This window comes from Sebaldella sp. S0638, from assembly GCF_024158605.1.
In the GTDB taxonomy this organism is placed as follows: Bacteria; Fusobacteriota; Fusobacteriia; order Fusobacteriales; family Leptotrichiaceae; genus Sebaldella.
Genome location: NZ_JAMZGM010000005.1, coordinates 1 through 57,671 on the forward strand (window position 1 = coordinate 1; position 57,671 = coordinate 57,671).

General features: G+C 32.4%; 54 protein-coding genes and 1 pseudogene (1 of these 55 running past the window's edge). 42 read left to right on the forward strand and 13 right to left on the reverse strand.

The features are described 5' to 3' along the window. The first annotated feature begins 228 nt into the window (after positions 1-228). Positions 229-594 carry a tetratricopeptide repeat protein gene (locus NK213_RS02585; RefSeq protein ID WP_253346389.1) on the forward strand — a complete coding sequence of 122 codons (366 nt, stop codon included), beginning with the start codon at positions 229-231 and terminating at the stop codon, positions 592-594. 210 nt (positions 595-804) lie between these two features. Here NK213_RS02585 and NK213_RS02590 read toward each other — a convergent pair whose 3' ends face one another. Continuing rightward, positions 805-1,563 carry a DUF4189 domain-containing protein gene (locus NK213_RS02590; RefSeq protein WP_253346390.1) on the reverse strand — a complete coding sequence of 253 codons (759 nt, stop codon included), beginning with the start codon at positions 1,561-1,563 and terminating at the stop codon, positions 805-807. Between the two features lie 289 nt (positions 1,564-1,852). On the opposite strand from NK213_RS02590, the gene NK213_RS02595 reads away from it, so the two are divergent. The 3 genes from NK213_RS02595 (at position 1,853) to NK213_RS02605 (ending at position 3,640) form a co-directional block, all read left to right on the forward strand. Then, positions 1,853-2,083, forward strand: a complete 231-nt coding sequence (locus NK213_RS02595; RefSeq protein WP_253346391.1) for an SHOCT domain-containing protein — start codon at positions 1,853-1,855, stop codon at positions 2,081-2,083. 228 nt (positions 2,084-2,311) lie between these two features. Next, positions 2,312-2,503 carry a DUF4177 domain-containing protein gene (locus NK213_RS02600; protein WP_253346392.1) on the forward strand — a complete coding sequence of 64 codons (192 nt, stop codon included), beginning with the start codon at positions 2,312-2,314 and terminating at the stop codon, positions 2,501-2,503. 564 nt (positions 2,504-3,067) lie between these two features. Further along, on the forward strand, positions 3,068-3,640 hold the full coding sequence (locus tag NK213_RS02605; RefSeq protein ID WP_253346393.1) for a DUF1062 domain-containing protein: 573 nt from the start codon (positions 3,068-3,070) through the stop codon (positions 3,638-3,640). Positions 3,641-3,757: 117 nt separating this feature from the next. On the opposite strand, the gene NK213_RS02610 is transcribed toward NK213_RS02605, so the two are convergent. The 3 genes from NK213_RS02610 to NK213_RS02620 form a co-directional block, all read right to left on the reverse strand. Next, positions 3,758-4,150 (reverse strand): VOC family protein, encoded by a 393-nt coding sequence (locus NK213_RS02610; protein ID WP_253346394.1) that lies wholly within the window; start codon positions 4,148-4,150, stop codon positions 3,758-3,760. A gap of 62 nt (positions 4,151-4,212) precedes the next feature. Then, a complete protein-coding gene (locus NK213_RS02615) occupies positions 4,213-4,560 on the reverse strand; it encodes a hypothetical protein (RefSeq protein WP_253346395.1) in 348 nt (115 codons plus the stop codon). Positions 4,561-4,612: 52 nt separating this feature from the next. Further along, positions 4,613-4,963, reverse strand: a complete 351-nt coding sequence (locus NK213_RS02620) for a hypothetical protein (protein WP_253346396.1) — start codon at positions 4,961-4,963, stop codon at positions 4,613-4,615. Between the two features lie 254 nt (positions 4,964-5,217). Here NK213_RS02620 and NK213_RS02625 point away from each other — a divergent pair, with 254 nt between their 5' ends. The 10 genes and pseudogenes from NK213_RS02625 (at position 5,218) to NK213_RS02670 (ending at position 15,182) form a co-directional block, all read left to right on the forward strand. After that, the gene (locus tag NK213_RS02625) at positions 5,218-5,592 is read left to right on the forward strand and encodes a DKNYY domain-containing protein (RefSeq protein WP_253346397.1); all 375 of its coding nucleotides are present in this window, start codon (positions 5,218-5,220) and stop codon (positions 5,590-5,592) included. Positions 5,593-5,653: 61 nt separating this feature from the next. Then, positions 5,654-6,376 carry a carboxylesterase gene (locus NK213_RS02630; RefSeq protein ID WP_253346398.1) on the forward strand — a complete coding sequence of 241 codons (723 nt, stop codon included), beginning with the start codon at positions 5,654-5,656 and terminating at the stop codon, positions 6,374-6,376. 526 nt (positions 6,377-6,902) lie between these two features. After that, entirely contained in the window at positions 6,903-7,385 is a 483-nt protein-coding gene (locus NK213_RS02635) for a DKNYY domain-containing protein (protein WP_253346399.1), read from the forward strand. A gap of 118 nt (positions 7,386-7,503) precedes the next feature. Continuing rightward, a complete protein-coding gene (locus NK213_RS02640) occupies positions 7,504-7,887 on the forward strand; it encodes a DUF5362 domain-containing protein (protein ID WP_253346400.1) in 384 nt (127 codons plus the stop codon). 184 nt (positions 7,888-8,071) lie between these two features. Further along, on the forward strand, positions 8,072-8,263 hold the full coding sequence (locus NK213_RS02645; RefSeq protein ID WP_253346401.1) for a DUF378 domain-containing protein: 192 nt from the start codon (positions 8,072-8,074) through the stop codon (positions 8,261-8,263). A gap of 301 nt (positions 8,264-8,564) precedes the next feature. After that, a pseudogene (locus tag NK213_RS02650) lies at positions 8,565-9,713 on the forward strand (DUF1214 domain-containing protein). 252 nt (positions 9,714-9,965) lie between these two features. Beyond that, positions 9,966-10,811: a BglG family transcription antiterminator LicT gene (gene licT / locus NK213_RS02655; protein WP_253346402.1), complete on the forward strand. Its 846-nt coding sequence runs from the start codon at positions 9,966-9,968 to the stop codon at positions 10,809-10,811. 153 nt (positions 10,812-10,964) lie between these two features. Next, positions 10,965-12,884: a beta-glucoside-specific PTS transporter subunit IIABC gene (locus NK213_RS02660; protein WP_253346403.1), complete on the forward strand. Its 1,920-nt coding sequence runs from the start codon at positions 10,965-10,967 to the stop codon at positions 12,882-12,884. Between the two features lie 45 nt (positions 12,885-12,929). Continuing rightward, positions 12,930-14,369, forward strand: coding sequence for a 6-phospho-beta-glucosidase (locus NK213_RS02665; RefSeq protein WP_253346404.1), 1,440 nt, complete (start codon positions 12,930-12,932; stop codon positions 14,367-14,369). Between the two features lie 33 nt (positions 14,370-14,402). Next, entirely contained in the window at positions 14,403-15,182 is a 780-nt protein-coding gene (locus tag NK213_RS02670) for a histidine phosphatase family protein (RefSeq protein WP_253346405.1), read from the forward strand. A 187-nt stretch (positions 15,183-15,369) separates the two neighbouring features. Here the strand turns inward: NK213_RS02670 and NK213_RS02675 are convergent, their stop codons facing one another. From NK213_RS02675 to NK213_RS02685, 3 genes are all read right to left on the reverse strand, one after another. After that, a complete protein-coding gene (locus NK213_RS02675; protein WP_253346406.1) occupies positions 15,370-16,395 on the reverse strand; it encodes an ROK family protein in 1,026 nt (341 codons plus the stop codon). 171 nt (positions 16,396-16,566) lie between these two features. Further along, positions 16,567-16,872 carry an AzlD domain-containing protein gene (locus NK213_RS02680; protein WP_253346407.1) on the reverse strand — a complete coding sequence of 102 codons (306 nt, stop codon included), beginning with the start codon at positions 16,870-16,872 and terminating at the stop codon, positions 16,567-16,569. Then, on the reverse strand, positions 16,865-17,587 hold the full coding sequence (locus NK213_RS02685) for an AzlC family ABC transporter permease (protein WP_253346408.1): 723 nt from the start codon (positions 17,585-17,587) through the stop codon (positions 16,865-16,867). Before NK213_RS02685 ends, NK213_RS02680 begins: the two co-directional genes overlap by 8 nt. Before the next feature lie 55 nt (positions 17,588-17,642). Here NK213_RS02685 and NK213_RS02690 point away from each other — a divergent pair, with 55 nt between their 5' ends. After that, positions 17,643-18,155 (forward strand): DUF1439 domain-containing protein, encoded by a 513-nt coding sequence (locus tag NK213_RS02690; RefSeq protein ID WP_253346409.1) that lies wholly within the window; start codon positions 17,643-17,645, stop codon positions 18,153-18,155. Positions 18,156-18,203: 48 nt separating this feature from the next. Here NK213_RS02690 and panF read toward each other — a convergent pair whose 3' ends face one another. Together panF and NK213_RS02700 are read right to left on the reverse strand one after the other, a co-directional pair. Then, a complete protein-coding gene (panF, locus tag NK213_RS02695) occupies positions 18,204-19,667 on the reverse strand; it encodes a sodium/pantothenate symporter (RefSeq protein WP_256478637.1) in 1,464 nt (487 codons plus the stop codon). Next, positions 19,654-19,947 (reverse strand): YhdT family protein, encoded by a 294-nt coding sequence (locus NK213_RS02700; protein WP_253346410.1) that lies wholly within the window; start codon positions 19,945-19,947, stop codon positions 19,654-19,656. Before NK213_RS02700 ends, panF begins: the two co-directional genes overlap by 14 nt. A 433-nt stretch (positions 19,948-20,380) precedes the next feature. On the opposite strand from NK213_RS02700, the gene coaBC reads away from it, so the two are divergent. Continuing rightward, on the forward strand, positions 20,381-21,565 hold the full coding sequence (gene coaBC / locus NK213_RS02705) for a bifunctional phosphopantothenoylcysteine decarboxylase/phosphopantothenate--cysteine ligase CoaBC (protein WP_253346411.1): 1,185 nt from the start codon (positions 20,381-20,383) through the stop codon (positions 21,563-21,565). A gap of 1,314 nt (positions 21,566-22,879) precedes the next feature. Further along, the gene (locus tag NK213_RS02710) at positions 22,880-23,671 is read left to right on the forward strand and encodes a tyrosine-type recombinase/integrase (protein WP_253346412.1); all 792 of its coding nucleotides are present in this window, start codon (positions 22,880-22,882) and stop codon (positions 23,669-23,671) included. A gap of 170 nt (positions 23,672-23,841) precedes the next feature. Here the strand turns inward: NK213_RS02710 and NK213_RS02715 are convergent, their stop codons facing one another. Next, complete coding sequence (locus NK213_RS02715; RefSeq protein WP_253346413.1) at positions 23,842-25,020, reverse strand: iron-containing alcohol dehydrogenase; 1,179 nt, start codon at positions 25,018-25,020, stop codon at positions 23,842-23,844. Between the two features lie 305 nt (positions 25,021-25,325). Between NK213_RS02715 and NK213_RS02720 the strand changes: the two genes are divergently transcribed. From NK213_RS02720 to groL, 4 genes are all read left to right on the forward strand, one after another. After that, positions 25,326-26,081, forward strand: a complete 756-nt coding sequence (locus NK213_RS02720; protein ID WP_253346414.1) for a DUF2145 domain-containing protein — start codon at positions 25,326-25,328, stop codon at positions 26,079-26,081. Positions 26,082-26,086: 5 nt separating this feature from the next. Further along, a complete protein-coding gene (locus NK213_RS02725; protein ID WP_253346415.1) occupies positions 26,087-26,449 on the forward strand; it encodes a hypothetical protein in 363 nt (120 codons plus the stop codon). 117 nt (positions 26,450-26,566) lie between these two features. Further along, positions 26,567-26,830, forward strand: a complete 264-nt coding sequence (locus NK213_RS02730) for a co-chaperone GroES (RefSeq protein ID WP_253346416.1) — start codon at positions 26,567-26,569, stop codon at positions 26,828-26,830. 19 nt (positions 26,831-26,849) lie between these two features. Beyond that, positions 26,850-28,472 (forward strand): chaperonin GroEL, encoded by a 1,623-nt coding sequence (groL, locus tag NK213_RS02735; protein ID WP_253346417.1) that lies wholly within the window; start codon positions 26,850-26,852, stop codon positions 28,470-28,472. 32 nt (positions 28,473-28,504) lie between these two features. Here the strand turns inward: groL and NK213_RS02740 are convergent, their stop codons facing one another. Continuing rightward, positions 28,505-29,602 (reverse strand): replication initiation protein, encoded by a 1,098-nt coding sequence (locus tag NK213_RS02740; protein WP_253346418.1) that lies wholly within the window; start codon positions 29,600-29,602, stop codon positions 28,505-28,507. A gap of 217 nt (positions 29,603-29,819) precedes the next feature. Here NK213_RS02740 and NK213_RS02745 point away from each other — a divergent pair, with 217 nt between their 5' ends. From NK213_RS02745 to NK213_RS02805, 13 genes are all read left to right on the forward strand, one after another. After that, positions 29,820-30,254, forward strand: coding sequence for a PTS sugar transporter subunit IIA (locus tag NK213_RS02745; protein ID WP_253346419.1), 435 nt, complete (start codon positions 29,820-29,822; stop codon positions 30,252-30,254). After that, a complete protein-coding gene (locus tag NK213_RS02750; RefSeq protein ID WP_253346420.1) occupies positions 30,254-30,523 on the forward strand; it encodes a PTS sugar transporter subunit IIB in 270 nt (89 codons plus the stop codon). The genes NK213_RS02745 and NK213_RS02750 overlap by 1 nt, the downstream gene beginning before the upstream one ends. Positions 30,524-30,558: 35 nt before the next feature. Then, entirely contained in the window at positions 30,559-31,881 is a 1,323-nt protein-coding gene (locus NK213_RS02755; RefSeq protein WP_253346421.1) for a PTS ascorbate transporter subunit IIC, read from the forward strand. A gap of 25 nt (positions 31,882-31,906) precedes the next feature. Continuing rightward, a complete protein-coding gene (locus NK213_RS02760) occupies positions 31,907-32,899 on the forward strand; it encodes a phosphotriesterase (protein WP_253346422.1) in 993 nt (330 codons plus the stop codon). A 116-nt stretch (positions 32,900-33,015) separates the two neighbouring features. After that, positions 33,016-33,747, forward strand: coding sequence for a creatininase family protein (locus NK213_RS02765; RefSeq protein ID WP_253346423.1), 732 nt, complete (start codon positions 33,016-33,018; stop codon positions 33,745-33,747). 13 nt (positions 33,748-33,760) lie between these two features. Next, entirely contained in the window at positions 33,761-34,492 is a 732-nt protein-coding gene (locus NK213_RS02770) for an SIS domain-containing protein (RefSeq protein WP_253346424.1), read from the forward strand. Between the two features lie 108 nt (positions 34,493-34,600). After that, positions 34,601-34,804, forward strand: a complete 204-nt coding sequence (locus NK213_RS02775; RefSeq protein WP_253346425.1) for a DUF896 domain-containing protein — start codon at positions 34,601-34,603, stop codon at positions 34,802-34,804. Between the two features lie 33 nt (positions 34,805-34,837). After that, positions 34,838-35,275 carry a hypothetical protein gene (locus NK213_RS02780; RefSeq protein WP_253346426.1) on the forward strand — a complete coding sequence of 146 codons (438 nt, stop codon included), beginning with the start codon at positions 34,838-34,840 and terminating at the stop codon, positions 35,273-35,275. 369 nt (positions 35,276-35,644) lie between these two features. After that, the gene (gene asnS, locus NK213_RS02785; protein ID WP_253346428.1) at positions 35,645-37,033 is read left to right on the forward strand and encodes an asparagine--tRNA ligase; all 1,389 of its coding nucleotides are present in this window, start codon (positions 35,645-35,647) and stop codon (positions 37,031-37,033) included. A 48-nt stretch (positions 37,034-37,081) separates the two neighbouring features. Beyond that, positions 37,082-37,576 (forward strand): dCMP deaminase family protein, encoded by a 495-nt coding sequence (locus NK213_RS02790; protein WP_253346430.1) that lies wholly within the window; start codon positions 37,082-37,084, stop codon positions 37,574-37,576. 22 nt (positions 37,577-37,598) lie between these two features. After that, positions 37,599-38,090 (forward strand): N-acetyltransferase, encoded by a 492-nt coding sequence (locus NK213_RS02795; RefSeq protein ID WP_253346431.1) that lies wholly within the window; start codon positions 37,599-37,601, stop codon positions 38,088-38,090. Then, entirely contained in the window at positions 38,087-38,695 is a 609-nt protein-coding gene (locus NK213_RS02800; protein ID WP_253346433.1) for a TetR/AcrR family transcriptional regulator, read from the forward strand. Before NK213_RS02795 ends, NK213_RS02800 begins: the two co-directional genes overlap by 4 nt. A gap of 613 nt (positions 38,696-39,308) precedes the next feature. Next, positions 39,309-41,273 (forward strand): M13 family metallopeptidase, encoded by a 1,965-nt coding sequence (locus NK213_RS02805; RefSeq protein ID WP_253346435.1) that lies wholly within the window; start codon positions 39,309-39,311, stop codon positions 41,271-41,273. Between the two features lie 388 nt (positions 41,274-41,661). On the opposite strand, the gene NK213_RS02810 is transcribed toward NK213_RS02805, so the two are convergent. Next, positions 41,662-42,042 (reverse strand): Hsp20/alpha crystallin family protein, encoded by a 381-nt coding sequence (locus NK213_RS02810; RefSeq protein ID WP_253346438.1) that lies wholly within the window; start codon positions 42,040-42,042, stop codon positions 41,662-41,664. A gap of 302 nt (positions 42,043-42,344) precedes the next feature. Here NK213_RS02810 and NK213_RS02815 point away from each other — a divergent pair, with 302 nt between their 5' ends. The 3 genes from NK213_RS02815 (at position 42,345) to typA (ending at position 46,248) form a co-directional block, all read left to right on the forward strand. Next, on the forward strand, positions 42,345-43,283 hold the full coding sequence (locus tag NK213_RS02815) for an acyltransferase (protein WP_253346440.1): 939 nt from the start codon (positions 42,345-42,347) through the stop codon (positions 43,281-43,283). 85 nt (positions 43,284-43,368) lie between these two features. Next, positions 43,369-44,199 carry an N-acetylmuramoyl-L-alanine amidase gene (locus NK213_RS02820; RefSeq protein ID WP_253346441.1) on the forward strand — a complete coding sequence of 277 codons (831 nt, stop codon included), beginning with the start codon at positions 43,369-43,371 and terminating at the stop codon, positions 44,197-44,199. 234 nt (positions 44,200-44,433) lie between these two features. Further along, positions 44,434-46,248, forward strand: a complete 1,815-nt coding sequence (gene typA, locus NK213_RS02825; RefSeq protein ID WP_253346443.1) for a translational GTPase TypA — start codon at positions 44,434-44,436, stop codon at positions 46,246-46,248. Positions 46,249-46,307: 59 nt separating this feature from the next. On the opposite strand, the gene NK213_RS02830 is transcribed toward typA, so the two are convergent. After that, positions 46,308-46,898 carry a DUF937 domain-containing protein gene (locus NK213_RS02830; RefSeq protein WP_253346445.1) on the reverse strand — a complete coding sequence of 197 codons (591 nt, stop codon included), beginning with the start codon at positions 46,896-46,898 and terminating at the stop codon, positions 46,308-46,310. Between the two features lie 164 nt (positions 46,899-47,062). On the opposite strand from NK213_RS02830, the gene NK213_RS02835 reads away from it, so the two are divergent. The 5 genes from NK213_RS02835 to NK213_RS02850 all read left to right on the forward strand — a co-directional run. Continuing rightward, positions 47,063-47,701 carry a lactate utilization protein gene (locus NK213_RS02835; protein WP_253346447.1) on the forward strand — a complete coding sequence of 213 codons (639 nt, stop codon included), beginning with the start codon at positions 47,063-47,065 and terminating at the stop codon, positions 47,699-47,701. Between the two features lie 42 nt (positions 47,702-47,743). Next, entirely contained in the window at positions 47,744-48,625 is an 882-nt protein-coding gene (locus NK213_RS02840) for an EamA family transporter (protein ID WP_253346448.1), read from the forward strand. Between the two features lie 29 nt (positions 48,626-48,654). Then, positions 48,655-49,065 carry a pyridoxamine 5'-phosphate oxidase family protein gene (locus NK213_RS02845; RefSeq protein ID WP_253346449.1) on the forward strand — a complete coding sequence of 137 codons (411 nt, stop codon included), beginning with the start codon at positions 48,655-48,657 and terminating at the stop codon, positions 49,063-49,065. A 787-nt stretch (positions 49,066-49,852) separates the two neighbouring features. After that, the gene (locus tag NK213_RS20380) at positions 49,853-49,975 is read left to right on the forward strand and encodes a hypothetical protein (protein WP_256478638.1); all 123 of its coding nucleotides are present in this window, start codon (positions 49,853-49,855) and stop codon (positions 49,973-49,975) included. 1,035 nt (positions 49,976-51,010) lie between these two features. After that, positions 51,011-57,671, forward strand: partial view of an autotransporter domain-containing protein gene (locus NK213_RS02850; RefSeq protein WP_253346450.1) — the 5' portion only. Its footprint extends 689 nt past the window's final position; 6,661 of the gene's 7,350 nt are visible here — the first part of the coding sequence; its start codon is at positions 51,011-51,013; the stop codon falls past the right edge of the window.

The window sequence follows — 57,671 nt, forward strand, 5'->3', positions numbered from 1 at the left end:
CCAAGCAAGTCTTTTAATGCTTCTTGAATATCCTTGGTATCTTTGATATCATACATTTCTATCATTTGGGCTATCAAAGTCTGTTTTGGCGTTAACTGCTTCTTTTTCATAATAAAGTCCTCCTGTTTTTAGTTTATCATAAAAAGATTTTTTTATTTACAGACTTTTTATCACAGGCTCAAGCTGCATGAATATGACTTAGCCATAAAATATTATAATATATTTCTATTGTCAGAGCCGGATGATATTGTATCAAAAACTAATTTAAGCGCTGTTTATTTTATAAAGAAAAATTATCAATTATCTGAGAAATATTATAAAGAATCTATAGAAGCAGGTAGTGAAACGGCGTTTAATAATCTCGCAGTTTTATACCATGAACAAAAAAAATGGGATTTAGCAGAGAAATATTATAAATTAGCAATTGAAACAGGAAATCTTGAAGCAATAGCTAATTTAGGCGATTGTTATTTTGAGCAAAAAAAATATGAATCAGCTAAAAAATATTACGAGATGAGTCTTGAGAATGAAACTAATAATAAAAAAGCAGAAATAATAAACAAATTACAAGAGATAAAGAAAGCAGAATATTAATTTAATAAGAGAAGGCATGAAGCAGTCTTGCTTTTAGGAATGATTTAGTCTTCAGTACAAGTCCGCTGTTTGGTGAGATCTCTCGTTATTAATTTTGTGTATTTTGCATATTTTCGGAGGAATATTTTCCCTGCAGTCATAATTCTAAAAAGACAGCAGGGATAGAATTCCAAATAATAATAATTTTTTCATATATTTTCTTTTGTTAAATTATTTTTTTGTTTCTTTTTCAGAGCTAACCAGTGCTTTACACTGTTTATCGCCGCTTTCTTTTTTACAATTTTTTTCAGCCTGTTTTTCTGCATCTTTCAGACTTTTATTTGAAGAACCTGAGTAAACTTTATTTGATTCTCCTTTAGCTAATGCGCCATAACCAGTTTGAAAGGCGTAGAAATAACAATTGGGATTATAAGTGCATCCACCGTTTACAAGAGCTGTATTTTCAGTAGATCTTTTTCGAAGTCCGTTCGAAGTTTTTCCTGTCTGACCTGTATCAGGATTATAGGAAACCGCTCCCCAATAGACATATCTGGCTTTTTCATCAGGGTAACCAATTAATGCAACATGGCATGTCTTTCCTGATTTTTGACACATAGCAACTGCCTTATTCCAAGCCTCACTTTGAGTATTAGAAGCCCCATAACCCCAGTTTTTCTCATCTTCAGAAATTGCTATTATCATATAAGTAGAACTTGCCCAAGTTGAGACACAATTGCTGCCGCAGCCTTTTAAGGCGGCTGCCTCTGCTTCTTCGCCATTTTTATAATTCCATGATGAGTAAAAAGCCCTTGTATGCGGATTAATTGCTATTCCTCCATAATAAGTAGTTCTGGTGCTGCCGGGACAATCTTGTCCAAAAGTAACATATCCTCCGTTAGGGCAAGTACATATTTGTGCTCCGCACCCTGCTAAAGATTGAATACTTAAAACTATAAATAACATTATAGTAAACAATAAAAGTTTTCTCATATGCTTCTCCTTTAAAAAAATTAATTAATTTTTTAACTATAAATAGATTATAATTCATTTACTGAATAAAAGCAATGAAATATTACTAGCATTAGAGTATTAAAAATGCAGCAGAAATGTGATGTTTAATCATGCTTAAACATTTTATGGGATTGTTTTTCATTGCAATAAAATTGAATTCAGGGTAAAATGAAGAATGAATTAATTAAGGAGTGCAGAGAAGAAAGTTAGGAATTCAGAACACAGATGAATTTTTAGATAACTGAAAAAGAAAAAATTAGGAGTGGTTATGTTTAAAGTTTTGTTAGAAGGAATTTTATGGATATTTATAGAAAGAAAAGCTATAAAAAAGACAATTAAAAATGGTAATGAAAAAATAAAAACTTTATTGACTGAAAAAAATGAAAGAATAGAAAAAGATCCGTATATTGAAATTATTAAATATAAGGAATTGTTAGATAGGGAAATTATTACAGAGGATGAATTTCAGTTAAAAAAGAAAGAGCTGTTGAATTTGTAATTTAGATGGTTGAAAGATAATAATTATATGACTAGAAGGCAGATGTGGTTTAGAGTGCAGTATGGCGGTATAATTAGTAGTTATAAGTTAACTCGCTTTGATAAGTGGTAATTATGAAAAATATAAGAATGATATAACTCTGAATTATTAATGACAATGTCACTGATTCCGGTAAAATTTACGAAATTAACTAAAAAATATTAAAAAGAAAAAAGAGGAGAAGAGAGTATGGAAAAATTTGAATATCAGGTTTTAGAGTTTGGAAGATCAAATTTTATATCTATGGCTATAAAAGATATCCAGCCAACATTGAATAAATTGGGAGCAGATGGCTGGGAAGCAGTAAGTACAGTAACAGTAAACCGCCATGAAGGAGCAACGCATCTGATAGTTTTTACGCTTAAACGAAAGATAATCTAAAAATTAAATACTATGCAAAGACGTTTTATGTTAAAGACATTCATATTCTCGAACAAGAGCAATAATATTAAACGAAAAAGTAAAGAATATATATTTTTAAAAGATATTCAGTCAGAGTATTCCTGTACGAAGCAGAGCTAATATTGAATATAAGTAAAATCCTGCCTTTTCAGATTCTGCTGTCTTGAAAGGCATTTTTTTTAATATAATTTTTTTGAAAAAATCATATATTATCCAAATGTAAAATAAAATTATAATTTATTTGAATAAATATTTATTTTAAATGTAAAAAATATGATATAATAAATTCAGAAAATGATCTTATATTCAGTATATGAGTATGGATTGAAAAGTAAACAAAGTAAGTAAAAAAACGTAATATAAATATAACCATATTAAATTTATGAAAGGTGGCTGGGCCAATGTACTAAAATTTCAAATAATACATTTTATCAAAAAAATTTTAGGAGTGATCGATTTGGGAATTACATACGGATTTAAAATAACCCCGCCTTTTTTTGCTTTACTATTTCAAAACAAAATAATAGTAAAGGATATTTTAATATGGAAAAAATTATTTGGAGAGTGGAATATACTTCACTTCCAAGAATAAAAAAATATTGTAAAAAGTGCGGAAGAAAAAGCGAATTTTTATCATCTAAATTATTTAGGGTAAATGCCAATCAGAAGAATCTCGATGTATGGCTTATTTATAACTGCTCAAATTGCAAAACTACATGGAAACAAGAGTTATTTTCAAGAGTGAAACACAATTATTTTTCCAATGAAATACTTGATAAATTTTCTGGAAATGATAGTGATTTAGCTCATTATTACACTATGGACTGTAATCATTTAGCAAAAGCAGGATTTGAAATATTGCCTCCGAGTTATACTTTAACAGGGAAACACATTGATATCTATACCAACAATGGTTTTAAGAATAATTTTGAAATACACCTGATATCGGATTATCAGTTTGATATTAAAGTAATATCTATTTTGAAAGATAAACTGAGGATTTCTAACAGCCGGTTAGATTATTTAATTAAAAATAACAAGATTTTTTGTAATATGAATAAGAAAATTAAAAAATGTAAATTACAAAAAGAACAGATAATATATTTGACATTATAGTCAATTAAAAAATGAGAGTCTTAATTTTAAGGCTCTCATTATCATATTTAAAAAATGAAAAATGCTGTTTTTTATTAGAATTCTTTTTACTTTAAGATAGTATTTTTAGAGTCGTTCCTAAACTGTATTGGTATCATTTAATTCAAATAAATTACCATCAGGGTCTCTAAAATAAACACAACGCATTCCCCAGTCTTCAATGTATTGCGGTTCACCTAAAAATTCCACACCCGCTGTTTTCAGTTTTTCGTAGTCTTCGTCTAAATTATCAGAAGGTATCACAGCCACAATAGTATCAGGCTGAGCCTTAGTATTCGGCTGCTTGTATCCCTCGAACATTGTCATATGATTCCCGTCAAAGATGGCAAAACATGGAGTTTCTCCTTCCTTCACAGCAAAAGATGTATACGGTCCGTTTCTGTCGCCCCAGGTTGCTGCTAATCCTAATTTCTGAGTGTAAAAATCAAAACATTCCCCGTAATTCCCCCGCACCAGAATTCGAACTGTCATTTCATTAAATCTCGTTTTATCAATCTCCTCTTTTATAGAATTCTGTATAAAATAAAAAAAATTTAGATAGATTCCAATTTTATTAATTTAATAACTAAGATATCATCTTGGGAAGAGACCGTTTCCCCGCTGATTTTTACTTTTTTATCTGATAAGTTATATATTTCATTTTCATAGTTATGATTATTGATTTTTAATATTGTGTATGTTTGTTCGTTATAAGTGACAGGACTGTCCAAAACAATATAAATATCTTCACATGTAGTGCATAGATCTGTTCCGTCGTTATCAGTATAGCAGCAGCCATACAGTTCAAAATTAATTTTACCTGTACCGGAAATAACATCTTTAGGTTCTCCGGGAGAGAGTGAAGTCAACAATAAGAATAGCATTGAAAGTATCATTTTCATAGTTTTACCGCCTGTATAAAAAATTTATAAATCTATAACTCATAAAGCTGTATTAGCCTTTAAAAGAATTCGCATTATCTAAAAACTCCTGAAGGTCATTGAATTTTGTATGTTCTTTTATATGATCATCAATGGTTTTCTGGGAGATATTTTCTAAATCATCATGTGTAAAAATATTAACAGCTCCAAAAAAGTCATTAATATTGGTAAATTCACCGTTAGTACAAGAGTTGATAAATTTTGGCGGAAAAAGAATATTAAAATCAATTCTTATTATATTATTTTTAGCAGGAACATCAGGATGAAATTTTTCATCTAACTGTTGTTTAAGCTGTTTTTCTATATTGAAATCAAGTAAATCGGAAAATTTTGAGTCCTTATTATATTTTGCTTTGATAGGCATTTTATTCCTCCTTTATTTAGTTATAACATTATAACACGAATTCAAATATAGATAAACAGGAAGAAAGAAGGGAAAATAATTTTATAGTTCATTTTCCAGTATTTGAGCAGATTTATTATCTTAATATTTTTGCTGCGGAAGCTTTAATACCTGATGTTTACAGAATAGACCGCTGATATTCCTGTGTGACAGGCTGGCACTGTGTTAATCTGTATGTTATAATAAGAAAAATATTTAAGGAGGAAAGAGGAAATATGAAAAAAAAGTTAATAATTTTAGCAGGAATGTTTATGTTTTTTCAGTATAGTTTTTCTCTGAGCTGTTTGTTCAGGGGATATTTAATGGAAAATGACAAAGTATATTATGAAAGCAAGGAGAAAAAAGAGTTGGAAAAAGCGGATTATTCTACCTTTGAAATCATAAGGTCTGTAAATTACAGTATTCTGGCAAAAGACAAGAATAATGTGTATTATCAGGGAGAAATTCTTAAAGATATAAATCCGAAAACATTTAAAATAATAAAAGAAATAACTCCGCCGATAAGGCCGGTATGGGGTTACGGATGCGGAAGTTCCGGGTATATACTGGAAGATAATGGTGTAAGATATGAGCTTAAAGAAGTATTTTAAAAATTTTTGAAGAGAAAGCTGTATTTATAAATTTTAGCAAAAAAATTAATGGGGAAGAAAAATGATAAAACAAAAATTGATAATTGAAGGAATACCGGCTATATTATGGGGAGATCATAAAGAAAAAATCTTTATAGCAGTACATGGAAATATGTCTCATAAAGAAGATGAGGTAATTGTGCAGTTCGCAGAAAAGGCTGCTGAAGCGGGATATCAGGTACTAAGCTTTGATCTGCCTGAACATGGAGACAGAAAAAATGAAGAGACATTATGTAAAGTTCAGAATTGTGAAAAAGATCTGACCGGAATAATAAAATATGTAAGGGAAAGATATGAAAATATAAGCTTATTTGCCTGCAGCATGGGGGCTTATTTCAGCCTTTTGGCATATAAAAATGAAAAATTAAATCAGGCATTGTTTTTATCACCTGTTGTAAATATGGAAAAAATCATTGAAAATATGATGTTATGGTTTAATGTAAGTAAAGATGAATTAGAGAGAAAAAAAGAAATAGCGACACCTGTGGGTCAGATACTGTATTGGGATTATTACTGCTATGTGAAATCCAATCCTGTTTCTGTCTGGAATGTTCCGACTTCTGTTTTATACGGCTCAAAGGACGAAATAACAGAATATGATATAATATCTGAATTTGCAGAGGTTTTTAGCTGCGACTTAATGATTATGGAAAACGGTGAACATTATTTTCATACAAAACAACAAATAGACTTTTTTAATGAATGGTTAAAAAATCGATTATATATTAGTAAAATAAATATATAAACGACGGGAAGAATAGTATAATACAGAAATATAAAAAAGAAGCCCTTACCAGACTTCTGTGAATCTATTTATTGATATACAATACATTCTGTTAAAATCCTGAATAAGTATAAAAAATTAATCATAGTCATGCCAAGGCATACAATGTCTGCATTTAGTCTTATAGGTAGGATGCCTTTTTACTTCCTCATCCAAAGAATCAGCACTAAAAATATAATGAGATTTTAGGTCTTCGATCTGACAATTTTTTCGGATATGGTTTAAATCATGACAAATTCCTGTAGAAATGTCTAAAAGATATCTTTTTGTTAAATTATGAATCATAAAAATCACCTTTCTGTATGATAAATTTATAAGATTATACTTAAAATAAGATACTATGAATTATTATAACATAAATTTATTATAAATAAAAAATAAAAAAATACTATGTTATTGTAAGTATTTAAATATTTGAGATAGAAAGTGGAGATTGTAAATCAAGTGGAAATTTACATATTACTTTATGACAAAAAAGGAGTATAAAATGAAAAATAAGTTATGGGTTATAATCGGAGTATTAGTTTTTTCATGTTTTATTTTTTCAAATACATATCTGAAAGCAGAATATTCAGAAAAAAATTATACTGCAAAAACAGAACCAGAAGTAAAAGAAAGCGTTGTATATCCGTATAATTGTTTTGAAGTGGGATATTTTACAGATAATAATGAGATATTTTATTATGACGGAGTCGTATCAAAAAAACTTATGAAAGCAGATATAAAAACATTTAGACAAATTCATTCTTCAATAGGTAGGGATGAGAAAAATGTCTATTATGGCACGCAGATAATCAAAGGTTTGGACAGAAAAACCCTGGAGATATATTCTGACATCATAGAGTTAGAGGAAACAGAACCTGCAATCGGCTGCTATCCTGTAATAGATATCAGATTTAAAGATAAAAACGGTGTATATATAATAAAAGAAGAAAACTCCGGGAAAATGAAACTGATAAAATATGAATAATAATGAAAATGAATACTTTTATTTAAATATAACAATGTTATTATGTTGTTTTTATATAAAAAACATGATAAAATAAGGAACAATAATTTGAAATTCATATACAAATAAAGGAGGAAGTATGGAAGATGTATTTAGCGAAAAAAAAGTATTAGAAATGGAAATGGACGAAACACTTACGAAGCAAATAAGATTCATAGGAATAATCCAGCAGGTAATGGGTGTTCTTAATATAATCAGCGGAGCTTTTATGTGTTTGACAATAATTGGCGCAGCAGCGGGAGTACCAATTATTATGGGAGGAATAAGCGTATTTAAATCTGGCGGATTTATGAGCGATACAGCTCTGAATAACAGCGGGTCAAGTCTGAAAGAAGCACTTGGTAATTTGGCAAAAGGACTGAAACTGCTCTTGATCGGATTTATAATATGGATAGTTTTATATATATTATTCTTTGTTGTAGTAATGATATTAGGAGTATTTGCATCAGCATCCGGATATTAAAATTTAAGAATCCGTTTTTACAGGATTCTTTTTTTGTGCCTGATTTTGAAGAATAATACTATGATTTTTAAAGTTTATAATAAATGATGAAAGAGAAAAAAGTTTTCTGAAACTTAATAAATTTGTATACAAAAATAAAACTTTATGCTAGAATATTTGTATATAAAAAAATGAGGTGGCTTCTATGAAAACCAGTAAGAAAAATCTAATAATATCGGCAGTTTTAATATTTAGTGCCTTAAATTGGGGGATTGTGGGAGTATTTGGATTTGATCTGATAGAAGTATTATTTGGATGGTTTAGTAATTACAGCCGTTTGATATATGTATGTATAGGAATAACAGGTATATATTGTATAAAATATTTAATGGAATAATCAATCGGAATCTTTTTAAAAGATTCTTTTTATATTTCTATATATAAGAGAAACATGCTGTATAAAAATTTGATGGAATGATCGATTAAAAAAATTGGAAGATTCTGTTTATATAGGTGAAAAAAATTCAGTAAATAATTTAAATTTTATTTATATAAACAAAGTAAAAATAAATTTTTAAAAAATTGACACAGTCTATTTATTTTGCTATAAATAAATTACCAATTGATAAATGTCTGGTTTGTACAGACACAGAAACACAGTAAAAAAGAAAAGAAAGTTATTAATAGTATTATTTTGACTGGTAGCAGCACCAAATCAGGATGTAGTTTATGGTTTCGGTCTTTTTTCACTGGAAAAAGAGCCGGTAGTAATACAGATTCCGGATTTTAAAGACAGATACTGGCTTTATCAGATTGGAAACCAAAGAACTGATGAATTATCAGAAATAGGTTCTATGTATAAAAGCAAACCTGGATTTTATCTGTTAGCAGGGCCTGGCTGGAAAGGTGAAACACCTAAGGGAATCACAGGTGTTCTTCATATGGATACTAATTTAGGATTTATTACACCGCGTGTTTTTGTAACGGATGATCCAAAAGATAAAGCAGCTATACAGCTAATGGTAAGCCAGATTATGATGTATCCTTTGAGCCAGTATGATGGAAAGATGAAGACCAAAGACTGGAAAAATACCACTCCAAAAGTACCAGCAGCAGAACCAAGCGGAAGCGGGGAAACACAATGGGTTATACCTGAAAAATTCGTAGAGGAACTGCCGTTGATTTTAAAAGAAGTACCGCCTATGGACGGGGAAAAAGACCTTTATGCAGGAATACAGCAGGTTTTAGACTATATAAGTAAAAATCCGCAGGCAAAAAAAGTATTTACAGATGCAGTATTAAAGGCTGATAAAGAAATTCTGGCACCATTATTTGAACCTCATAATTATGGAACAGAACTGCCGAATAACTGGCATACTTTCTTAAACGGATCAGATTTTAAAAGGGATTATATGACAAGAGTAGCTGTGGCAAAATCTAATATATTCGCTAATAAATATAAAGAAACAGCTTATTTTACACTTGAATTTGATTCTAATAAAGTATTATTAAACGGAAGCAGTAAATATACACTAACGTTCAATAAAGGACAAGTACCCCCTGTAGATGGTTTCTGGTCATTAACAGCGTATGATCAGTATCACTTTTTCATTCAGAATGAAATATCGCGTTATTCAATCGGGACAAAAACTAAAAATCTAAAATATAATAAAGATGGTTCATTGACATTATATATTTAGGCTGAAAAACCGTCAGCAGACAAAGTAAGCAACTGGCTGCCGGTAAAAGACGGAGAACGTTTCATGTTATTTATACGTTCATACTGGCCTAAAAATGAAATATTAAGCGGAAGTTGGACACCTCCGGCAATACAAACAGTAAAATAAATATATAAGTGCAGTTTTTACCTGAAAATTATGGTAAAAAAACTGCACTTTTTTTATGCAGCTAAAATTGAAAATACAGAATAAAAGAACATTGAAAAGTTCGCTGTATACAAATAATAAGTGCTGTAAAATAAGTTGCCGAAAGATAAAGAAATAAAAATAAATTTGACAAAAATATATAAATTGGATAGAATTATAACATAAAGTGGAAATTTGCAGCAGGAAAGAAAATATTTTTATAGAAGGTATAATATGAAGATATTAAGAATATTAAATAACAATGTTGTCACTGTGAAAACCGAAGCCGGAGAAGAAGTAATCGTTATGGGATGCGGTATGGCTTTCGGAAAAAAGCGCGGTGATGTGGTAGACGAAAGTAAAATAGAAAAAATATTCACACAAACAAAAAACGATAAAAACCTGTATAAAAAACTGGAAGATACTATAGAAAGAATACCTGCTGAATATATTGATATTACTGAAAAAATAGTGAAGCTAGCAGAAGAAAAGCTGCAGATGAAACTTAGCGATACAATATACATAACTTTATCAGACCATATATATTTTGCAGTAAAAAGGTTCAATGACGGTCAGTCGCTCAAGAATATTTTATTCTGGGAAATAAAAAGCAGTTATAAGGATGAGTATCTGATAGGGCAGGAAGCGTTAAAAATAATACATAATATTGTGAATATCTCACTCCCTGATGATGAAGCAGGTTTTATAGCACTTCATATAGTAAATGCCGAGTTAAATGAAAACATGATGAATGTGATGATTATAACCAAACTGATAAAAGAAATAACCAATATAGTAAAATATTATTTCAATGTGGAGCTGGATGAGGAAAATCAGACATATTACAGATTTATTGTTCATCTGAAGTTTCTGGCACAGAGACTTCTTAACAATGTTCCATGTAATCACAGTAATGATGACGAACTTTTTAATGTAATAAGAGCAAGTTACAAAGAATCATTCGCATGTATGGTCAAGATTTTTGAACATATCAAAAAGAATTATAATTACAGTTTTTCAAAGGATGAAATGGTATATCTGAGTATTCATATAGAAAAGCTGAGAAAAGAATGGAATTAACAAATAGAATATAGATGGATTGTTACTTAAGAACATTTTTGAGGCAAGACCTGAATTATAATATATAAATTTAGTATAGATTTATATGTTTTAGTTTTGGTCTTTTTTTATTAATAAATTTAAGTAAAAATCAGGAAAAGGAGAAAAAATCAGATGAATTATGCAATGTTATCAGAAAAAATTATCAAAGGGGTTGGGGGAAAAGAAAATATTGTCAGTCTAGTTCATTGTGCGACAAGGCTCAGATTTAAGCTGAAAGACGAAAGCAAGGCTGATAAAAAAGGTATTGAGAATCTTGACGGGGTTGTAACAGTGGTGCAAAGCGGGGGACAGTTTCAAATAGTTATAGGAAATAATGTAGCTAAGGTTTACAATGAAATCATGGGAGAAATTCAGCTGAAAGCCCAAGATGCTTCGGTTAAAGGAGACGGAAATATTCTAAACAGATTGATTTCAACTATTACATCGATATTTACGCCATTTCTGGGTGCAATGGCAGGTGCAGGAATACTAAAAGGGCTTTTGGCTCTGGCAACTTATAATAACATGCTTTTAAGTCCGGAATCAGGAACTTACAGAATTCTTTACGCCGCAGGAGACGGAATATTTTATTTTCTTCCGGTTTTGCTTGCAGCAACAGCAGCAGCAAAATTCAAGGCTAATAAGTATGTTGCTATGGGGATAGCAATGGCTTTATTATATCCGGATATGACAGGATTGCTTGGAACACCAACAGGAGAAACGCTTTTTGGAATACCTGTGGCAGCTGAATTTCTGGGAATACCTGTGGTAAGTGCTTCATACGCTTCAAGTGTAATTCCTATTTTACTGGCAATATGGGTTCAGGGATATCTGGAAAGATTTCTTGAAAAGTTTATGCCTCTAAGTATAAAAAACATTATTATACCGCTTATAGTGCTTATGATAATGGTTCCTGGAACATTCATACTTGTGGGTCCTTTAGGCGGGTATCTGGGAGATATATTATCGAAATTATATCTGAATGCATATAATCTGAGTCCTATGATAGCAGGTCTGATAGTAGGGGCATTCTGGCAGGTGTTTGTAATATTTGGTGTCCATTGGGCATTTATACCGATTATGATAAATAATCTGGCAACACCGCCTGCAGGACTGGGGTATGATACAATGCTTCCTATGCTGCTTCCGCCGGTTTTAGGGCAGGCTGGTGCAACACTGGGCGTATTCCTGAAAACTAAAAATAAAGATATGAAGTCACTGTCGGGGTCATCAATTATATCAGCAATATTTGGAATTACCGAACCCACTGTTTACGGTGTTACGCTAAAACTGAAAAAACCGTTTATATATGCATGTATTGGCGGAGGAATAGGCGGTGCTATAGTGGGAATGGCACAGGTAAAAGGATTTGTTATGTCACTGGCAAGTGTACTTTCCATAGTCACTTATATAAAACCGAGTACAGTGACAGATCCGGCTATTACGTCTAATGTAGGTGCAGGTGCAGCAGGTGCTTTCATTGCAATGATTATAGCATTTCTGCTTACTTATATACTTGGATTTAACGAGATATCAGTGTCACCGGAAAATGATGAGAAAAAAACAGAAGAAAATGAAAATTTTCAGAAAAGTATCAACAAAGAAACAATTTTCAGCCCGTTAAAAGGGAAGGTGAAAAAACTTTCCGAAACAAAAGATACTGTATTTGCTTCGGGAGCTTTGGGGAAAGGAATAGTAATAGAACCTGAAGTCGGAATACTCACAGCACCGGCAGACGGAGCAGTAACAAGTATATTTGCCACAAAACATGCAATAGGAATAACCAGTGAAAACGGGGCAGAAATATTGATACATATTGGAATAGATACTGTACAGCTTGAGGGAAAATATTTTGAAACTATGGTACAGGAAAATGACAAAGTAAAAAAAGGGGATATGCTTATAAAATTTGATATTGAAAAAATAAGAAATGAAGGCTTTTCTCTTGATACACCAATAGTTATCAGCAATTCCGACGAATATATGGATGTACTTGCAGTGGATAAAGATGAAATAAATAATATGGAACAGCTTTTGACTTTGATAAAATAGTAAGTTAAAATTTAATATAAATAAAATTTGAAGGGAGAAAATAATATGTCAAAAAATCAGTCGGTTTTACCAGAAAATTTTTTATGGGGAGGTGCCGTTGCGGCCAATCAATGTGAGGGTGCATATCTTGAAGACGGGAAAGGACTATCCCCTGTGGATCTTCTGCCTGATGCGGCACATGGAAGATGGGAAGCTTTGGATGAACCTATGAAGGCACTGGAGACAAAATATGATTTTTATCCCAGCCATGAATCCATTGATTTTTACCATAGATATAAAGAGGACATAAAACTGCTTGCAGAAATGGGATTCAAATGTTTCAGAACATCAATATGCTGGCCGAGAATATTTCCAAACGGCGATGACATGACACCGAATGAAAAGGGTCTGGAATTTTATGATAATTTATTCGATGAATGTAAAAAATACGGAATAGAACCAGTAATAACAATAAATCATTTTGATACTCCTGTGGAACTTATGAAAAAATATAACGGCTGGAAGGACAGAAGATGTATTGATTTTTACCTTAGATTCTGTGATGTTATTTTCAAGAGATATAAGGGTAAAGTAAAATATTGGATGACATTTAACGAGATAAATATGATACTTCATATTCCGTTTTTTGGTGGAGGAATAGATGTAACAAATGAAGAAAATCCTCTTCAGGCAAAGTATCAGGCGGCACATCATCAGCTCGTGGCATCTGCCATGGCAACAAAACTTGGACATGAAATTGATCCTGAAAATAAAATAGGATGTATGCTTGCAGCGGGTCAGACATATCCATATACCTGCAATCCTGCTGATGTCTGGAAATCAATAGAAAAAAATAGAGAAGGATATTTTTTCATTGATATACAGTCAAGAGGATATTATCCCAGCTACAGCAGAAGATTTTTTGAGGAAAATAATATAAAACTGGAATTTCATGACGGGGATGAAAAGGTACTAAGGGAAAATACAGTGGATTATATAGCATTCAGCTATTATTCGTCACGTTTGACAAGTGCAGACCCTGAGAATAATAATAAAACTGAAGGAAATGTATTTGCAACTATGAAAAATCCATATCTTCAGGCAAGCGAATGGGGATGGCAGATAGACCCTCTGGGATTAAGAATAACAATGAACGAGATATATGACAGATATCAAAAGCCTTTATTCATAGTGGAAAACGGACTGGGTGCCGTGGATACAGTGGAAGCAGACGGAAGTATAAATGATGATTATCGTATAGAATATCTGAGAGAGCATGTGCGTGAAATGAAAGAAGCAGTTCTTGACGGAGTGGAATTAATGGGATATACACCATGGGGATGTATAGACCTTATAAGTGCAGGAACCGGTGAAATGAAAAAACGTTACGGCTTTATATATGTAGACAGAGATAATGACGGAAATGGTACACTGGAACGCAGCAGAAAAAAATCATTTGAATGGTATAAAAAGGTCATAGCAAGTAATGGAGAAGATATAAAATAACCCAAAAATATTCTGAGGATGGTGAGGAAGAAAATGAAAAAAATATTGGTTTTATTAATTATATTAATTTCTTGGGGAGCAGCGGGAGAAACTCTGAAAAATGTATCAGGAAATAAAAATAATACAGTAACAATTTATTTTGCCAGACACGGTAAAACATTATTTAATACTTTTGACAGAGTGCAAGGCTGGGCCGATTCACCTCTTACCGAACCGGGTATAGAGGTAGCAAAATATCTTGGAGAAGGACTGAAAGATATAAAATTTTCGGGTTATTATTCCAGTGATGCAGGACGCCAGAGAGAAACAATGGAAGTAATTCTCATGCAGATGGGGATAAGGGATTATAAATTAATTGAAAAAAAAGGATTAAGAGAAGTGTTTTACGGCGGGTTTGAAGGTGACTTTAATTCTGCGGCCAAGGAGGCAGCAGCAAAAGGAATGGGTATGACTACTGAAGAATATCTGAAAAATTTTGATAAAATAGATATTTCCAGAGTAGTGGACGCTATAGCAAAGGAAGACCCAAAAGGTCTGGCAGAAAATTACAGTCAGGTAAAAACAAGAACACAGAACGCATTAAAAGAAATAGCTGAAGAGACAGCGGCAAAAGGCGGGGGAAATGTGCTGGTTATCTCTTCCGGCATGTCTATTCAGGTCATGATTTCTGACATGACAGATAATCCTGATAAAAATAAAGGATTATCAAATGCAGCAGTGGTAAAAATCACGTATAAAAACGGAAAATTTACCGTAGATGAAATTGGAAGTATGAAGTATGTAGAAAAGGGGAAAAAATTTCTGGAAAATTAATTAATAAGAAAAAAATAAATTTTATGCTTGATTTTTGGAATATATGTGGTATAATTAACACATGAGTTTAAAACCTCATAACCCCCCCTTTATGAGACAGAAATAATGTAGTATTTCTGTCTCTTTTTATATAATAAAAAAGGACAGAAAAAACTGTCCGTACATATAATAATCATTAATAAATCTTTTAAGGATAAAGAAATTCCAGAGCATGATCTATAGTTCCTAAAAGCCCCAGATCTTTACTTTCCATTTTGGTAATAACCGGAAGATGCATTTTGTCAATGAAAGTCTCAAGTAATGAATTTATCTCATAAATATCCTCGTGTGAAATGAGTTTACATTCTATGAATAAAATCTCCGGATTTAGTGTAGGAATTAACTTTAGGATAAGTGATGAAATAAACTTTATCTTTTCATGGGGATTTTTTATTTTTTCCAAAAAATATTCTTCCATACCATCAAAAGTAATCTTGCTTTTGGAATCAAAAATGTGATCATCAAAAGCCAGATAGGAAAATTCGCCGATAAAGCTGGATTTTCCTGTATAAAGTTTATCATTAAGAATAACACTTCCGCCGACTATGCTTTTATTTTCATCTCCAATATGAAGATATATTAAGTTGTTATAATCCTGATATTCCCTTTTGTTATGAAGGTTTTTCACTACAAGGTTAATATCATTTTCCAGAATTACCGGTATATCCAGCTTGGATTCAAGATATGAACCCAGTTTCTGGTTATTTAGCGAAGGTGTTATTGTAGTTTCCACTATTTTAGAAGCATTTTCTATAATACCCGGTATACCTATGGAAATAAATTTGATATGGTTTTTAAGATTATTTTCTCTTATATATTTCGAGATAATCTCACCGATTTTTTCTTTAGTAAAATTCTTAGTAGTAGAAATTCTTTTTTGCGTTTTTTTCTCAATATTTCCGATTATATTAGTAATTAAAAAGATAATACTGTTTCTGTGAAAGAATATACCAAGCAGTTTACCGTAATTTCTGTTCAGACGGTAATATGTCGGAGGTTTTCCTTCAGTTCGTCTTCTGGTAGTAGAGTCTATCTCTAAAATTTTTTCATCAATAAGATCATTAACATACTTATTAATGGTAGGCAGGCTTAATTTAGTAAGCTTTGAAATTTGAGGTTTAGTTAATACATCATAGGTTTTGATCAAATTAATAATATTTTCCTTATTGTTCATTTTTTCCCCTTTCCCCTTTAGCCTTTTAACATGGGGGTAATGATAAATAATAAAAAGCTAAAACCATATTTTAAATAAAAATGTCGATCATATCCTATTATAACTTATAAAGTCATAAAAATCAATATACTAAGCTGGTTGTAAAGTAAAAAATGTTGAATTAAAGAAAATCTAAATAATCAAACTTATTAAATAAACACTAAGCACAGAAATCAGTATGTTAAGCCCTAAATTAACCTTTTTGTAAGCAAGAACAAAAGCTATGAAAGCTCCTATAAAAGAAGTAAACATATTTCCCGTGGATGTAAATATATCAGGAAATATAAGAGAACTAAGCGCTGCAAAAGGCAGAGCCTTAAAAAAAGTCCTTACTTTGGGTGAAGAAGTATCCACTTTTATAAATAAAGGAATAAGTCTCAGAAAAATTGTAGAACATGATAAAATAATAACAATAAAAAAAATCTTCTGGTTAGTCATATTTTTCACCTGTATCTTCCTTATAAAATAAATTCGTATATATAACAGCTGCCAGAAGTATGGAAAGATTTATTTTCCAGCCGTTTGAAAGCATATTTATAACTGGAACATATATAAACATCAGCTTTATTATAATAACAAGTATAACAACACGTATATATTTTATTTCTTTTTTCAGGGAAGGTACAATAAGTCCCAGAAATAATGCATACAATATTATATTAAGGCTGTTTGACAAGGTCTGCGGCAGTACATCGCCAAACAAAGAGCCGGCAAGTGTTCCAAATCCAAACGAAAGATACGGCAGTGTATTTAATCCCAGCATATAAAAAGGATTACTGTTAGAATAAAAAGAAAGATACGATATTGTTTCATCTGTAAGACCCAGCCCTATAAGAGCCTTAAACTTGAACGAAGCTTTATCCTCCAGTTTTTGGTAAATAAGCAGATTCAGCAGAGAATATCTGGAATTCAGTATAATAACTGCCAGAATAATCTCGAAAATTCTGGAAGTACCATCAAACATTAACTTGGTACTAATGAATTGTGAAGCTCCGGCATAGTTAACCAGAGACATAAAAAAAGACAGTAAGGAGTTCATCCCGGAATTTTTTGAGAAAATTCCAAAGGAAACCCCGAGCGGAATATAACCAATCGCAATACTGCTGCCTGTAAGAAGACCGAGTTTAAAATTTTTTAAATTAGTAGTTGACATATACTCCCTTTCAATATTAAAATCTATATGTACATTATAAAGGTTTGGTGATAAAATGAAAAGATTTTTTTTATTAATGATCTCATTAATAACAGTAATGCTGCTGGTGGTTTCCTGTGAAAAAGGGGAAAAAACAGTGAAAGTTCCTTTATTTTTAGTGAATAAAGCTGTTGCTAAAGAATTCCCGGTTGATAAAAATCTGGTTTTGGCAAGGGCGCTTCTTGAAAATCCCAAAGTATCATTCAGTGATGACAGACTTATTATGAACCTGGATTATCAGATATCACTTGCAGGGAATAAGATGGAGGGTAAAACAAAGGTCAGCAGCACAGTATCATATAACAGTGATACAAGAGACGTTTATCTTACTGATTTATCAGTGGATGAAATAAAGAATAAAGACGGTTCTCTTGTGGAAAAAGGCAGAGTTTATGATATAATAAACGATCTTCTGGCAAATTATCTTGCTAAAAAACCTGTTTATGAAATGGAAGAAAAATATAAAGATTACGAAATTCTTGGTATAAAAATAGAAAAAGGAAGCCTTTATGTAACAGTAAAGAATTAAAAAAAGAACCATGTGAGTCAAACAAATGATTCATATGGTTCTTTTTGATTAGAAAAAGTATTTCAATTTTTCCTCAGGTTCCGGTTTTCCCAGAAGAGAGCCAACTATAAAACATAATATGGAAATTATAATAGCGGGAACAATCTGATTTGTCTCAAAAACTGTTATTTTCATATAGGAAAGATAAATAAATGATACAACACCGCTGAGCATAGACAATACAGCTCCTGTGGAATTGGCCTTTCTCCAGTACAAACCAAAGAGAATAGGGCATAAAAATGATGCCTCAAGTCCCCCGAATGCAAAAAGGTTAATATAAACCAGCAGTTTCGGCGGGTTAAGCGAGAGAAAAAACACAATAAACCCTATAACTAAAGTAGTCATGGTACTAATGGTTCTTATCTTTTTTTCATTTATCATTTTTGATTTTGAAAAATAATTAAGATACAGATCTTTTACTATTGCTGATGAAGCGATAATAAGCATAGTATCAATAGTAGACATAATTGCAGCAAGCGGTCCGCCAATAAAAATTCCAACAAGTACAGGGTTCAGATATTTCAGGCTGACCATAGGGATCAGCTTATCTCCCACCTCTGCGCCGGGCATAAGCGGAATAGACATAAATCCTATCATATGTGTAATTATCATTAGGAATCCTACTACAAGAGTTCCTATAAACATAGCATTATGCATAGACTTGGAATCTTTGAATCCCATACATCTTACAGTAGTCTGCGGAAGTCCGAGAATAGCCACGCCTACAAGCACCCAGAATGAAAGAAGGTATGGAATAGGAAGATTTCCGCCTGAATCAGGTCTTAACAGATCAGGATTTATTGCCGCTACATCTTTTACGATATTTCCCATACCGCCGCCTACCTGATACAGCTTTAAAAATAAACATACTGCCGCAATAATCATAACTACACCCTGTATGGCATCAGTTATTGCCACAGTTCTAAAACCGCCGAATGCGGTATAAATAATAACAATCAGGCAAAATAAGACAAGTCCTGTAGTATAGTTATATCCGGTAACAGTTTCTATAAGCCGTGCTCCTCCTATAAACTGTGCAATCATTGATGCTATGAAAAAAACAAGAGTAAGCAGAGCACCGCTTATTACTACAATATCGCTGCTGTATCGGGCTTTTAGATAATCTATAATAGTGACACCGTTAATTTTTCTTGAAATAATTGCCAGTTTTTTCCCGAGAATTCCCAGAGTCAAAAAAGCTGTGGGGGTCTGTATACATGCAAGAAAAACCCATCCAAGCCCGATATTATATGCAATGGCCGGTCCGCCTATAAAAGAACTGGCACTTACGTAACTTGCAATAATAGTCATAGCAAGGACAAAACCTCCCATGCTCCGGCTTCCCATGTAATATTCCTCAAGAAAGCTCAGATTTGAACGTCTTTCCATTAATTTTACCCTGTAGGCTATATAGAGCATAATCATCAGGTAAAAAATTATAGGCAGTATAATAAGTAATTTATTGTTTGTCAATTTTTTCACATCCCGACTTTTCATTTTCGAAATCTTCGTCTAAAGGTATATCTTTAAAAAAGTATTTCAGGCAAAAATAAACTAAAGTGGAAAAAACCATAAATCCTAAAATACATGAATAGAAAAACCAGCTTGGAAGACCAAAAATATAGGTATATTCTTCAGTTTTTGCGTTTCCCAGTCCGAAACCAAACAGACACCACCATAAAAAATAAAAGATATACAGTATACAGGTAATAATAACCTCTTTCTGAATTTGCTTTCTTATGCTTTCTTTCAAAACACACCTCCGTTAAATATGATATTTAATAACAAATGTTATTTAAGTGATTATACATGATATAATCCCAGATATCAAGTATATTAAATATCAGGAAATATTACAGCAAAAGATAAAAGTTTTATCATAAAACTTCCTCGGACAGAATCAGCAGTTAAAACAGAATGATTATACTACAGCGGATTAGAGTATTAATTTTATTTTTATACACAAAATATGTAAAATAAATAAAGTTTATATAAAAAAAACCACAGTAAAAATTTTTCATAAAACTTGCAAATATTCAAAAAATGAAATAAAATGATATATGAAATTTCTAATATTCTGACATCAAGAACAGTGAAGCAGAATTTTGTATGTTAATGAAAAATAAGAGATATCAGGATTTTGATAAATTAATAAAAAAGTTAACTGTACCGGAAAGGATAAAATAATGAAAAATATCTTAATCGGGGTAAGCGGAGGTATTGCAGCCTATAAAGCTGCAAATATAGTTTCAGGTTTGAGAAAAAGGGGATATGACGTAAAAGTAGTAATGACAGAAAATGCAGCTAAAATAATAACACCGCTAGCGTTTGAATCATTATCGAAACATGATGTGGCAGTGGATATGTGGGAAAGAAATTTTAATGTAAATGTAGAGCATATTGCACTTGCCGACTGGGCTGATATTATACTGGTGGCACCTGCCACATATAATATAGTGGGAAAGGTGGCAGGAGGTATCGCTGATGATATGCTTTCCACTGTTATTTCAGCATTTAATAAAACTGTTTATTTTGCGTTGGCAATGAATGTGAGAATGTATGAAAATCCAATACTGGCTGAAAATATAGAAAAATTAAAAAAATACGGATATAAATTTATAGAAGCAGATGAAGGTCTTCTGGCTTGTAATGTAACTGCCAAAGGCAGACTGAAAAATGAGCAGGAGATCATAGAAATAATTTCACAGGAGATGGAAGGGGCAGAAAAACGTGATGATTATAAACCGCTGGCAGGTAAAAAAGTATTGATAACAGCAGGAAGAACAGAGGAACCATTAGACCCTATAAGATATTTTTCAAACAGATCTACAGGTAAAATGGGATATGCTCTTGGAGAAGAAGCAGAAAAACTGGGAGCCGAAGTCATGATTGTAAGCGGGCCTGTGAGTATAAATAAGCCTGAATGTGTGAATGTAATAGAGGTAAGAACAGCGGAAGAGATGTATAAAGAAGTAATGAAGCATGAAGCAGAACAGAATATTATTATTGCCGCGGCAGCAGTGGCTGATTACAGACCTGAATACACAGCAGATAAAAAGATAAAGAAGAGCGACACATTAACGGTTAATTTTGTGAGAAATAAAGATATCCTGCTGGAGCTGGGAAAAATAAAGAAAGACAAAATTCTTGTTGGTTTTGCTGCAGAAAGTGAAAATCTAACTGAAAATGCAAAAGAAAAACTTCAGAAAAAAAATCTGGATATGATTGTGGCGAATTCTGTGGATAATTTTGGAACTGACGATAATAAAATTACAATAATAGGAAAAGATTTTGAGACAGATTTTGAAAAGATGGAAAAAATGAAAGCAGCAAAAGAGATATGGAAAACTATCAAAGAAAGATTATTATAAAATCATAAAATAAAAATGTTACTTCCGTCTGATGCACGGAAGTAACTTTTTTGATATTATCTATTATTCTAAGAAGGGGCTTAAGCAGCAGTCTTTTTATAAACTGCACTTACAAACCGAATACAATCTATTTTAAAAATCATTATGCTTATGTTACAATTCATTTTGTAAAACCGTTATTTTATTCCTTAAGTGCTGTGACTATAATTATTTATAGAATACAACTCTAATAAATTAAATATGTCTAACTAAACAGTTTATTTTTATTTATTTAAAGTTTCCTGCAAGTGGCGGTTTTATAATTATATATTATGATGAAATTCTGAAGGTATAATGCGGGTTTTATTACATATCAAAATTTAAAAATATTGCTAAAAACTTTTATTCCACTACAAATGTTTACTTTAATATACTGATCGCTATAAAAAATAATACTAGATAAGTTAATATTTTAATTTTTAAGATTATAACAGATTAAAGCAAAAAAATCCGGCAGTTTTTATGGTTTGACAAAAATCAGCAGCATATGATTTTAAAGCAAATTGAAACAAAAAAATGTAAATATTAATACTATTTATTATATAAACATAATATTTTTATAACATTAAATATTATAAAACTATATTATATAAAACACTAAAATTGAAACTGAATTACTAAAAAAATGTTTTTATAAATAAAATCATTACAAACTGCTTTTTGCTTTTAATATAATCCGTTATATAGTGTTACATTTTACCAGAAGGCAGTTAAAATCAAAACTTTTGTTTCAAAGTACTCCTTTCTCTAAAATTTTTTAGGTTAACATAATTATATATTATGTTAATCTAAGCAAAGGAATTAATACTTGACAAATTAAATGATAAAATTATACAATATTGTAGATATAAAAAGTTTTGATTTTTGGATTGATATTTTTGGTAAAAGTTTATAAATTAACAAATGAGTATAATTGCAAAACAATTAAAAAGTATAGTTGATAAGCTAGAAATATTTTTCCTTAAAATTTAGGGCTTTTTATTTTTTATCTAAATGAGTTAACATAATATATAATTATGTTAACTATTTTGTAGTTTTGTGTTATAATCATAAAATAAGGCTTTAGAGAAAATATTAATCAATTAATACTAAAAAAAGTTTTTTCTCAAAAAACAAGGAAAAAATTTCTGAAACTATTTAAATTAAAGAGTTTGAAATACTTTTTACGGGTATAAAGTTTTTCAAAATAATATGGAATAAAATAATTATAATAGTGTAATCTGAGTTAAACAATTTTAATTATGAAAATAACACAATAGCAAGGGATAAAAAATTATGGATAAAATTATTGAAGATTATAAAATAACCCTTCAGAGGAAATTTTTTTCACAGACTACTATTAACGCCTATATAACAGATATTACAAAATTTTTAGAATTTCTCCCGGAACAGAATCTGGAAGTGATTCCAATAGAAATAATGAATTACAGAAAATATATGAAAGAGAATTATAAAGTCAGCACTGTAAACAGGAAAATAACAACCCTGAATAATTTTTTCAGGAGTCTGGATATAGATGTGAGATTAAAAGTGGAGAGAGTGCATAAAAGGAGAATTAAAGATGATTTTCTCACAGATAAGGAGTATAGAAGGCTGCTGAAATTTGCTATTAACGAAAAAATCAGGATAACTATGATAATTCTGGCAAATACCGGAGTAAGGGTGTCAGAACTAAAGTATATTCAGGTGGAAAATCTTAAAACAGGCGTGGTAGAAATAGAAAATAAAGGAAAAATAAGAACTATAATACTTTCAAAAAATCTGATAAATACACTAAAAAAATATTGCAGGGAGTATAATATAAAAAAGGGAAGCATAATCGGAGTAAGCAGAATATATGTACACAATTCGCTGAAACGAAGTGCTGCCAATGCCCGGGGCGGATTAAGGAAAAGCAAGGTACATGCACATGCCTTCAGACATTTATTCGCAGTGCAGTTTTTGAAAAAGAATAATAATATAGCGGCACTCGCAGATATACTGGGTCATTCATCGCTGGAGACCACACGGATATACACAAGTCTGAATAAAAGACAGTTTCAGGAGATGCTGGAGGATATAATATAAAAATATAAACAGACAGGAAATATCGAACAGGATGTTTTTATATTAGATCTGAGAGTACAAAAAACTAAATATAATATAAAACAACGGTTTTCGTATACTGTTGTTTTTTATTTTCCAAAATAAAATCACCCGGCTTGATCTGAGATCAAAGGCACAGGTGATCTGATTTATTATAAAGAATTTTTTAGTATTTCAAGTACATCTTTTTCGCCGATCATGTGATAGTAGCCAAGTGTACCGTTTCTTGCAGCACCTTTAGCCATAATATCAATCTTGGAAGCATCCACATTTTCCTCCTGAAGTTTCGACGGCATATCCAGTGAATTAAAGAAAGCTCTTAATTTTTCTATTGTCTCATATGCAGCTGCCTTATCATCACTGCTTGCAACATTAAATACATTTTTCCCGAGATTCAGGAACTTTGTAAGAGGAAGCGATTCTTCTATATCCTTGTCCAGATAATATTTCAGAACATTCGGAAAAAGTATGGCAAGTCCTGCACCGTGAGTAATATCATAGATAGCGCTGACTTCATGTTCAATACCGTGTGAAGCCCAGTCGCCATGTTTTTTACCATATGTAACCAGATTATTAAGAGCAAGAGAGCTTGTCCACATGAGGTTAGCTCTGGCATCATAATTATCAGGCTCTAAAATGGCCGTTTTGGCATAATTAATGACATTTATCATCATAGCTTCAGTTAGTCTGTCCGGAAGCCCTTCGTCGTTATGTGACGTAAAATACTGCTCTAGAAGGTGGCTTACGATGTCAGTAGCGCCTGCTGCAGTCTGATACTTTGATACTGTAAATGTAAGTGTCGGATCTTCAAATGTGAAAGCCGGTACAAGAAGAGGATGACCAAAAGCCAGTTTTTCCTGTGTTTCCTCATTTGAAATAACAGCGCCGCCATTCATCTCCGAACCTGTAGCAGCGAGAGTCAGTATAGAACCTATAGGGAGAACGTTTCTTACTTTTGCCTTTCCTATGAGAAAATCCCACGGGTCTCCTGTATATCCCACGCCAGCTGAAATAGCCTTGGCACAGTCAATAACACTTCCGCCTCCGACAGCAAGGATAAAATCAAGGTCATTTTCCTTTATTATTCTGATCCCTTCTCTAACACTTGATATGCTGGGATTAGGTTTTACCCCTGAAAGTTCTTTGAAAAATATATTTTTATCATTTAAAAGTGTAACAATTTTATCGTATAATCCGGTTTTTTTTATACTATCTTTTCCATATAAAAACAAAACCCTTTTTCCATGAAGAAGGATTTCTTTTGGAAGTCTTTCTAATTCGTCTTTTCCGAAAATTATTTTAGTCGGAATATTGTAAGTGAAGTTAAGCATTTGTTACCTCCTGTTAGTCTTTATTATAATATAAAATTATAACATATAAAAGGCAAAATGTGTACAAAAGTATCTTTAAAGTGTACTAAAAAGTATACAGATAAAATAAAAACAGGATAAAGCCGGAAAACAGCTGAGATAACAGGTATTTTAAAGAGGAATTCAGAAATATTAAATAAATAAAAGCATTTATACAGCAAGAATGGTTGAAAATTATATGAAATAAAGTTATAATCATAGGGTACATATGTAACAGGGGGAGTATTCACCTGATACAAACAGTTAATACAGAAAGGAAGGGAGTATTGAAGTATCTAAAGTTAATTTTTTTATATTTTCTTGTTTGTTTTTCGGCAATGTCAAGCAGTAATGCATGCAGAACAGAAAAAATGGACAGGGAAACTGCATTGAGAACAATGAAACTATATGGCAGAGTAATGGAGTATCTCGAAGAAAACAGTGTAGAAATGGCATTTATTGGAAGAAAAGGACTGGAAAACAAATATGTAGAGTATACGCATATGGGAATTCTCTGGAAAGATGGTAATGACTGGAAAGTGACTGATCTCCTGCAACCTTGTGAAGGAAAAAATCCTGTGCTTTATGATGAAGGAGTAGCGGAATTCTTCATGTATTCGAAGGTTTCCACTGTGAAACTTCTGATTCCTTCGGGAAAAACACAGAGTGAAATAAAAGAAATATTTCAGAATAAGGAAGCAGATATGTTTCTGGGAGAAAAATATAACCTTATTTCTAATGTATGGGAAGTAAAATATCAGAACTGTACACAGTATATATTGGAAGTATATTCATATTTGAAATCAGGAAAACAGTTTACTACAAGGGAAGAAGCAGTGAGGTGGTACAGAGAAAACGGATACAAGCCAGAAAAGCTAAATGTATCAGTAGTAATAAGAAACATAGCACGAATGCACAAACATGTGGCACTGGACGACAGAAAAAACGGTAAAAATCTTGAGATTTCCACAGTAGATGCAAACTTCGATTTCATAAAAAGGTTTGAACCAAATGCAGTGGAAAAAGTATTTACAGGGGAGTAAATCATATGAAAAACAGGGTATTTAAAACAGCAGTATTAATATTTATTCTGTCGGGAACAGCAGTTTTTTCAAATATAATTAATGAAAAATTAGATAGTTCCCGGATGGTACTTACATTTCCGTTTGTACTAATGGCGAGACCGTTTGTCATGAGCAGCGGAACAGAATACGAAATTCTGGGTTCTCTTCTTGAAAATGAAGATATAAAGTCTGCTTTGGCAGCACAGGGAGTAAAGGAAACCGACAAACTCACGGCAGATGAAACAGAATACGGAGTTTTTATTTCAAAAAATAATAAAATTCTGCTGTTTGTAACAAGTGATGAAGAAAATTTAAAGATTTTCGGAAAAATGAAAAGAGAGAAATAAAAATTTGTAAAATATTCAAAAAAGTACTTGAAAAAAATAAAAAAATGTATTATTATATTTTTAGCACTCTAAGTAAGTGAGTGCTAAAAAGAAAAAACTATGATAAGGAGGGTTAACATGAAAATAAGACCATTAGGTGAAAGAGTGTTAATCAAACAAACTAAACAGGAAGAAATTACTAAAAGCGGGATTGTTCTGCCTGATACGGCATCAAAGGAAAAACCCATAATAGGCGAAGTCACTGCAGTAGGCGATGCTATAAAAGAGATAAAAATAGGGGACAAAGTAATATATGAAAAATATGCCGGAACAGAAGTAAAGGACAATGACGATGTATATCTTCTTCTGGAAGAGAAGAATGTTTTAGCAGTAGTAGAATAATAAAAACGAGGAGGATAAAATGGCTAAGCTTATAAAATTTAACGAAGAAGCTAGAAAAGCGTTGGAAAAAGGTGTAGATGCTTTAGCTGATACAGTAAAAATAACTTTAGGACCAAAAGGAAGAAATGTTGTATTAGATAAAGGATACGGACTTCCCACAATTACAAATGACGGGGTTACAATTGCCAAGGAAATAGAACTTGCAGATCAGTTTGAGAATCTTGGTGCACAAATAGTAAAAGAAGTAGCTACTAAATCAAATGACGTGGCAGGAGACGGAACTACGACTGCTATAGTGCTTGCGCAGGCTTTGATAAAAGAGGGACTGAAAATGGTTTCATCTGGTGCCAATCCTGTATTCCTAAGAAAAGGAATGGAAAAAGCAGCTAAAAAAGTAGTGGAGGAATTAGGAAAAAGAGCTAAGAAAATAAACAGCAATGCAGAAATAGCACAAGTTGCATCTATTTCGGCAGCTGATGAAGAAATAGGGACATTAATAGCACAGGCTATGGAAAAAGTAGGAGAAAACGGTGTAATTACTGTAGAAGAAGCTAAATCTCTTGATACTACTCTGGAAGTAGTAGAAGGAATGCAGTTTGATAACGGATACCTGTCTCCATACATGGTAAGCGACGCTGAAAGAATGGTTTCTGAATTAGATAATCCGTTTATTTTAATAACTGATAAAAAAGTAGCGAGCATGAAAGAACTTCTTCCTGTATTGGAAAAAACAGTAGAGACTGGAAGACCTATGCTAATAATTGCCGAAGATGTGGAAGGGGAAGCTCTTGCGACTCTTGTGGTAAATAAATTAAGAGGAACATTAAATGTAGTAGCTGTAAAAGCTCCGGCATTTGGTGACAGAAGAAAAGCAATGCTTGAAGATATAGCAGTATTAACAGGCGGAGAAGTAATCACTGAGGAAAAAGGAATTAAACTTGAAAATTCTGATATTACTTCACTTGGACAGGCTAAAAAGGTAAAAGTCACAAAAGATCATACTGTAATAGTAGACGGTGCGGGAGACTCTGCAGTTATAAAAGGAAGAGTAGGTCAGATTCAGGCTCAGATACAGGAAACTACTTCTGATTATGATAAGGAAAAATTACAGGAAAGACTTGCTAAATTATCTGGTGGAGTTGCAGTGGTAAAAGTAGGAGCTGCTACAGAAACAGAAATGAAAGAAAGAAAATTAAGAATAGAAGATGCACTGAATGCTACAAGAGCAGCCGTAGAAGAAGGAATAGTACCTGGAGGAGGAACTATCCTTGTAGAAATTTCTAAATCAATAGAAGAGTTCAAACTTGACGGTGAAGAAGGAATTGGTGTGGAAATAGTTAAGAAAGCTCTGTTTGCACCATTAAAGCAGATAGCTATTAATGCAGGAGCAGATGCAGGAGTTATTCTTGAGAAAGTAAAATCATCAGAACCTGGAACTGGTTATGATGCTGCCAAAGAAGAATATGTAAATATGATAAAGGCAGGAATAGTAGATCCGGCTAAAGTAACAAGATCTGCAATACAAAACGCTGTATCTGTTTCATCAGTATTGTTAACTACTGAAGCAGTAGTAGCAAATGAAAAAGAAGAAAAAGCAATGGGTGGCGGAATGCCTGGCGGTATGATGCCCGGAATGATGTAATAAAAGAAAAATGATGACTGTGAAAGCAGTCATCATTTTTTCTTAAATATTTTTATGCTTTTTTCTCCGTCATCAAAGTACTGTGCCTGAATTTTCAGGATATCATCTTCATATTCAAAGTTCTGATTTCTGTAGATAGTGGATATATCATTCCACATAAATAAAAATGAATTATTTAATGCATAGGAATTTTCAAATATTAATGATTTATACTGGTTAAAGGAGTCGATTTTTGTGATATTTGTAATAAGTGTATATTGATTTTGATATTTTGATATATTTCCTTCCATTTTATCTATGAAGTAGGACTCAAATGTAATATCAGTACCTTTATATCCGTTTTCATATTCGGAAAGCATCTTTTTGATTACTTCAAGAAATTCTTCATATGATATGGAATTCATACCAAAAAGAATTTGGTTAAAAAGAGTTTCATATCTGTCAACCACATCAAAATATCTCAATATATTATTTATTTTTTCAAATTTACTCTCTGTAAGAGAAAAGAAATCAAATCCTGTAACTTTTGCATTTCTTTTATTGCTTTTCTTTACTTTATTGTAAAAAAACTTTGTCTGGGAGATTTTATTAATTTCATTTAATGACGGCTGTAATACATATTTTTCAAAGTCATAGATTCTTTTGTAGCTGTCTTTGAGGTGTAGAGTTTCTTTTAGTTTGTCTATTTCGATTTTTGTGTAAGGAAAGTCTGAAAGTTTGTTGAGTAAAAAATTATATAAATGTATAGAAGAAAATGAAGAAAATGAAAAAAATACATTTATATTTATTTCTGCTAAAAAGTGCTGTTTATTAAAAGTGTTTATAAAGTCACTGGAAAATGTAAGTTCTATTTTCTCATGATTGATAACCCGGTAAGCAGATATAATGGAAAAGCTTCCTAAATACTCTGATTTTGAGGTTATGATATTGTAGCTAATGTTAAGGTTCTTAAAATCATTCAGAACATTAAAGATTTCATCATTTGAAAATAAGTTCGTTTTATTTTTCAGACTGACAATGGAACAATTAAAAATTTTCTGGTTTTTGAATTCATTATTGTCTAAAATGAATTTCATAATTTTTTTGTCATAGAAGTTAATTGTCCGATTTAGATCAAGAAAATTTATCATAATTTTATCACCTTTTTATAGACGAATACGAATATGGATAAATTCGTTCAATGCTATTATACTATATTTTAATAGTATTTGTAAAGTAAAATAAAAAAAACAGACGAAAGAACAAAATGTCTTATTGTATTAAAAGTAAAGGGGTAGTAAAATAATAGTAGTAAAATAATTACCCGCCGTTATAATAAATATATTTAAAAAGTGAAGGGGTGAAATAATGATTAATGAAAATGTAGTAGCTCTGAAAGAAGAGTGTAAAACTCCCGAAGAAGCAGTGGCAAGAGCAGGTGAGCTTCTGATGAAAAACGGTAATGTGACACAGAACTATGTGGATGCTATGCTGAAATCTTATAAGGTAAATGGAGCATATATAGTAATTGCCCCAAGGTTCGCAATGCCGCACGCAAGACCAGAAGAGGGAGTTTTGAAAGCAGGATTTTCTATACTTACTTTAAAGGAACCTGTAGAATTCGGAAGTGCTGAAAATGATCCTGTAGATCTTATTATAGGTCTGGCAGCTAATAACAGCAATGAACATGTGGAAGTCATTCAGAAAATAACAGAAATTTTTTCTGACAAGGAAAAAAGAGAAACGATATTTAATGCAGAAAGTAAAGAAGAAATAATTAATTTATTCAAGGAGGAGCAGTAATGAAGGTACTGACAGTATGCGGGTTAGGTATGGGAACAAGTCTTATATTAAAGATGAATGTGGAAAGTATACTTAACGAAAATAAGGTAAAGGCAAATATAGAACATATGGATGTTTCAGCAGCAAAGAGTACAGATGCGGATTTGATAGTAACGAGTTATGAGCTGGCAGGGAATCTGGAAGGACACAAAGCAAAACTTGTGGTAATAAAAAACTTCTTTGATAAGGAAGAAATAACAGCAGCACTAAAAGAAGCAGCAATCATTTAATATAGATAAAAAAATTTAAAGAGGGAGAGTGAAAAATGTTAACACAGATTTATGATTCAATCATCAAGCCGCTGACATGGATTGCCACCAATATTTTTGGTGAAGCGTTCATTTTGGTGGGAATAATAGTTTTACTAGGATTAGTTCTCCAAAAAAAATCAATCAGTGCAATAGCAAGCGGAACAATAAAAGCAATGATCGGATTCCTGATAATAGGTGCAGGAGCCGGGATAGTAGTTGGAGCATTGGTAATTTTTCAGCCTATGTGGCAGGAAGTATTTGATCTACCACCACAAAATTTAGGTTCGTTTATTGGTCAGGCAGGTTTTATTGATAAATACGGGAGTGTGGTAACTTTCTCCATGGCAATGGGATTCCTGATAAATATCTTACTGGCAAAATTTACAAAATTTAAGTATATTTATCTTACAGGGCATATGATGTTCTGGACAACAATGATATTCGCAGGAATAATGGTTAACACTGCACCGGAAATAGCAGCATGGAAATTAATACTGGTACTTTCTGTATTCATGGGAATATACTGGACATTACAGCCGGCATTGGTACAGCCGTTTTTGAGAAAGATAATGAACAGCGACAACATAGCTTTAGGACATACATCAGCATCTGTGGCAATACTTGGTGCAATATTTGGTAAATTTCTAGGTAACAAAGAAAGAGATTCTGAACATATAAAACTTCCTGAAAAACTGGAGTTTTTGAGAGATTCAAACATAGTAACAGCATGTACAATGGGACTGTTATTCTTAATAGGAGCGGTTATACTTTCTACTAAAAATACTGAAGGGGCTAAGGCATTAATAGCTCAGTCAGGGCAGACAAACTTTTATGTTTATTCAATAAAGCAGTCATTTATGTTTGCAGGTGGAATAGCAGTAGTATTAATGGGTGTAAGAATGTTCATAGGAGAAATAGTTCCGGCATTTAACGGTATCGCGGAAAAACTGGTACAGGGTGCAAGACCGGCTCTTGATTGTCCGGTAGTATTTCCTTATGCACCAAATGCAGTAATACTGGGATTCCTTGGAGCATTCGTAGGAGCTTTATTCTGGCTTGTAGTGCTTGGTAAAACAGCAGGTTATGTATTCGTTCCTACTATGATAGTTCTTTTCTTCCATGCAGGTACAGCCGGGGTATTCGGGAACTCTACAGGAGGAATAAGAGGAGCAGTAATAGCAGGTTTCATAACTGCAACAATAGTAGCAATAGGTCAATATTTAATGGTTACATTCCTTATTACACACACTATACCTGATACAGCAATGTGGGCTGCAGATTCTGACATGTTTATTTTAGGAGTTATATTTAAGTTCATTGCCCAGGTTATAGGATAGAATAGTAACCGGGAAGAGGTGAAACATGAGTTTTATAAGAACTTTTTTTAAGGATATAAATCCCGAAGATTTGGGATTTACATATTCACATGAACACATAGTATGTATACCGGAGTATTGGAAAGAAAGAAATCAGGATGATTTATTACTTGATGATCCTGAAAAATCAAAATTGGATGTTCTGGATTTTAAAAATCTGGGAGGAAAAACAATAGTAGATGCTACAGCAATAGATTACGGAAGACAAGTAGAAGCAGTAGCAAAAATATCTGAGGAAACAGGAATTCAGATAATAGGTACGGCAGGATTTAACAAAAGTTTTTTATGGAAAGCACATTTAACAGATCATTTGAAAAAAGTCGTAGGTGATTATTCTACTTACGGTGAGTGGATAGAGGACAAGAGTATAAACGAGCTTGCAGATTTTGTTATCAATGAAGTGGAAGTAGGATTGGAAGGGACTAACTTTAAAGCTGGTCAGGTAAAATTTGGTACATGGTATAATTCTATTTCGCCTCTTGAAGAAAAAACAATAAGAGCAGTAGCAAGAGCACATAAAGCTACAAAAGCTCCTGTACATTCACATACAGAAGCTGGAACAATGGCTCTGGAACAAATAGAAATACTGGAATCTGAAGGAATAGACATAGGAAATGTTTCCTTCGGGCATATGGACAGAAACCTTGATCCATATTATTATCAGGAAATATTAAAAAAAGGCGCATATCTGTCTTTTGACGGAATTGGGAAAATAAAGTATGCTCCTGAAAGTGCAAGAATATCAGCAATTATAGATCTTTGTAAGAAAGGATATTCTGATAAGATTTTGATAAGCGGTGACACTGCGAGAAAATCTTATTATAAGCACTATGACTATGGTTTAGGTCTGGAATTCATCATAAAAAAATGGATACCAAGATTTATAATAGAAGCAGATAATGCAGGATTAGACGGAGAAAGTCTGATCAAGAAATTTTTTGTCGAAAACCCTAAAAAATGTTTTACTTTTAAAGTGTAATAAAAATAGTAAATTACTACCCAACCTAAAATTTTGATATAGAGAAAGAACAGGAGAAAACTACCGTTTCTCCTTTCTTTGAATTTAAACAGTTTTATCAGGAAACGGAGTGTATTATGAAATATCAGGAACAAAACTCTAAAGAAATAAAAGAAATTATAGAAAAAGTGAAAACAGCAATTCTGCCGCTGGGAGCAGTGGAAGCACACGGGCCGCACCTTCCTTTGGGAACAGATAATTATCTTTCAGAGAGAATTGCCGAAAAGCTTGCTGAGAATGTAGACTGCATGGTTTTTCCAACACTGCCTTACGGACAGGTATGGAGTCTTGAGGAATTTCCGGGGAGTATAACTATAAGCAATGAAACTCTTATAAATATGCTTTATGAAATCGGGAAAAGCATGTACAAAAACGGTTTTAAGATATTCGGGATAGTAAACGGGCATCTTGGAAACGGAACAGCAATAAAAGAAGCACAAAGAAAATTATTTTCCGAATTTCCGGATTTTAAGACATTTAACTTTTTTTATACAGGGACTGACAAGGTTATACAGGAAGTCAGGGAAACGCAAAAGCTGCATAAGAACTATTTTCACGCAGACGAACTGGAAACTTCTTATATGCTTTATCTTGCAGAAGAGCATGTGGAAATGAAAAAAGCAATTAACGGAAATCCGAATTATCCTGAAAATATAGATATAACACCTGTAAGATGGACTGAATTCACAGATACGGCTGTAATGGGTGACGCTACAATTGCTACAAGGGAAAAAGGAAAGAAAATCGTAGATACTGCTGTAAAAAATATGAGTGAAATTATAAAGAAAACTTTGGAAGAAATGAAATAACAGGAGGACTAATATGTTTAAATATAAGAATGAAATTTTGAAAATAATAGATGAAGTTTTTGAAACACAGGAGGAGAATATGGAGAAAGCTTCTGATATGATCGTAGAAGCAGTGGAAAAGAAAAATTCCATATATATTTTCGGGTCGTCGCATGCAGGAATTCTGTCAGAAGAGGCTTTTTACAGAGCAGGCGGTTTTGCACTGATAAATCCTATTTTTTCTCCCAATCTGATGTTAAATGTAAAGCCCATTACTTTTACAAGTGATCTTGAACAGCTTGAAGGCTACGGAAAAATCTTTTTCCAAAGCCAGAATCTGAAAAAAGATGATGTACTAATTATTCACTCTGTATCAGGAAGAAACCCGGTTTCTATAGAAATGGCAGAAGAAGCAAAAAAGGCCGGATTAAAACTAATTGTTATTACAAATATGAAATATAGTAAATCTGTTACTTCAAGACATAAAAATACAAAAAAATTATATGAATATGCTGATGTAGTTTTGGATAACTGCGGCGTAATCGGAGATGCCACTGTAAAATTAGAGGGGCTTGAACAGAAAGTAGCACCGTCTTCTACAGTAATAGGAGCTATAATGTTAAATTCCATAATTGTGGATATAACTGAGAAACTGCTGGCTAAGGGACTGGATGCACCTATATTTTTCAGTGCAAACAGAGACGGCGGGATGGAGCATAACGAAAAAATATTTGAGGAATATAAAGATTTGATTCATTATATGTAAACTAAAGGACACAAAACAACAGAGGTAAAAAATATTATCATAAAAAAATATATTCTGTGCTATAATTAGAATAATCAATATAAATTATGAAAGGTATCAGAATATAAAATGGAAATGAAAGACATTATTGAAAAAGTAAATCATTACTCACGGCTTTCGAGAACCAGAGAGCTTACAGAAGAAGAAAAAGAAGAACGCATAAAATACAGAAATCTCTACATGACTAATTTTAGAGCCAATTTCAAAAATCATCTTGACAGCATAAAAGTAAAATATGTGGATGAAAACGGCAATGAAATCAAAGGAAACTAGTAAGAAATCATAAAAGTAACGAAAGGTGAGGATATGAAAAAACCACTGTTGTTAAATGTGATTAGTATTGTACTTATGATAGCGGGGATATTCTGTGCAGGTATTGCGTTATTAGCGCTGGTAAAACTTACACCTGAACAGTTGGCTCAGTCATATGGTACGAAGAATTATATGGTACATATCGGGTATAGTCTTGTTTTGGGAATATTATTATTTGTTTCGGGATTTTTTCTTTTCAGGGGAAAAGAGCTGGGACGGAAAGTATTTGTCGGTTCAGTTCTGCTGATGGCGGTATATGCGGTAGTAACCCAAGGTATCTGGGGGATACAGGTTCTGGGAATTCCTATTTTGATAGTTATTTTTCTTTATCAATACTGGGGAATCAAGGATTATTTTGCTAAATCCAATGAATATGAAACAATAAGCGAAGTAAAAAGCAGTAAAAAATCAGGCAGAAAGAGTAATAAATAGCATTTGGAAGATATAAAGTTCAAAATAAAATTCACTTTTAATATTAAGATGTGTAGAAGTGGATTTTTTTATTTGAAGAATTGATAAATTATAAAAAAGATATTCAGTAATTTTTTCAGCATAGGCAGCAAATGCAGTATTTTCAGTTTTTCCGTATGAAAAAATAGATAAGTAATAAAAATTTGATTTTACATATATAATAAATATATAGATATAAAAGAGATTTTTTTTATAAGTGAAAACAGAACATTAAGGCGAAAAAAAAAGTATACAGATAAAATTTTGACTATTTTATAGTAGAAATTGCAGTTTAAATTATGGTATAATAACTTTAAAACGATAAAAAATGAACTTGAAAGGAGTTTTGTGATGTTGCTCGAAATTAGGGAAATATACAAGAAACATGCTGAATTATTAAATAAAGAGCTAGAATTGAACGGATGGATAAGAAAGAGAAGAGACCAGAAAAATTTTGGCTTTCTTGAAATAAATGATGGAACTTTTTTTAATGGAATTCAGGTAGTTTTTGATGACAGTCTGGCAAACTTTGATGAAATATCAAGATTAAGTATATCTTCTTCGGTAAATGTAAAGGGGATTCTGGTACAATCAGAGGGAAAAGGACAGTCTTTTGAAATAAAAGCAAAAGAAATAACTGTTTATAATAAAGCTGATCTGGATTATCCGCTGCAAAACAAAAGACATACATTGGAATATCTGCGTACAATAGCTCATCTGAGACCAAGAACCAATACATTTATGGCGGTATTCAGAGTTAGGTCGCTTATGTCTTACGCTATACACAAATTTTTTAATGAAAGAGGATTTGTGTACGTTCATACACCGATAATAACAGGAAGCGACACTGAAGGTGCAGGGGAAATGTTCCAGCTTACTACAATGGATCTGCAGAATATCCCGAAAAATGACAAAGGTGAAGTAGAATATAAAGATGATTTCTTCGGAAAACAGGCTAATCTTACAGTAAGCGGACAGCTAAACGTAGAAACTTTCTGTATGGCATTCAAAAATACATATACATTCGGACCTACATTCAGAGCAGAAAACTCTAATACACCAAAGCATGTATCGGAATTCTGGATGATGGAACCGGAAATTGCATTTGCTGATTTGGAAGTAAATATGGATGTTGCAGAAGATATGATGAAATATATAATAAAATATATACTGGAAAATGCACCGGAAGAAATGCAGTTTTTCAATCAGTTCATAGACAAGACGCTTCTTGACAGATTACACGGACTGATAAATTCTGAGTTTGGAAGAATCACTTATACAGAAGCAATAGAGATTTTGAAAAATGCAGATAAAAAATTCGATTATGCCGTGGAATGGGGAATAGATCTTCAGACAGAACATGAAAGATATCTTGCTGAGGAGCATTTCAAAAAGCCGGTATTTGTCACTGACTATCCTAAGGATATAAAGGCATTTTACATGAAGATGAATGAAGACGGTAAAACTGTAAGAGCGATGGATCTTCTTGCTCCGGGAATAGGAGAGATAATAGGGGGAAGCCAGAGAGAAGACAATTATGAAAAACTGGAACAAAGAATAAAAGATATGAACTTAAATGAAAAAGATTACTGGTGGTATATGGAACTTAGAAAGTACGGAAGTGTTCCTCATTCAGGTTTTGGTCTTGGGTTTGAACGGGCTATTATGTATGTAACAGGAATGTTAAATATAAGAGACGTAATTCCGTTTCCTAGAGGACCGAAAAGCCTGGAATTTTAATATTATTATTCAAGTTTTAAAATTATAGATTTTAGAGGTGTGCTTTATATGTCAAAAAGAGAAGATTATATATCTTGGAATGAATATTTTATGGGCTTGGCATTACTATCGGGGAAAAGAAGCAAAGATCCTACCACACAGGTAGGGGCCTGTATTATAGATGAAGATAAGAAAATAGTGGGAATCGGGTATAACGGTTTTCCGCTGGGAAGTTCCGATGACAATATGCCGTGGGGTAAACAGGGGGATTTTCTGGAAACAAAGTATCCTTATGTAGTACACGCAGAATTAAATGCGATATTAAACAGTATAAAAAGCCTTAAAGGCTGTGTAGTATATGTAACACATTTTCCTTGTAACGAATGTGCCAAAGCAATAGTTCAGTCAAAAATAAGCAGAGTAATATATCTTTCAGACAAGCATAAAGATAAAGATTCCTTTAAGGCTTCCAAGAGAATTCTTGAGAATGCCGGGGTAAAAATTGAGAAAATCAGTTTTGGTAATAAAAAAATAATTTTAGATTTTGATGAAACAAATTTATAAATTTATTTGATGGGGAAAATATATGATAAGACTACTTAAGAGTAAAGATGTGGAGGAGGTCATGCGGATATGGCTGGACTCTACTTTAGAAGCACATCCTTTTATTTCAGAGGAATATTGGCTTGAAAATTATAAAATGGTAAAAGATACTTATATACCATTATCTAAAACTTATGTTTTGGAAGATAACTCCAAAATAAAGGGATTCATCAGTATAATTGATGAATTATTTATTGGTGCTTTATTTGTGGAGGTACTGCATCAGGGTGAAGGTATCGGAAGAAGATTAATTGAATTTTCCCAAAAAAGACATAAGGAACTGGATCTGACAGTATATAAGGAAAATGAAAGAGCAGTTGCCTTTTATAAAAAAATGGGATTTAGAATAAGAAATGAACAGATAAATGAAGACAGTGAAAAAGCAGAGTTCAGAATGTACTGGGAGATGGAAAATAAACAGGAAATAATAGCAGAGCCCGGACTGGTATATATGAATATTGAAAGGAAAATATGAATAAAGATGAATTGTATAGAGATCTTGAACAATATTTTTTAGAGAAAGGTATCAGTGAAGGCAGTTTTAAGGAATTTTCCGAACAAAGAAAAATATCACGTACAAGTCTGAATTATTACTTCAAAAATAAGGATTATATTTACATAAAAATTTTGAGTAAAATTCTAAAAGATTTTGAAAAGAAATTTTTTGTAATAATAAATGATGAAAAAGTATCTTATTATGAAAGAATAGATATTTTGCTGGACATGTACTTTAATATAACAAAAAAGAATATAAAACTATACCCGTATATACAGCATTTAAATGAAATAGAGAAGAAACTGAAAAATAAAAAAGATGCTAATGCTGATGAAGTAATCGAAATTATAAAAAAAATCTGTGATAATTTTATAGATGTCACAAATAAAGAAATTGAGGATGGAAATATCATAATAAATTATCCGAAAAACTATTTGTTTCTGATAATCTCTACATGTCTGTTTCCTTTTACGACACCATACATAATAGAAGCAGTTATAAATATAAGCATGGAAGAATTTTATGAAAAACATTACGAATATATGAAGTATATTTTATTAAAAGAAATAGAGATAAATAAATAATATAAAAATGATAAGAGTGCCGTGTGAGCGCTCTTATTTTTTAGTAAAAAAATACCTGACTTAATCAAAATCAGGTATTATTTATTTATAGTTTTACGTTATTGGTCTGAATTTCCGCATAAACTGCACTATATCCTAAGGAATTCTAGGCGGCGGCCCCGGTGGTATCGGACGAGGTACCGGTCTAGGCGGCGGTCCTGGTGGTCTGGGAGGTACCGGCGGTCTAGGTGGCCCTGGGTATCTAGGCGGCGGAGGTGGTGGTACAGGTCTGTAATATGGGTAATACGGTCTTGGGCCATAGTAGCCGTCATTAGTAACGGTACATCCAATTAACAGAGAAAAGACCAAAATTAACGTAAAAAATTTAAAAATCTTTTTCATGCTATTCCTCCTTAAATTTCTATATGTCTATTGTAATACTTATTTTTTGGAAAGTAAAGTGTAAATTTTTTTGTGTAAATTATATAAAATTCTTTATAAAATGGAAAAATATAAAAAAAAACTTTGAAATCATAAAGAAATGTAGTAATATAAGGGAGAGTGAATAGATTTTTGTAAGTACATTTATGGGGTTATATTGGCAGCAGATTATTCTGATTTTAAGGAGGTTAGAATGAAATTAGCAGGAATACTGTTATTGATGATCTTTGCCACAGTAGTATCTATGGCACAGGAAAGTGTAAGAAAACAGGATGATTTTTATGATGCCGTAAACGTAAAATGGCTGGAAGAAACTAAGATACCAAAAGGTTATTCTTCATGGAATAATTTTAATATTCTGGACAAAAAAGTTTCAGACGACCTGAGGGGAATCGTAGAGGAAAATGTCAAAAAAAGAAATACGTTAAAGAACGGAACTAATGAACAAAAACTGGCAGATTTTTATACAAGTGTACTTGATTATGAAAACAGGGATAAAGAAGGGGTAAAACCTGTAAAGTATCTGCTGGATGAAGTAAATAAACTATCAGACAAAAAGGATATTGCTCCTTTGGCAGCTTATTTATTTAATCAGAACATGGAGGTATTTCTTTCTGTTTATATAGGGCCGGATTATAAAGACAGCAGTATAAATATATTATATTTAGATTCTGCCGGTCTGGGAATGATGGACAGAGATTATTATCTGGAGAAATCAGGTAAGGATCTCGAGATACAAAAAGCATATAAATTATTTTTGAAAAAAATGTTTATGTTAAGCGGATATGGTGAAGATGACTCTGTTAAAAAAGCTGAAAATGTTTTTAACTTTGAATCAAAGCTTGCATTTTCTATGCTGAAAAGAGAAGAGACGAGAAATCCGGATAAAATATATAATCCATACACTATAGCCAAACTGGAAAAAGAATTTCCAGACTTTAACTGGAAGGCTTATCTGGGAAATACACAGTTATTGAAGGCTGATAAGATAGTAATTACAGAGCCGGCATATCTGAAAGCATTAAATAAAGCATTTAGGGATGAGGATATAAAAGTAGTAAAAGAGTATATGGAATCTGTTATTTTACGCGAAAATTCTTCTTTATTATCAAGAGAATTCGAAAATACAGCTTTTGAATATTCTAAGGTATTTTCAGGAATAGATGAGATGCTTCCTGATGATGAAAGGGCATTTGACCTTTTGAATGAATCATTAGGTGAACTTTTGGGCAGTATTTATGTAAAGGAATATTTTTCCGAAGACGCAAAGAATGATGTATCATCTATGATAAAAGAGATTATAACTGTGTATGAAGGCAGAATAAAAAATCTTTCATGGATGTCTGATACAAGTAAGAAACAAGCTGTGAAAAAACTGGAGACAATGACAATAAAAGTAGGATATCCAGATAAGTGGGAAGACTATTCAAGTATTCAGATCAAAAATTATAAAAGCGGAGGCTCATTATATTCCAATGTAAAAAGTATAGGGGATTTTGAAAGAATAAAAGCCCTGAAAGATTTGAATCAAAAAGTGGATAAAAGCAGATGGGGTATGACACCTCAGACTATAAACGCTTATTATAATCCTACAGCTAACGAAATAGTATTTCCAGCAGCGATATTACAGGCTCCGTTTTATGACTATAATGCTTCAAAAGCTAAGAATTACGGAGGAATCGGGGCGGTAATAGGTCATGAAATTACACATGCATTTGATGATGAAGGATCTAAGTTTGATGAAGCAGGTAATCTAAAGGACTGGTGGACACCGGAAGACAGAAAAAATTACGAAAAGAGGACAGAGGCTCTTGCAAAGCAATATTCCAGATATAAAGTAGGAGACGGGAAGATAAACGGGAAACTTACTTTAGGAGAAAATATTGCTGATCTTGGCGGAGTTTCAGTAGCACTGGAGATAGTAAAAACTGAAAATCCCGATAATCTGGGAGAATTTTTTGAAGCATATGCTGTTATATGGAGAAATCTCGTAACCAAAGAGAGAGAAAGCTATCTGATAAAAATAGACCCTCATTCTCCGGGCAAATACAGAGTAAATGGAATTCTTACCAATATTGATGACTTTTATAATGTGTATAACATAAAAAGCAGTGATGAGATGTACACAAGACCAAATGACAGAATAAAAATATGGTAAAAAATATATAATAAAAGAGAGAAAATACTTGGTTAGGAGTATTTTCTCTTTGTTTACTTAATTATAAAATAAAGTTTTAAGACAAAAAGGCTGATTTTTGGTGTTGCCATTTGTTTCACTTTTTAAAAAATCTTACCAGAAATACAGTGTATAGAATGAAAAATAAGATAATTATGAACAATATAATACTTTTGAAAAATTCACCGGCAAAAGTACCTATAATAATTCCCAAAAGAAGAAAAACGGTTTTTATCAGTCCGTAATCAACAATTGTAAATTTTTTGGCTTTCTCCAAGAAAGTTTTAAACAAATATGTCACCTCGCTTCCAGTCTAAAAAGGGAAAATTATAATTCTATAATGTTTTGTCATATACCGTAAATTCCCGTATTAATCATAAAAACAAAAAGACTTCGGAATAGTAAGTGTAAATATTCCATTAAAAAGCTTGGTTTTTATGTTATTAATATCAGAATTTTCAGGAATTGTCATAGTTTTTTCATAAGATTTCAGATATTTTTCATAGATTTCATTATTATTATCGGAATCAGTTTCGCAATGATCTCCGCAGTTTATAATCAGCTTTTCATTTTCTACCTTAACAGAAAAATTTTCTATATCTGTTTCTGATGTAATAACTTTGATGTAATGGTTACTAACATCCTCAGAAGTAACAACAGAAGGAACAGAATATTTCAGATTAAAGAAATCAGCTTTTTTATATATTTTCTCAAAAAAAATCGAGTTATCGACTATATTTTTTTTATTCATAATTATCACCTCTTGAATTTATTATATCCGGATACTGTAAATGCAGATAAAAGTATGAAAGTGCAGACTAAATCAAATTCTTTTTTGTAATTTCACGTAATTATAGCCTTGTATTCTTAAGTTAACCTTAGATTTACCATTACATTGTATTTGGAATTTTTTTAAACAGTGAAAAGGTGTATGGATGCTATGAAAAAAAATACAGGTTTGTGTATTTTAATATTATCATACAGAGAGATTATAAAAATATCGGAAATATGATAATATATAACAAGAAAATAAAAATGGAGGAGTGTGGAGAAATGAATATAGATATTCTTAGAATAATAGCCCTGCTGGATATAATTCTTATACATACGCTGAAATCTCAGAATAACTTTGATATTTTGAATTTTATGTTTACTTTTGTATCCATAGGAATAAATCTTTTTATAATGATAAGCGGATATCTGCTTCTGGATAAAGAGGAAAATCCTTTGATTTTTTATAAAAAGAGATTTTTTTCCATAATTCCCCTTTATATTATCTGGAGTATTGTCTATATTATTTATTATAAAGAAAATCCTTTGTATATAATATCAGGTTACAGATACGCAGCAGGACATCTGTGGTATATTCCCATGATTACAGGACTTTATATTATTACGCCGTGGCTCAGAAAAGTGTTGAAATACTGCGGGAAAGAAACAGGGATTGTGGTATTAATGTGGTTTATTGTGAATATTCTGAATCCTGCGCTTATATTTTTCAAGCTTCCTTTTTTGAATCTTTCGGCATTTCCTATAACAGGTTTTTTGGGATATTATATTTTAGGGTACTATATAAAAAAGTATAAAGATAAAATACATATAAATTATTATAGAATTATTTATATTTTAGGTTTTATCTTTACATTTGCAATATCATGGTATTTTATGAAAATAGTGGGTAAAAAAAATGTGTTTTTTTATGATAAAAATTCTATAAGTGTATTTTTTATGAGTATTGGTTTTTTCATAATTATGATAAAAGCAGACTTGGGATATATAAAAGGAAAAGCAGCGGCGGCAGTTAAGTTTTTATCAGTACATTCATATTTTGTATATCTTGCGCATCTTTTATTTTATGAAATCGGTATGTATATTACAAAGAATTTTTATATGGTAACTTTATTTTGTATAAGTGCAAGCTATTTTACCGCATACATATATTCAAAAGCTGAAAAAATATTAAAAAAAATCCTTTGGCAGCAAAAGGATTAAATTAATTATTAAAAAATAAAAAGTGTAAAAAAAATACTCAGTATAGTATAATATAAAAATAAAATACATTTATAAGGAGGCATATATGAAAAAGTTAGTTATATTATTTGCAGTTATGTCGGTACTTGCATATTCTGATACTTATAAAAAAGAAAATAAAACTATAAGAAACAGCGCCGGTTCGGTAAAAATAGACGGTAAAACATATGATTCAGTGGCTCAGGACAGAAGGGTAAGATTCGTAATACTGCATTATACCGCAGTGGATAAAGATCAGTCAATAAATATACTTACAAAACAGCAGGTTAGTTCTCATTATCTGGTAACAGATGATCCGTCGGAACCGGTTTATAACTTAGTGAGCGAAGATAACCGTTCATGGCATGCAGGTGACAGCAGCTGGGGAAGACTCAGCAATCTGAATGACAGTTCTGTGGGAATAGAAATAGTAAATATGGGCTATACAGCTGTTAACGGAGAGATGTCATTTTATCCGTTTACAGATGATCAGATAAAAAAGGTTGCTGTTCTGCTGAAAGACATAATAGCCAGATATAATCTGGAGCCTACGAGTATTCTTGGCCATTCTGACATAGCACCTCAGAGAAAACAAGATCCGGGTCCTTTATTTCCATGGGAAGAATTATATAAGGATTATCAGATAGGAATGTGGTATGATGAGGAGACTAAAAACAGCTTTATGACTTTTTATACTACAGCGGTTACGCCTTTGGAAGTGCAGAACCAGCTTGAAAAATTCGGATATAAAGTAAACAAGACAGGGCAGTATGATAAACAGACAACTAATGTAATAAGAGCTTTTCAGTTCCATTTCAGACCTGCAAAATATGACGGAGTAATGGACAGCGAGACTTATGCTATACTGCTTGCGCTAAATCTGAAATATAAAAAATAACATATAAAAATACTGTTCAAAAGGGCGGTATTTTTCTTTTGGAGAAATTTTTTTCGAGTATTGCAACACAAATATAAAACAAAAACTTATTTTTTTAAAAAAATTGTGATATAATATTCTGTACGAAAATTAACGGAATATAAAACAAAAGGATAAAGGTTCCTTTTCTCGCTTATTTTTTTACGATCATGAGAGAGATGATTTTATATATTCAAAAAGGCAGAAAGGAAAAAAATGAAAAAGATAAAAAATATAGCAATTATAGCACACGTAGACCATGGTAAAACAACACTGGTAGATGCGCTGCTTAAGCAATCCGGGACTTTTTCCGCACATGAAAAAGTAGAGGAAAGAATAATGGACAGCAACGATCTCGAAAGAGAAAGAGGAATTACAATATTTTCTAAAAATGCTTCGTTAAATTACGAAGGGTACAAAATAAATGTGATAGATACTCCGGGACACGCGGATTTCGGCGGAGAAGTTCAGAGAATACTAAAAATGGTGGATTCGGTTCTTTTATTAGTAGACGCTTTTGAAGGAGTAATGCCGCAGACAAAGTATGTTTTGAAGCAGGCATTGGAACACGGGCTTTGTCCTATAGTTGTCATTAATAAAATAGACAGACCTAATTCTACACCTGATCAGGTAGTAGATATGGTATTTGATCTGTTTGTGGATCTGGGAGCGAATGAAAAGCAGCTTGATTTTCCGATAATTTATGCTTCAGCTAAAAACGGGTTCGCAAAGAAGGAACTGGAAGATGAAAGCAAGGATATGAAACCTCTTTTTGACACTATTCTTGAACATGTAAGCGATCCTGACGGGGATGAGAATGAGCCTCTTCAGATGCTGGTAACAAATATAGAATATGATGAATATCTGGGGAAACTGGGGACAGGAAGAATATATAACGGATCTTTGAATAAAAATCAGGAAGTAACACTGATAAAAAGAGACGGGGAACAGATTAATTATAAAGTAACAAGAATTTTTGGATACGTAGGACTGAAAAAAACAGAGATGGAAACAGCTGTATGTGGGGATATTATCACAATAGCTGGTCTTGATAAAATAGATATAGGTGAAACAGTAGCCGAGAGAGAGAATCCTAAAGCCCTTCCGGTAATAGATATAGATGAACCGACACTGGCTATGACATTTTCGGTAAATAATTCTCCTTTTGCAGGAAAAGACGGAAAATATGTCACTTCGAGAAACCTTGTAGAAAGACTGGAAAAGGAACTTCAGCATAATGTAAGTATGAGAGTGGAGCCTACTGACTCGCCTGATTCTTACATAGTAAAAGGAAGAGGAGAACTTCAGCTTTCTATTCTTTTGGAAAATATGAGAAGAGAAGGATATGAAGTTCAGGTATCTAAGCCGGAAGTAATAATGAGAACAGTAAACGGCGTAAAGGAAGAGCCTATCGAACTGGCAATAATAGATGTAGCAGATGAATTCGTAGGTGTAGTAATAGAGAAAATAGGTGTAAGAAAAGGTGAAATGATAAATATGATTCAGGGAACTGACGGATACACAAGGCTTGAATTTAAAGTTCCTGCCAGAGGTCTGATTGGTTTTAGAAATGAATTTCTTACTGAAACAAGAGGAACAGGTATTTTGAATCATTCATTTTATGACTATGGAGAATATAAAGGAGAGCTCGTAACAAGAAGAAGAGGGGTTCTTATTTCAATGGATGCAGGAACAAGCGTGGGTTATTCACTAAATAATCTTCAGCCGAGAGGAATTCTGTTTATAGCTCCGGGAGTGGATGTTTATGAAGGAATGATCGTAGGAGAACATTCGAGAGAAAACGATCTTGTAGTTAATGTATGCAAAGGTAAAAAACTGACAAATACAAGAGCAGCTGGAAGTGATGATGCATTAAAGCTGGCGCCGCCGAAAGAGTTTACACTTGAGCTTGCTTTGGAATATATCGAGGATGATGAATTAGTAGAGATAACTCCAAATTATATAAGGCTCAGAAAAAAATACCTTACTGAAAATGAAAGAAAAAAAGCTTCAAAAAATAGAGAGCAATAAAAAAGAAACCGGTTATGCTGAGAAAAACAGCTGTGCCGGTTTTTTTATTATTAGTTTTTTTATTTCTTTTTGAAAAATCCTCCGATGAGATCCATTGCGTCATCCATTATGCTTCCGTCTTTGTCTGCATCAAGAAAGTTCGTAAGCATACCCATAAGGTCGCCGTTCGAACCGCCGCCAAGAAGATTAGAAGCCATGGAAGTCAGATTAGAAATTCCATCTGCATCAAGATTCTGTTCTTTTTTTGTTTTTCCAAGGAATTCCAAAACAAGCGGAGCGAGCATAGCCATAAGATTAGTAGATGATCCTAGATCAAGTCCGCTGCTTTTACTGACAGAATTCAGTACATTTTCTTTGTTGTCCCCAAACATATGATTAAGTATTGCAGCGCCGTTTTCTCCTTTGTAATTGGCAATCATGGAAGTAACATCATTAAGTTTAGAACCGTCGTGATCTCTATCCAATGCACCTGCCAGAGACTGAGCACCTTCTTTTGTATTCGTATTTTTATTTAATGCTTCCAGCATAGCAGGTAAAGCTACAGATACTGCTGACAGAATTCCTTTTTTATCATTGTTTCCCAGAGAATCCTGGATTTGATCCATATTAGATCCTAAAAGCCCTGAAAACATGCTAAGTATGTCACTCATTTTTGTACCTCCGATATTTTAATTTGTATATCTAAAGACATATTACTATATATTTTATTATTTTTCAATAAAAATAAAATATTTTAGAGAAAAGAATTGAAAAAAAGTAATATATGAAGTATTATTTTAAGTGGAAGTAAAAGATAAAGGGAGAGTGTATATGTATGGATATAGTAAAAAAGTGGCATGCTTTGACTATGGCAGAAAAATTGAAAAAAAATCTGAAAAAAAGAAATATTGAAATGTTTTATCTGGAAAAAAAGGAAGAACTTACAGACTTGATAAAAACTTTTGTAAAAGAAAATGAAACTGTATCTTACGGAGGTTCTGTCACACTGAAAGAAACAGGGGTTCTGGATTTTTTCAGAAGGGGTAATTATGAATTTTTAGACAGGGATGCTTATGAAACAAGAGAAGAAAAAGATGAAATTTACAGAAAGACTTTTAATGCGGATCATTATTTTTTGAGTGCCAGTGCAGTGACTATGGACGGCGAAATAGTGAATGTAGACGGAAATGGAAATAGAATAGCGGCAATGATTTTCGGCCCTAAAAAAGTTTTTGTGATAATAGGGATGAATAAAATAACTGCTGATATAAAAGAAGCCGAGGAAAGAATAAAACTTTATGCAGGGCCTATGGATGCAAAGGTTCTTTCCAAGCAGACACCGTGTACAATTACCGGAGAATGTGCAGACTGCAATTCACCAGACAGAATTTGTAATAAATATCTTGTTTACAGAAGAGAAATGAATCCTGACAGAATGAAGGTAATTCTTATAAATGATAATCTGGGATATTAATAAAAATCAGATAAAATAAGAATGAAGGGAACTATTTTTAAAGTGCAGAAAATAAAAGACAAAATATTAATGGGAAATATTTATGCTGTAATTACTTTATTTGCATGGGATTTTACATATATAGTAGGGAAATTTTTGTTAGAAGAACTGGAACCTGTTCAGATTTTGCTTTTCAGGTTCGTTTTAGTGGTGGCTTTAAGTGCATTACTGAATATAAAAGAATATCATAAAAAAAGTTTTAGAGAGGAAAGTAAGTTTATAATAACGGGTTTTTTGATATTTTTATATTTTATCATGGAAAACAGCGGGCTAAAGCTTACTAATGCCTCGAATATAGGATTTATACTCGGGACTTTGCCGTTTTTTTCATCAATAACAGCACATTTCTTTACAAAAGATGAAAAAATAGAAAAGTCATTGATTATAGGATTTTTAATTTCAATGTGCGGTGTAGCTGTGATCTCATTCTCAAACGGAATTTCCGTGAGAATAAAAGGTGATCTGCTGATGCTTGCCGCTGTGATTGTATGGAGTTTTTATTCACTTGCACTGAAAAAATATAAATTTGGGTACTCTACATATTATGTAACTAAGAAAACTTTCAGCTATGCTTCTGTTTTTCTGATTATTTACATTTTAGCCGCAGGAGAAAAATTTCCTGATCTTCATAGTATAACTCCAGGTTTATTCTGGGGGATTGCATATCTTGTAATAGTAGCTTCGTTTTTGGGATTTATATTCTGGGGCAAGGCAATAAAATATATAGGAATAGTGAAAACTTCAAATTATCTGTTTTTTTCACCTGTAAATGTAATGATATTCTCATATATTTTTCTCAGGGAAGAAATAGGAGTAAGAAAAATAATCGGTGGAAGTCTGATTTTATTGGGAAGCTTTATACTGAAATATAAAAAGAAAAAATAAATATATTTATTTGAAAGAGGTGTTTTACAATGGAAAAAATATGGGATTTGATAAAAAATACAGGAACCTGTGTTTTGGCAACGTCGCTTAATGATAAACCAAGAGCATCAATAATGGAACATACTGTAATAGATAATAAAATTGTTTTCAGTACAGTAAGCGGGAGCATTAAAGCGAAAAATCTGGAAAAAAATAATCAGGTAAGTATATCTGTAATGAAGAATTTTGAATATGTGACATTAGATGGTATTTTGGAAACTTCCACAGAAGAAGAGACAGAAAAATATCTGAAAATTCTGAAAGAAAAACATCCGGAATTAATAGAGCTTGAAAAGAGCGGTAAACTGGGGAAATTTGTTTATTATACTCTAAAAAATATTACAGCATATTATGGTGATATGTCAGGAGAATTCAAAGAACCCTTAATAGTAAAATTGTAGAAATAAAAAAACAGAAATTTTGAAAATACAGAAAAGTTATGAGAACCTCGGTGAATTCAGCGTGCTGAATCGTTTCGAGGTTTTTTTTGTACAGAAAATGAAGTATTTGAAAGAGTATTTATAAGAGGATAAATGAAAATGGATTCAAAAAGATTATAATTTATGAACTTAATAAGTTTACACGATTTCTGGATAAGGAAAATATATATGGAAACAAGAGTATATTTTCACATAAAATTATATTATAAAATAAGAAAAAAAATTTAAGCCTTATAGCAAAAGCAATGAATTCTGGGTTCCAACCAGAAATTTTTTTTATTTTTTTAAAAAACAGAAGTGTTTTGCATATATTGACAGAGGGCTATTATGGATGTACAATTTATTATCAAGGAAATAAAGCAGAGATTACATTGTAAAAAATTAACAGAGAAGAAAAAACAACTGTCAGGGTAAAATGAAAGGAGATGAAAAAGCGGATAGTGTGAGTATAGTAACAAATAAAATTATAAAATGAAAGTGACTGGTGATGTAAAAAAATTATATGTATTAATCTGACTGTCATTAAAAAGATAACACATGAAATAGTGTCAGGAAAGACTAAAAATTCTGCGGAACAGGAAAATATCTGATTTGGTTATGAATTCTGTGAGAGATACAGGGTTAATAGGGGACAGATATACATATAGCTGATACAAAGGAGAGGGATTTAGTCCAAATTACCGGAAATATGTGGAAAATCCAAGAATAAATTTTATTTGACATAAACTATATAAGCAGAAGCAATACAATGTTATTTGGAAATATTTGGAGAACAACGATAAAGCATACATATAATAAGTATGTGTATGAAATAATAATATATACAGTTAATATGAAACAAAAGGTAAATGACAGTTCCAGAGGATTTTAAAATAAAGGAGAAAAATTTGAAAATATGGATTGTAAGAGAATAACTATAAAGCCGGCAGAAGTGACTTTATAGAAGTTTCTAACTGGAACTGAAGAAAGTAAAATTTAGAAAAATAAAAAAAGCTGAAATTAATTCAGAAAAAGCAGGTGTTATAGAAGAAATTGATTAAGAAACAAGCGGGTAATTGAACAAAAATATCAAAAAAGCAAAGGCTGGTGATTTATTCAGAACAGACAGCAGAGTTTGCAGTAAACTTAGGTAAAGTTTATCAGATGTCACGGGTTTAAGAATAACAGCAGTGTATAATGGGAGTTATGGGTATATATTGAAGATTGTTTTCAGATTTTATAATAGTAAGGTAATATGAGAAACTACCATAAAGAAATAATAGATAAATCAGGAGAAATAATTAGTTTTTGACAAAACAGGGGTTAGATAAGAGCGGAGTATAATTAGGAAGGTCAGAAAATTCAGCATCAAAAAATATTTCTGACTTTAGATATAAAAATCAAGAAAGAATTCAAAACCAAAAATAAAATTATAAATAATGTTTTACAGAAGTAAAGTATTAATTTCTTCTGTTTCCGGGAATAGATACCGGCTGTTTTTAAAGCAGCCGGTATTTTAAATACAGAATCTGTAAAAAGATAGAATGAAATACTTTTGGGATAAAATTTTATTGTGATAATTTTACTTTTTTAGAATTAATTTTAAAAACAATAGAATAATAATTTTTTTACATATTAATATTTTCACATTCAAAAAATAAAAAAATAATATTATTTTTGGAAAAGGTACAAATTTATAGTATTTAAAAGGAGCATAAGAAATTTATATTAAATATGTAATACAAAAAATGTGAAAAAAATCATTTTTTGTAAGACGAAAATCAAAATTTTCATTATAAATATTGGGTTTTAGTATATTTGTAAACAAAAATATTGACAAATTTTTTTAAAAGTAGTACAATACGGTGCTAAGCATTTTCTAAGGCATTTCGAAAGTGACATTTCTATAATTTTTTGAAGGAGAAGATTGGATATATTAAGGAAAGGAAACATGATATTTATGATGAAAAATAAAGATAAACTATTATTATTTTTAGCATTGAACGCAATTGCACCTTTTGCAAATGCAGAATCAAAATATGACAAATTGTATGATAAGATGATTAAGAATATAAATGAGGAAAAATCTAATGAAGATTCGTATAATTTATTGACTCGAATACTCAATCAAAGGAATAAAGAACTAAAAGATCTGTACATGCAGAGCGATTATGTAGTAAAACCGGAGTATTTAGAATGGCAGGTATTTTTCAGCGGTTTATACAGTAATGTAAAAAGAGGAGATAACACGCTGGAGAATGCGGAGTATTACTCTATGCCCAAAACAAGCATGGGAATAAATACAATTGAGAAAGGTCTGTATAATTCTATTATGAGCAGTGGTGTAAGTAATGAAACACTGGAAATGATATTAAACGGAAATACAGATGCTTATAATAACCTTACTGAGGAACAAAAAGCGATAGTATCCGGTATTTTTGGAGGAAGCGGAGTAAAAGGAAACTTTAAACCGTTCCAGAATTTGCAGGATAATAAAGTAATAGATCTGGGAATAAATATGAAGATTAACGGACCAACAAAGAATATATCCGATATAAATATTTCTGGAATGAATGTTCCTTCAATAAATTTGAATCAGCAGTCATTTGATGCACCAGATGTATTAAATGTGCCTGAAATAGAGATACTTTCATTTAATCCGACTATACCGCATATAACAACATTGAATTTTAATTCTATACCTGTACTTACTCTAAATGGTACAGGAGGAGGAAACGGAGGAACAACAGGTTTCTTCCCTTATGGAGATGACAGCGGATCAAATTCGATAATATCACAAATGGATATTACAAGCGGAACTATAAATGTAAGAACAAATATTTCTTCACAAGTCGGTTGGTCAACTACAAATCCGGGATTTTATGACTATACCTTAGATAATGTAATAGGGGCTCCGTCGGCTGGTCTTGAGTATAATCAAAGAGGGACTTATGATCCTATATTAGGAACATGGACTTATGAGGATGCAGTACTTCCATCGGGAATATACACAGACTCTATTAATAATAATCCGCAGGGTTATACAAATCAGGTACAGGGATTATTTAAAGTAATAGATAACCCTATAACAAGATATGGAACTGCCGGCGGGAACGTTAATGATCTGAAAGTAACATTAGAGGGCGATGTAGTAGATGCTGATTATCTGGTTCAGATACTTCACTATGATGAACACTACAGCGGTATGCAGGATCCTGTAACAGGAGAATGGAAAAACTATACTCTTGACGAGCTTGAAGAAAGAAACTGGATCACAGCTGCTGAAAAAGCAGAATTAGGAAGCAAGTTTCTGGACACTACACTAGGACATACTACAGATAACAGATGGTTTCAGTATGTAGAAAACAACAGTTCATGGAATCTGAAAGGTTCAAATGTCGTAGCTGTAAATATTCAGGCTCACAGCGGATATCAGGATGCCAATAGTATATTTATGAACAGAGGAGAAATAATAGGACTGAATGAAGCAAGTACTGTTAATAATCTTGTAGGAAAACAGGTTGCCTTTATGTTCACGGAAGGTGCGAGCCAGAGAAAACAAGAAGGTTTTGATAATACAGGACTGATAGAAATGAGAGCGCCTGAAAGTGTACTATTTTTAATGACAAATAATGCATATTCATATAATTACAGCGAATCACAAGACAGCAATGGAAATCATTATATAGATGAAAATCCGGGAAAACATATATTAATGAATAACGGCGATATGAAACTTTATGGAAATAATAATATAGGGGTGTATACACACAATGCCCCCCAGTTAGGTAAATATGAATCGGGATATTACTATTCAAATGGAACTTGGAATACATCAAAATCAATAAACAGTGGTTTGCAGAGAACAGAAATCAGATTATATAATCCTATAACTGTACTCGGAGATCAGAGTATAGGTGTAGATATAGAAAGAGAACTTAATTTTGCCAATTCTAAAATAAAGGTAGATGTGGGAACAGAAGATCCAAGACAGGCTGCGGCAAGCTCTACAGGGGTGGGCGGACTTGAAAACAGCGGTAATAGTGCCGGAGGAAATTCTGCATATACAGACAGTTCCGCAGGGATATATGTAAATATGACTAGTAATGTAATAAATTATAATAAATATATAGTCGATCAGATTAATCCAGCAAATAATGTAAATATAGGCGGAACAATGGTGGATAATGTCCAGTTTACTCTGTCAGACTATCTTCTGAATATTGGTAATTACTCAAGAGGAGGAGTAGGTTTAAGGGTAGAAGAGTACGGGGATGTTATTTTAGGAAATTCATCAGACTCTACTACAAACCATGAAATAAACCTTTTAGCTGGCAGTGAAGGAAATGCAGGAATATACATACGCGGATCTAATTCATCAACAATAACATATGAACCGGATCCGATCTGGAATCCGGGATATACAGAAACTATTGATGTATTAGGATTCATAGGGTCAAGAGTAGTAACTGACGGCATGACAATGAATATTGACGGAAATAAACAGGTAGGAGTCCAGCTGGAAGAATACGGATATTTTTACCATAAAAACGGAACTATAAATGTAAATGGAACAAACAATACAGGAATTGCAGTAAAGCTAAGAGGTACAGGAGAAGTAAGCGATACTGGAACGCTGGCAGTTTCGGCCGGGAATCTGGGTGTATATAATGAAAGTACATTTAATATGACAGGCGGAAGCATAACAGCAAGCGGAACAGAAGCTGTAGGAGTATACAGTGAGATAAATAACACTGATACCAACCTGAGCGGCGGAACTATAAAAGCTGAAAACGGCGGAATAGGACTCTATGCAGGTGCTAATTCAACAATAAATCTTAGTGAAGGAGTAAACTTAGTAGCCGGGAATAAAGGATTATTATTCTATAACTATGACGGCGGTATTGCTTCTGGAAAATACAGTGTAACAGGAAATGTAAAAGCTACAGTGGAAGAAGGCGGAATAGCTTTCTATCTGAAATACGGAACAAACCTTGAAAACTACCTGAATACTTCATTTACAGGGATATCAGGAGGAAGACTGGGATTAACAATGAAATCAGGGTCTATACTGTATATGCTTGAAGGAACAGGAAGTACACTGTCACTTACAACTCTTGACGGAATGGTTACACCTGTAATGGATCTGGCAAATAACGTAAGTATAAATACAGACAGTGCAGCTGACTATATACCGATATCTATGAATAAAGGTGCATTAATACTGGACAGAGACATTAATATGGACGGAAATGATCTTTATGAAAAAGCTCAGTTTGCCTTATTGTCAGTGACACTGAACAGCGGAAAAACAATGACTGGAAATCTGGAAAAACAAATAGGAATTGCACAGAGAAACTACGCAGGAAGTTCTGGAAGAAATGAAATAACACTAAAAAATGACGGATCAATAATTTTTAGCGGGGAAAAAGCCGTAGGAATGGCCGCTGATTATGGTCATATAGTAAATAATAATATAATAAAAACTACAGGAAATGATTCAGTAGGAATATATTCAGCTAACGGGTCGGTAACTGAAAATAACGGTGAGATAACAATTGCCGGTAATAACACAGCAGGAATATACGGGGCTAACTATCTTGACGGTATAACGACTTCAGTAGGTTTAGGTTATGGAGATGACAAAATCAATATAACAAATGCCGGTAAAGTAACAGCTGCAGGGCCGGGAAGAGTTTACGGCATATATGCTTCAAACAGAACAGGAACACAGGGAGATAATACAGTAACGCTTAACAGCGGATCAGATATAAATCTTCAAAATTCATCAGGCGGAATAGGAGTGTATATAAATAACGGAATTCTTAACGGAACGGGTGTACTCAGCGTAGGTTCCGACAGTATTGGAATATATGCTAAAGACAGTACGGTAAATCTTTCAGGATTAACTTTAAATATGACTGGAAATAACATACTAGGTTTCTATCTTGACGGAAATACAAACTTTAACGGTTCGGGGAATATAAATATTTCAGGAAATAATATAGCTGTGTTTAACATATTATCAAACGGAACATTTAACCAGAACTTTAATATATCATCAACAGCAGGTTCTACATATACAATAGGAAATGTAAAGAACGGAACATTCCATTATAATGGTACTGCTGATCTGGCAAGTAACGGAAGCCTTATAAACGGAAAAGATTCGGCTGTGCTTCTTGATACAGGTTCAACACTGGTGTCAACAGGTGATAATGTAATAGGTGCTGTGCTTGAGGGGCAGTATAATTCCACACTTCCAGGAGGATTTACATCAGGAATAGATGCTGAAAACAGAGGTACAATGGTACTTGGAAATAACTCGGCCGGTCTGTACGGAAGCAACGGAACAAGACTGAAAAATATTGGTTCAATATCACTGGGTGACAGCTCTATGGGACTTCATACAAATGGAATTGGTTCAAGTGCGTCAAATAACGGGAATATAGCATTAGGAAATCTGTCTGTAGGGATTTACGGGCAAAACAGCACAAATCTTGAAAACCTGTCAAATGGTGTAATTACAGGAAGTGGAAGAGAGACTGTAGGAATTTATGCTGACGGTTCAGCTCCTCTGACAATAGCAAATGACGGAAGAATAGAATTGAGCGGGGATAAATCAATGGGGATTTATTCAAAAGCTGACGGAGGAACATCTGTTACTAATAACGGATCAGTGATAATAGGAAACTCATCTGATAATAATAATCCGGGAGTAGGTATTTACAGCGGAAACTTAGCCGATACAGTAATAAATAACGGAACAGTATCAGCTGGAAATTCATCTGTAGGTATATATATAAACGGAGGAACTTTAAATCAGAATAATATTGTTAATATAGGTGATAACGGAACAGGAATATACGCAGCAGGAGGAACGGTAAACTTAAATGCCGGCTCATCATTAAATGTAGCGAATAATCAGTCAATAGGTGTTTATGCATTAAACGGAACAAATGTATCAAACAGCGGAATAATGACACTTGGAAATAACAGTTTCGGCTATGTGCTTAGATCAGGTTCAGTACTCACAAATAATGCTGATGTAACATCGGGTGACGGAAGTATTGTTGTCTTTGGAGACGGTGCAGGAAATATAGTAAATAACAATTCTGTTACACTGGGCGGATCAAACGGAGTAGCATTTTACACAGTAAACGGAGGAAATATACAGAATGGCGGAGATCTAACAGGGACAGCCGGAACAGCAAATGTAGGTATTTATAATGAAAACGGAATAATTAACAATACAGGTAAAATACGTGTAGGAGATTCTGTAATCAGGGATTTTGAAGATTCAGCAAAGAACAGTTATGCCATAGCAATATACGGGGACAAAACAGGAATAACAAATACAGGAGATATAGAACTCGGATATTACGGAGTGGGAATTTACAGTAAGGATAATAAAGAATCAGGACTTCCGACTGTAAACTCAGGTAAAATAACTTCAAGTTCAGAAGGTGCCATTGGTATATTCGTAGAAAACGGAGTGCTTCAAAATACAGGAGATATAGAACTTTCAGGAGATAATTCAATAGGAATTTATGCAAATAAAAAAGCAGAGATCAATAACAGCGGAACTATAATAATGGGCGGTAATGATTCAACAGCAATTTATATGAATATATTATCAACATTAAATAATACAGGTACTATCTACATAAACGGAAATGACAGCGAAGGAATAATCATGAAAGGCGGATCACAAATCCTGAATCAGGGAACAATAAATATTGGAGCCGGAGTAAGCGGTTCGGTTATGGTCTCATACGGGGAAACAAGTTATCCGGTACCGAGTATTATAAATGCAGGAGTAATAAATGTATCAGAGAATTTTGAGTTAAAAGGAATAGATATTTCTATAAAAGTAAATCCTGATACAATAACTGAAGCAACAGTAACTGAAGATCTCGGAGCATCATTTGTATCAGATGCAGTACAGTTCAATGCACCATCATTTAATACAACAGAGCCTATTGGAATACTGGGAGGATTCGCAGAAGGAACACATGCGGAAGTTTATAAATTCAAAGATGTATTTAATCCTATGACAACAGGAGGAGGACCGGATTCAGGACTTGTAAAAGTAAGAAGTAAGTCACTAACATGGTCTGCAACCCCTGTATTAAATGAAAGAGGAAATGTAGATATATGGATGCAGAAAATACCGTATGATAACTTTACAAGCGGATTATGGTATCAGGATTTCGGACTTGCACTTGATACAAAATATGTAGGTTCAACAGGAAATATGGGTCGTATATTTGATAAAATAGATCTTATAGAAACAGAAATGGATTTTAGAAAGACTATGTCAAGTCTCGCAGGAGATATATATTCAAATATGAATCAAAGAGAACAGACAATAGCGGATATATTTGAAGATTCACTGGGAATACTGCAAAATTCAAAAAATAATACTAAAGAAAATGTAAAGGTAAATGTAATTGCCGGAACAGGTAAATTAAAAGAAGATACAGAAGGGGTTCTCGGATATGATTATACTTCTACAGGAGTACAACTTTTGAGAGAAGTAGAGAGAACATATAAACATACATTCGGATACTCACTGGGATATCTTC

Excerpts from the sequence above, each read along its gene's own strand:
- NK213_RS02745 (WP_253346419.1), top strand. The coding sequence starts at position 29,820 with ATGATTAATGAAAATGTAGTAGCTCTGAAAGAAGAGTGTAAAACTCCC.
- NK213_RS02750 (WP_253346420.1), top strand. The coding sequence starts at position 30,254 with ATGAAGGTACTGACAGTATGCGGGTTAGGTATGGGAACAAGTCTTATA.
- NK213_RS02710 (WP_253346412.1), top strand. The coding sequence starts at position 22,880 with ATGGATAAAATTATTGAAGATTATAAAATAACCCTTCAGAGGAAATTT.
- NK213_RS20380 (WP_256478638.1), top strand. The coding sequence starts at position 49,853 with ATGTTATTTGGAAATATTTGGAGAACAACGATAAAGCATACATATAAT.
- asnS (WP_253346428.1), top strand. The coding sequence starts at position 35,645 with ATGTTGCTCGAAATTAGGGAAATATACAAGAAACATGCTGAATTATTA.
- NK213_RS02725 (WP_253346415.1), top strand. The coding sequence starts at position 26,087 with ATGAAAAACAGGGTATTTAAAACAGCAGTATTAATATTTATTCTGTCG.
- NK213_RS02620 (WP_253346396.1), bottom strand. The coding sequence starts at position 4,963 with ATGCCTATCAAAGCAAAATATAATAAGGACTCAAAATTTTCCGATTTA.
- NK213_RS02685 (WP_253346408.1), bottom strand. The coding sequence starts at position 17,587 with ATGTCAACTACTAATTTAAAAAATTTTAAACTCGGTCTTCTTACAGGC.
- NK213_RS02765 (WP_253346423.1), top strand. The coding sequence starts at position 33,016 with ATGAAATATCAGGAACAAAACTCTAAAGAAATAAAAGAAATTATAGAA.
- NK213_RS02820 (WP_253346441.1), top strand. The coding sequence starts at position 43,369 with ATGAAAAAGTTAGTTATATTATTTGCAGTTATGTCGGTACTTGCATAT.
- NK213_RS02625 (WP_253346397.1), top strand. The coding sequence starts at position 5,218 with ATGAAAAAAAAGTTAATAATTTTAGCAGGAATGTTTATGTTTTTTCAG.
- NK213_RS02810 (WP_253346438.1), bottom strand. The coding sequence starts at position 42,042 with ATGAATAAAAAAAATATAGTCGATAACTCGATTTTTTTTGAGAAAATA.
- NK213_RS02665 (WP_253346404.1), top strand. The coding sequence starts at position 12,930 with ATGTCAAAAAATCAGTCGGTTTTACCAGAAAATTTTTTATGGGGAGGT.
- NK213_RS02670 (WP_253346405.1), top strand. The coding sequence starts at position 14,403 with ATGAAAAAAATATTGGTTTTATTAATTATATTAATTTCTTGGGGAGCA.
- NK213_RS02595 (WP_253346391.1), top strand. The coding sequence starts at position 1,853 with ATGTTTAAAGTTTTGTTAGAAGGAATTTTATGGATATTTATAGAAAGA.
- coaBC (WP_253346411.1), top strand. The coding sequence starts at position 20,381 with ATGAAAAATATCTTAATCGGGGTAAGCGGAGGTATTGCAGCCTATAAA.
- NK213_RS02770 (WP_253346424.1), top strand. The coding sequence starts at position 33,761 with ATGTTTAAATATAAGAATGAAATTTTGAAAATAATAGATGAAGTTTTT.
- NK213_RS02600 (WP_253346392.1), top strand. The coding sequence starts at position 2,312 with ATGGAAAAATTTGAATATCAGGTTTTAGAGTTTGGAAGATCAAATTTT.
- NK213_RS02660 (WP_253346403.1), top strand. The coding sequence starts at position 10,965 with ATGAATTATGCAATGTTATCAGAAAAAATTATCAAAGGGGTTGGGGGA.
- typA (WP_253346443.1), top strand. The coding sequence starts at position 44,434 with ATGAAAAAGATAAAAAATATAGCAATTATAGCACACGTAGACCATGGT.
- NK213_RS02790 (WP_253346430.1), top strand. The coding sequence starts at position 37,082 with ATGTCAAAAAGAGAAGATTATATATCTTGGAATGAATATTTTATGGGC.
- NK213_RS02815 (WP_253346440.1), top strand. The coding sequence starts at position 42,345 with ATGAATATAGATATTCTTAGAATAATAGCCCTGCTGGATATAATTCTT.
- NK213_RS02830 (WP_253346445.1), bottom strand. The coding sequence starts at position 46,898 with ATGAGTGACATACTTAGCATGTTTTCAGGGCTTTTAGGATCTAATATG.
- NK213_RS02615 (WP_253346395.1), bottom strand. The coding sequence starts at position 4,560 with ATGAAAATGATACTTTCAATGCTATTCTTATTGTTGACTTCACTCTCT.
- NK213_RS02715 (WP_253346413.1), bottom strand. The coding sequence starts at position 25,020 with ATGCTTAACTTCACTTACAATATTCCGACTAAAATAATTTTCGGAAAA.
- NK213_RS02630 (WP_253346398.1), top strand. The coding sequence starts at position 5,654 with ATGATAAAACAAAAATTGATAATTGAAGGAATACCGGCTATATTATGG.
- NK213_RS02795 (WP_253346431.1), top strand. The coding sequence starts at position 37,599 with ATGATAAGACTACTTAAGAGTAAAGATGTGGAGGAGGTCATGCGGATA.
- NK213_RS02675 (WP_253346406.1), bottom strand. The coding sequence starts at position 16,395 with ATGAACAATAAGGAAAATATTATTAATTTGATCAAAACCTATGATGTA.
- NK213_RS02775 (WP_253346425.1), top strand. The coding sequence starts at position 34,601 with ATGGAAATGAAAGACATTATTGAAAAAGTAAATCATTACTCACGGCTT.
- licT (WP_253346402.1), top strand. The coding sequence starts at position 9,966 with ATGAAGATATTAAGAATATTAAATAACAATGTTGTCACTGTGAAAACC.
- NK213_RS02800 (WP_253346433.1), top strand. The coding sequence starts at position 38,087 with ATGAATAAAGATGAATTGTATAGAGATCTTGAACAATATTTTTTAGAG.
- NK213_RS02835 (WP_253346447.1), top strand. The coding sequence starts at position 47,063 with ATGGATATAGTAAAAAAGTGGCATGCTTTGACTATGGCAGAAAAATTG.
- NK213_RS02730 (WP_253346416.1), top strand. The coding sequence starts at position 26,567 with ATGAAAATAAGACCATTAGGTGAAAGAGTGTTAATCAAACAAACTAAA.
- NK213_RS02635 (WP_253346399.1), top strand. The coding sequence starts at position 6,903 with ATGAAAAATAAGTTATGGGTTATAATCGGAGTATTAGTTTTTTCATGT.
- NK213_RS02640 (WP_253346400.1), top strand. The coding sequence starts at position 7,504 with ATGGAAGATGTATTTAGCGAAAAAAAAGTATTAGAAATGGAAATGGAC.
- groL (WP_253346417.1), top strand. The coding sequence starts at position 26,850 with ATGGCTAAGCTTATAAAATTTAACGAAGAAGCTAGAAAAGCGTTGGAA.
- NK213_RS02805 (WP_253346435.1), top strand. The coding sequence starts at position 39,309 with ATGAAATTAGCAGGAATACTGTTATTGATGATCTTTGCCACAGTAGTA.
- NK213_RS02645 (WP_253346401.1), top strand. The coding sequence starts at position 8,072 with ATGAAAACCAGTAAGAAAAATCTAATAATATCGGCAGTTTTAATATTT.
- NK213_RS02780 (WP_253346426.1), top strand. The coding sequence starts at position 34,838 with ATGAAAAAACCACTGTTGTTAAATGTGATTAGTATTGTACTTATGATA.
- NK213_RS02610 (WP_253346394.1), bottom strand. The coding sequence starts at position 4,150 with ATGACAGTTCGAATTCTGGTGCGGGGGAATTACGGGGAATGTTTTGAT.
- NK213_RS02605 (WP_253346393.1), top strand. The coding sequence starts at position 3,068 with ATGGAAAAAATTATTTGGAGAGTGGAATATACTTCACTTCCAAGAATA.
- NK213_RS02590 (WP_253346390.1), bottom strand. The coding sequence starts at position 1,563 with ATGAGAAAACTTTTATTGTTTACTATAATGTTATTTATAGTTTTAAGT.
- NK213_RS02845 (WP_253346449.1), top strand. The coding sequence starts at position 48,655 with ATGGAAAAAATATGGGATTTGATAAAAAATACAGGAACCTGTGTTTTG.
- NK213_RS02680 (WP_253346407.1), bottom strand. The coding sequence starts at position 16,872 with ATGACTAACCAGAAGATTTTTTTTATTGTTATTATTTTATCATGTTCT.
- NK213_RS02690 (WP_253346409.1), top strand. The coding sequence starts at position 17,643 with ATGAAAAGATTTTTTTTATTAATGATCTCATTAATAACAGTAATGCTG.
- NK213_RS02760 (WP_253346422.1), top strand. The coding sequence starts at position 31,907 with ATGAGTTTTATAAGAACTTTTTTTAAGGATATAAATCCCGAAGATTTG.
- NK213_RS02740 (WP_253346418.1), bottom strand. The coding sequence starts at position 29,602 with ATGATAAATTTTCTTGATCTAAATCGGACAATTAACTTCTATGACAAA.
- NK213_RS02755 (WP_253346421.1), top strand. The coding sequence starts at position 30,559 with ATGTTAACACAGATTTATGATTCAATCATCAAGCCGCTGACATGGATT.